A 57671-nucleotide genomic window follows, 5' to 3' on the forward strand; every position below is an offset into this window, starting at 1 on the left:
TTTTTTATTTGTGCAACCTTCTAACATTTTGGTTGCAATACTCTGTACTTTTATTATGCATTAAACATAAGTGTCCGGATCGTTGAACAAAGAAATTTAAGCCTTTCTCTAGGTGTTCGTTCTCGAATTCAAACGTAGCTATCTTTGCGAAATTTACACCCTCAGCGAGCCGCGGAACCCTCTGACACCATAGTAAGAGGACGCGCCATTGTGGTACAGGAAGACATGCCCGAAACGATAATCGCAAAACAGAGCTCCGCCAAGGTCTCTAATGTCAGACGGTGTTTGCACCCAACTCGAGGTTTTCATATCAAAATTTTCAAGCTCCTGCAACGATCGATATTGTTCTTCCGTTAAAAGCTCAATCCCCATGTCCGTTGCCATATCTATCGCATTATTTTCTGGTTTATGTTTTTTCCTTGACTCTAGCCCAGCACGGTCGTAACAAACACTTCTGCGACCTTTAGGGCTTTCCGCTGAACAATCATAAAAGATGTATTCGTCCTTCTTTTCATCATGATCTGCAACATCCGGTTCACCACCAGTTCTTTCCATTTCATGGAGGGACCATAGTTTATCAGGATTAGCAATCAGCTTTGCTTCGACTTTAGCCCATTCAAGTTCCTCGTGGCGATTCATGTTTTTCTCAAAACGAGCTTTCAATGCACTTATTAATTCTTCACGTTGTTCTGGTGATAACTCCTTTTTATTGCTGCTTGTCACATTCATTTCCCCCTTATTTTTTTAGTTTAATGGTTTAAGTATATATGAATATTTGTTTTAAATCGATCGTTTAAATAATAGTGTGAATTCAGGATACTATAAAATATAGGAGTAGATAAATTTGTTTATCTACCCAACAAATTATTACACATTTTAGTCATTTTACTGTTATAATAGTAGTGTTAAATAAAAGAAAGCGCAAACAATAGATAGTATATAGAGGAGGCAATAAAGTGGAATATAGTAACAAGCAACCAGAATTAGAAGTCAAAACAAAGAAACTCATTGAAGTAGATGGTCTGAAATTTAAAGATTTGAATGGAGACGGGAAACTGGATCCATATGAAGATTGGCGCCTTAGCCCAAAAGAGCGTGCAGAAAACCTTGTTTCCTTAATGAATATCGATGAGAAGATCGGTATGATGCTCATTAACTCGCGTAAGATGGGACTTTCTCAAGAGGACAAGAAAAAGACAAGTCATGATGGTGTGTTAGATGAAGCGATTGTAGAAAAAGGAGAAAGTATCTTTGCCACATCAAAAGTATACGGCACAACACATACGATTGAAAATAGAAAGTTAAGACATTTCATTTTAAGAGACAACTTTAGCCCGGCTGAAATGGCAGAGTGGATTAATAAAATGAATGAAGTTGCTGAAGGGGCCCGTTTAGGTATTCCTGTTTTGATTGCATCAAATTCAAGAAATGAAAATGCAGAACCTATTTTTGGTATGAATGATGCTGGTGGAATTTTCTCCACATGGCCTGGAACCTTAGGACTCGCAGCTGCAGCACAGGGAGAAATTAAAGATGGTGGAGATGCATCACTTATTAGCGAATTTGCTAAAATTGCTCGCGCGGAGTGGGATGCTACGGGAATTAGAAAAGGCTATATGTATATGGCAGACACCGTTACAGATCCAAGATGGCAGCGGACGTACGGTACGTTTGGAGAAGATCCGGAATTTATTTCTGATGCAATTGGTCGCTTGATTGATGGATTCCAAGGTAAAGCGTTAGGGAAAGATAGTATCGCAATGACAACGAAGCATTTTCCTGGTGGCGGAGCAAGGGAAAATGGATTTGACCCACATTATGAAGAAGGAAAGTGGAATCTATACCCAACTCCAGGTAGCTTAGAGAAGTATCACTTACCACCATTTAGAGCAGCAGTAGAACATGGAACATCGTCCATCATGCCATATTATTCTATTCCAAGTATTAAGAAGAGTGTGGTACAGGAGTTCGAGGGGAAAGACATTCCGTTCGAAGAGGTAGGCTTCACATTTAATCATTATTTCATCAATCATATTCTTAGGGAAAAACTTGGATTCAAAGGCTATATCAATAGTGACAGCGGTATTATCAATAATATGAGCTGGGGCGTTGAAAGCTTGAGTGAGGCCGAGCGTTTTGCTAAAGCAGTCAATGCTGGAACAGATATTGTTGCGGATACAAATGATATTGAGAATCTTAAACTAGCCATCAGCAAAGGATGGATTAGTGAAAACCGTATTAATGAAGCGAATGAGCGACTGCTTACAGAAATGTTTACGTTAGGTCTTTTCGATGATCGTACGTATAATTCACCAGAATCGGCTACAACTGTAGTTAGTAACAAAGCGAATTGGGATGCTGCATATGAGGGCCATAAAAAATCTGTAACCATTCTTAAAAATCAAAACGAGACATTACCATTAACAGCTGAAAAGCTTAACGGTAAGAAAGTTTACGTGGAAGTATTACACAAGGAAGAAGAACGTGCAACAGCATACACGGAAAAGGCAAGAAAAGAATGTCTTGAGCTTGGCCAGTTTACGTTGACCGATAACTATGAAGAAGCTGACGTAGCGATTATGTTCTTACATCCAAAATCTGGTTCTTACTTCAATGCGACACCAGGACTATTAGAACTTGATATTTGTCAGGATAAAGTAGTATCCGCTTTGGATGGTTCATTGTATCAGGAAACTACCATAACAGGTATCAATCGTCTAAAAGAAGTGGCAGACAATGTTCGTAGTCGCAGTGGTAAAGTGGTTGTCAGTGTGAATGTGACATTACCATGGCTTCTTGGAAACGTGGAACCACTTGCAGATGCATTAATTGCTGGATACGATACTTTCTATAATGCACAGTTTGAAGTTATCGCAGGCAATAGCAAACCAGTAGGTGTTCTTCCAATGACACTACCAGCAAGTGAACAAGTAATTGCTGTTTATCAGAATGGTGAAAGTGTGTCCAGAAATGATGTACCAGGCTATGATAAAGACAAGTATATGCCTGAAGGACTTAGCTATGCATATAAAGATAGTGACGGAAACGTTTATACACTAGGACACGGATTAAGGTATTAATGAAGTAGAACAATTTTTAAATTTATAAGAGGTCATTACTCAGATTGTTAGACCTGAGTAATGACCTCCTTTTTTCATAGAAGCAGACAGGTTTATTCAAGTTGAAAAAAATACATCTATTTGGACAAAATAAGTTGGAGAATTATTGCTTTTTAAAGTAGTTCATTTTATTTCCATACACTTAGAAAAGGTGCTATCCTAATTGAACGTTCATTTAAAATAGGTAAAACCTAATTATCATATATTGGAGGAAAATCATGAAAACTAAATATGCAGCGCTACTTGAGCCTTATCAATTACCAAATGGAATCGAAATAAAAAATAGAATGATGATGGCACCGATGACAAATTATTCATCCAATCCAGATGGCACTGTGACCGATGCAGAAATAGCATACTATACCCGACGAGCGAAAGGTGTGGGTGCTGTTATTACAGCAGTTGCAAATATCACACCAGGTGGGAAGGGGTTTCCTGGTGAGATTGGTTGTGATCGTGACGAATTAATACCTAGTTTAGCTAAACTTGCTAATAGCATTAAGCGTCAGGGTGCGAAGGCAATTTTACAAATTTTTCATGCTGGAAGAATGAGTCCATCTGACCAAGTTCCAAATGGAGATGTCACAGCACCAAGTAATATTCCTGCTGAACGCGCGGGAACTCTTGGAGTAGTACCAAGAAAATTAACGGTGATAGAGATCGAGGAAATTATTGAAGCGTTCGGCCAGGCGACGTGTAGAGCGATTGAAGCTGGATTCGATGGTGTTGAAATTCATGGTGCAAATGGATACTTGATCCAGCAATTCTTTTCTCCACATGCCAACAGACGAGAAGATCAATACGGTGGTACTATAGAAAAACGAATGACATTTCCGTTAGCTGTTATTGATAAAGTACAACATGCTGTGAAAGAATATGCGAAAGAGCCATTTATTGTTGGTTACCGCTTTTCCCCTGAAGAACCGGAAACCCCTGGTATTACGATGGGAGATACACTAAAGTTGGTTGATGTACTGGCAGATAAAGGACTTGATTATCTTCATGTATCATTGCAGTACTTCTGGTCTAAGGCAAGAAGAGAAGCCGATACATCAAGAACACGTATCGAATTACTTTTGGAGACAATCAATAAACGGGTGCCGCTTGTTGGAGTCGGGTCGCTCTATACAGCAGATGACGTAGCGGAAGCGATGAAGACAGGAATCGAATTTGTTGGACTTGGCAGGGAGCTTCTAATCGATCCAGAATGGGTACAGAAGATCGAAAGTGGGAATGAAGCAGATATTAATACGACTCTTGATTTGGATGGTAAGGAAGCATTGGGTTTTCCAGATCCATTTTGGAAAGTCATTACATCTGTCCCAGGCTGGGTTCCTGGGGTGGAATAACCTTCCAAATATAAATATAATAAAAAGGCTTAGAGAACTAAATTCTCTAAGCCTTAATTTTCATTAATGCTATCATGCTATATAAAGGAGCGATTGGTTAGGAAACGGAACCGCTTAGTCAATTAGTAAGTATATGTTTTTCTTAAAGTATTAGCCACCTGTATTGGATTTGTGATTGGTAAGAAATGATATCCGCTTGGAATTGGGATGACAGATAAATTCGTATGAAGCTGCTTAAAAACTTCTACTTTTTCTTTACTAAATTCATCCATACTGTGTTCTGCTAGGAGCAACGAAAAGGGCTTTTCCATTTTTTGTTTCAAGCAATAGTCAGTTATTATTACTTCTTTTGATAAAGAATTTAATGCTTTTTCGTTACTATGATGTATGTATAAATCTTCCTTTAACACGAAGTTCTTTTGCAGATAAGAATTCAAATGATCACGTTCTTCTTCTGCTAGACTTTCCATAGAATCAGTAGTTTCAATTATCGCTTTTTCGAGATCTTCCAAACGTTCAATGACTGGTAATTGAACTTCTTCCCCATTTTCTTCTCTTTATCCGAGGAAATAGTAACCACCATCTAACAATGTCAATGATTCTACATAGTGAGGAAATTTAGAATAAAAAGCTTGTATAATCCAACCGCCAATAGAATTTCCGATGAAATGAGCGGAAGAAACCATTAATTTTTTTAAAATGTTTTCAATTTCTAATACAAATGAGGAAATAGAATTATCTACTTGCTCAGTTTGATTATGTCCAGGTAAATCTATTGCAATAATTTTATATTCCTTTAAATACCATGATAAAGATTCATATATCTCTTTTCTTTCACCTAGTGCTGGCAGGGCGATAATTGTTTTATCACTATCTATAGATCCATAAACTTTAAAACGATTCACCATATCTCCCCCTAATTAAAAAATACTTACTTCTTCCAATAATGGCTGCCAGATAGTTAAATAACGCCAATTTCATAATAACATAATATTCAAAAACATCCCCCGAAGAAATATACTTACGTTTTGTAATACAACGCTTGCACCAATATTTAAGTGAGATAATTTGCAGTCAAAACTCTTGATTTTAACAATTATTGTCTATTTATAAATTAAAAATATTTAGTGTATTGACTATTTAAAATAATGTGATATTATATATAATAATTCCGATGTAAATAATATGTATTAAAAGATTCCGCAGATGAAAGTTACTAGCAAAAGCAAATATATTTTGTTAACCCTTTCGTTAATGAGAAGGGTCTCTAATTAATATAAATTACCATATGAAAAAGGAGAGATTTTTAATGGCAATTACAACAGTGAGTGCGAAAACAGTATTAAAGGAAAATGTGTTAGTGGAAGCTGAAGCTAGAGGTCATAAAGTTATAATAGATGAACCTAAGAATTTAGGTGGTACAGATCAAGGGATGAATCCAGTAGAGCTGCTACTTTCTTCATTAGGTGCATGCCAATCCATTGTTGCTAGAACTTATGCTGAAAAGTTTGAGGTTGATCTTCAAAACTTTTGGGTCGAATTAGATGGTGATATTGATCTGGATGGTTTCTTTGGTAAATCGGATGTACGACCAGGCTTTTCCAATATTCGTTATACGTTCCATATTGAAACAAATGCTCCTGATGAGAAAATACAGGCATATAAGGAATTTATTGAAGCCCATTGCCCTGTTGGAGATACCATTGCAAATCAGGTAAATCTATCCTCTTCAAAAGTAGTAATAGAAAACCCAGTTAAATAGAATGGATAGGTGGAGGCTGCTTCTTTAGTGAAATAAGGAACTATCAATTGATAGTTCCTTATTTTACTCTTGCGTAAGTTTCAATAAAGATAAATTACTTTTCAAAAACACCTTTAATATTCTTCCATCCATAAACAAGTTCATTGGGTTTCCTTCCTACAATTTTACTGCATTTTTTGCTGTATTTAGCCGTTCCCCAGCTCTATGAGTGACCATTCTCATGTAACTTTGCTTAGTATGGTCATTCATCAGATTTATGAAAAACTTTTTTCTGAGTTTGTTTAACATCAGGAGTTCCCCTTGTTTATTTGTTGCAGATACATATCGAGCCCATTTTTTCGCAGCTTACATGAAGGACACTCCCCACATCCCCCGCCACGAATTCCGTGATAACAGGTAATTGTTTTCTCGCGAACATAGTTAAAGGCACCAAGCTGGTCGGAAAGTTCCCAGGTTTCTGCCTTATCCAGCCACATTAATGGCGTATGAATAACAAACGAATCATCCATCGATAAATTCAGTGTTACGTTTAGTGATTTAACAAAAACATCACGGCAGTCCGGGTAACCGCTAAAGTCGGTTTCACAAACCCCGGTAATGATATGCTTCGCTCCAATCTGTTTTGCCAAGATAGTTGCAAATGACAGAAAGAGCAGATTACGTCCGGGGACAAAGGTGGAAGGAAGGTCCCCATTCTCCCCATCTTTTACTTCGATTTCCTCACGTGTTAACGCATTTGGAGCCAATTGACTTAAAAGCGATATATCCAAAACATGATGTCGTACTTTCAAGTCAGCAGCAATTTCCTTTGCTACTTCGATTTCTTCTTTATGGCGTTGATTGTAATCAAATGTCACCACTTCTACGTGATCATACTTTTTCAAAGCCCAGAATAAACAGGTGGTACTATCCTGACCACCACTGAATACGACGACAGCTTTATTATTTTTTTCCATAAAAAAAATTCCCCTTTCATAATATAAAAAGAGAATTCTACTCACCCGAATAAAAAAACCATACCGATAAGGAAGGTACAGTTCCATCCTTAGTTTTTTATAGAGGGTGTAGCTAGAACCTCTCCTGCAATAGTGCAGACTTTTTAAAAATATTTCCTTTTATTATAGCATTTCTTTCATAAAAAGAGCCATATTCATCTACTATGGCCCTTTAACTTTAATTTTTCTTCTTACCAAAATAAAGTAAACCAACGAGCAAACCAATTACACACATGATTGCCGCGAAAGTAAAGAATGGGATCGGGCCGAATTGAAAGATTAGTGGAACAGATAATGCGGTTACTAATCCTCCACCAAGGAATGGCTCAAAAGCGAGCTGTTTATAGCCGAAGCCTTCAAAAGCTGGAGATTCGGCTTTAGGATCGGCAACACGCATCAAGAGTAAACCAGTCGCGGTAATCCCCATCGATTGACCAAAATCACCGATTCCTCTTTCCAGCCAATACGTAGGTATCATTCTTGGAGCGAGGACAAAGAATCCAATCACATTCCATGCAATACCGGTAATCGCAATTAGAAGAAATGGAATGAAGTTGTCTCCAATAACATCTAGTGACACCGTTCCTATCGCTGCTAATATTAGAATATCTAATGAAAACCCCTGAATACGACTAATCATTTGTCGATCGACTAGATATGCATTGTCTACTTTGTTTAAGAATAGTTGTACGATTATTCCTCCAATCATTGCAAAAGGGAATAATGGAACATAGGTCATTAAATCGGAACCGAAGACGGTTGCCTCGATCCTTACGAACGATTGAAGTAAAATATACCCTACGATAATTGCCAAGGCAACCATTGCAAAATGAAAGGAAAGTGGCTCGATTGATTCCGGACGAACCGTCATTTTTGCTGCAGGCTCTCTATTCTCAAATTCCACAATTCCCGCCTTTTTTAAGGAGGAAAATTCTTCAACATCTCTAATGATTTCTGTTTTCTTTTTGCGTATTCCCCAGTTAATGATGATAATTCCTATTATAACCCCTGATAGAATACCAACCGTTGCTAATCCGACAGCCAAGTCATAGGCTTCTGGATATCCCATTTCTTCAAATGTCCCCTGTAGTCCTGCGGCTGTGCCATGACCGCCTTCAAAAGATACTTCAATCAAGGCCCCGACAATGGGTGGCATATCAAAGAATGGTGTCAACACGAGCATTGCCAACAGGATACCGACTACATATTGACCCCAGCCAAGTGTCCAGCCAAAAGCAAGCTGTGGCCCACCAACCCGCCATATTTTTGAAAGATTTGGAAGGATGGTTCCTAAGAACAAGGTTGCAAATACAACATTGATCATCAATCCGGGCAGTTCACTCCATACTTCTGTCGCAGCTGGAAACATAAGCCCGTTTGACCAAAATGACTGGTCTCCTATGTAAGGTTCTACTATTCTTCCAAGAACTTGTGGACCAACAAGCAACGCAATAAATCCACCGATGACGGAGGAGGGTAAAAATAAATTCTGCAACCATTTCACACGAATTCTAATCCATTTCCCCAGTAAAAGAAATAATCCAAGGTATAAAAGGGCAAATCCAATCTCATTTGGGGTCATCTTACTACTTCCTTTCTAGAAATATAATTAATTTTTTCTTCCCTGTATTTTTCCTGTTCAAACTAAAGCAGTTGATAAATGATATGAATTATTTTAGAGACAGGAAACTTGTGACGGGGATACAAATGACTTTGCCAAGGGGACATGGGGACAGGAAACTTGTCCCGGAATACCCATGACTATGCGGGACAAGGAACCTGTCCCTGCGTCCCGCGTGCACCTGCTCCTGGCTTTCATTCATTGGCTCAGTCGTTTAACATAATGTTATATAAATAGAACCAGAAGGGGGGTGTAATCTTGAATGTTCATCAAAAGGAAACGATATACTATAATCAGCTATCCATGGATGGCTGGACTATTTATATTGCTGCAACGGAGAAAGGTCTTTGCTTCGTTGGATCACAAGAAGCGGGTTACGATGAAATGAAAAGTTGGTTTGAAAGACGCAGACCAAAGGCTTTTTTGATAGAGGACTTAAATAAAGTACTAATCTATAAGGAACAATTAGTAGAATACGTAAGGGGCAAACGGAAAATATTTGATTTGCCGATAGATTTAATTGGAACTGAATTTCAAACTGCTGTGTGGGATGAGCTTCAGAAGATTCCATTTGGTGAGACAACATCGTATTCCGACATCGCCGAACAAATTAACAGACCAACTTCTGTAAGAGCAGTGGGAACGGCAATCGGAGCAAATCCTGTATTGATTGTTGTACCGTGCCACCGTGTAATCAGTAAAAGTGGGAGGATAGCAGGTTATCGCGGAGGTATTCCTATGAAAGAGAGATTGCTGCAACTAGAAAAATAGAGCTTTCAACAGGACTTGTTGGAAGCTCATTTGTCCACTTTTTTTACTGGTCAGTACAGGACAAGTCCCCTTTTGCCATACAATATTGTAATTGGCATCTGAATCTTTCATTATGCTTATCCCTTTAGGGAAAGAGCCTGGGACATAACTAAAGTGTTTAACTCAAAGCCGAACATTTCGCCATAATAGCGAAGGAAATACACGGAGACTCCTGCGGGATGAAAAGCCTAGGTGAGACTACGTAGAGCGATAGCTCGGAGTAGGCTCAGCAGCGCCCGCGGAAAGCGTAGTGTATTTCCGTAGCGGTATATATGCACCAACTATGTTCGGATTTTACTTTGGTTAAAACACTTTTGTCCCAGTCTCTTTGTTGTTCAAAGAAAACCTATTTACCATCTTTACTCTGCTTCGGCTTAGTATCACCTTCCTTTTGTGGTTCAATATCCTGTGCGGGGTCTTTTTCCTTAACTTTTTGTTCAAGTGAATCTTCATTATGGTTATGTTTATTGTTATCAGTTGTCATACTTTCACCTCCGAACTATTAATTATTACTTATATAATGTTAATAACCTAATTTAATAGAACACAAACATAGGTAGATTCATATGTTTTAACCATATAAACAATGTGTTGTCAAAACAGGTTTTCTTTTTTGATAGAAGGTAAATACATACTATTGAGGTGATTAATATGTATGCCCTTCATAAATGTAAAACAATCAATAACCATGGACTAATTAATCTCCCAAAAAAGTGGAGAATGGAACTTGGATTTGATTGTGGAGAATTGGTTGAAATCCGTTTGGAGAAAAAGGAAATATGGATATGTCACTTTAAAAATGAAACAACAGAGAATCAACGGTATATTTCGCCTCATGGAACTGTTACAATTCCAGCAGAGTTCAGGAGAATATTAAATATTAGCACGGAAACGGAATTGTGCTTGTTTGTAGAACCAGAAGTGAATGCTTTCGTATTAAAGCCCATTTAAAAATAATCATCATAAACACGAATAAAACCTCTCACTTTTTGATTGTGAGAGGTTTTTAATCATCCTTAACTATTTCCTTCAGCAGGTATGGGTTGCTTCTGAAATATTTTAGCTAAATGTACGAGGTTGTGACTTGCCATTTGAACATTTGATTGTGTAAATTCATTTTTGTATCCTTCTGCTTCTATATAGGAAGGTCCTGGGCCAGCATCTCCGACCCAATATGCAATCGGATTTGGCGGGATAGCGAATCCGAGTTGCGCTAGTCCAAAGATAAGATCGCCAGCTGCATTTTTCGCACCATCTTCATTTCCGGTAACAACAGCACCAGCAACTTTATTATAAAAAATCGGTTGACCTTTTTCATTTGTCTCACTGCTTGAACCATTCAAACGTTCCAATACTTTTTTGGATACACTGCTTTTTTCACCGAGCCATACAGGAGAAGCAAGTATTAATATATCTGCTTGCTTCACTTTTTCCAGTATTTTCGGCCACTCATCACCGTTACCCATATCATCGGCAATTCCATATGCTACATGGTAATCCGCGATGCGAATGGTCTCCGACTTCACCTGTTTATTATCGAAAACATTGGTGAAATCTTTTAGCAGTGCATCTGTGTTTGATTGTTCATCTGATTTTTTCAGGGAGCAATTTAAGACTAAAGCTTTTAGATTTTCCAAGAATAACACTCCTTTTCATGGTATGTAGTGCCTCTTCCCGGAAATTCATTTAAGTATGCAAAAAAAAATTTAATAGCCCTCGATTAATTATTATCGAGAGCTAATTATCCAGTTTCGTTTGTGTATATTTTAAATAGGATACTACGTATAAGTACGCCAATCGCTAAACCAATTGGTAAAAAAAGTATCGGTAGCCACATCGGTCCGATTAAATTTCCAAAAATGGTGAAGCCAGGTGAGAAAATTAACCCTAAGGTGACAAAATAGGCAGAAAAGACGAGTGGCAAATAAGCAAAAGGCTTATCTCCACCACCCGCATCTTTATAAGCATCCCAAATCGCAAAAAAATATAAACATGGATAAAACATTAACCATAAATAATTCGTTTGTGCGATTGCTTCTTCAATCTTTAAATTAAAACTTAAAACAATAATCGTATTGAAATTTCCCATCACATTAATTAATATTTCCAATCCAATAAACAGAAAGCCTTTTACATAATTACGATGTAATAACTGAGCGAATCCCGGCAGAGCAATGCTCCATAGTATTGCTTCTAATCTTTTGCTTTTTAGATTTACTTTTGTCTCCATTGGCGTACCTAGTTCGCTAGTTCTTTTCGATCAGCTGCCATTGGCGGTTGCTCCATCCACCCATTGTTAATCATAATGTTTGCACCATCTTCTGCGTATTGGGCTATTTCAGCGATTAGACGTGTATAGTGAGCACCCAAATCTCGCCGGGGACTTACAGACATGGAAACACCATACTGCCCTATTCCATATCCGATTAGCATTGAAACCAAGAACAACATAAGCTTATCGGAAAAGGGAGGGGTGGTAGAATCAGTTACTTCTGATGTCAGTAAATAAGCTCCATCAGATAAATAGTCATCATTTAGTATCGATTCGAAAATTTCAACATGTTTACCAGATATATCTCTTCCCCGTTCGAAGAAGCGTCTCACTTCTTTTGATTGTGCTACTTGACTAAATCCGGTAATAACAGCTTGTCCTAACGCATTCTGTTTTGCATTAAGCACGAGATTAGCAATCTCAACGCCTAGTAGCGGTCTACGTTCTGCAAACCATCCAGCCAAAAAGCTTTGTTTCTTTACGAAGTCAATCTGTTTCTGTTTTGGAATTAGTGGACCACGCAAATAGACACCTTTTTCTTTAGCTAACTCCTTTGATAGTTTGTGTAGTTCTTGAGTCCCGATTAAATTGGTAGAAAAATAGTCGATTACATCTGTTCGTGCTGCGGCTGTGAGCGATGCTGAATACATATTAAGAGATATATTAGTGATATTCAAAATGTATTCAAGATAAAGTTTATCAGAAAATAATTTAGGTGCACCATCAATGACATCATGTTCGGTAAACCCTTGTGGAATGACATATCCTTCCTGTTTAAAAAACGTTGTTTCTTTTTCTATGTTCTGCTTCGTTATGGTTAATGCCTTTTCTAAGATCCCTTTAATTTGCTCATCTTTTACATGACGTAAAAAGTGTCTTAACCCACATAAGCCCATGGTGTTACTTTGATAGGAAATCCAAAGCGCGGAGACTTCTGCTGCAGTTAACTCAATAGAGTTTTGACTTTTCATAGCTGCATAATCCTTTCGTTTTATTATTATTTACTGATTGGTACTTAGGATGCTAATTAACGATGTGATTATTCCTTTTTTATTTAATTTGTACCTGGACTAAGCTGGGAATACATCTTCATCCTACAACTCCTTTGCATAAAATTTACCTACTATGGGAAAGAAAAGGGGAGAATCTATTTTATGTAATTGAGGGGATTAAATGGCAAGATCTCTTTTTAATCGAATGAAGAAGAAAAAGCAAAGTAACAGTAATCAATCAGCACAGCAAACTGTATTCCAACCGAAAATAACCAAAAACCTGGATGATAATCTTAAAAACCTAAAGCAAGTGCTTGGAAACCCGGACGATTTAGTCGTTCGTGAACTAATACTAGGTGGCATAGAAACAAGGGCGGCAATTGTATACATTAGTGGAATAACAGATGGAAATCTAATTAACAATAATATTTTAAAGACGATTCAACTTAATCTGAAACAGTTTGAATCCAATGTACTGGATAAAGTTTATCAAGAAGTGATTGCAGTAACAGATATAAAAAAAACAAATACACTTAATGAGGTTTCTGTTGGTATTTTAAATGGGAGTACAGCATTCTATTTAGATGGAATAGACACTGCCTTAATCATGGGGACTGCAGGTGGTGAGGCTCGTTCGATTGAAGAACCACAATCGGAAACGTTAATTCGCGGTCCAAGGGATGGATTCGTAGAAAATATTCAAACAAATGTCTCCTTAATTCGCCGTGATATTAAAGACCCCAATTTGCGATTTCAGACACATGAAGTAGGGAAACGTTCCAAACAAAAAGTAATGATCAGCTATATTGAGGGAATTACGAATCCGGAGATCGTTAATGAAATCAATCGTAGACTGGAAACCATTGATATTGATTATCTTTCTGATTCGGCATATGTCGAACAATGGATTGAAGATAGTTTTTTGTCTCCTTTTCCACAATTATTGGATACGGAGCGGCCAGATAAAGTATCTGCTAGTTTAGTACAGGGAAAGGTAGCGATTTTGGTTGATGGAAGTCCATTTGCTCTAGTTGCCCCAATGAATATTGGAGATGCGATGCTTTCCGTGGAAGATTATAACCAACGTTGGATTGCAGCAAGTTTTCTGAGAATATTACGTTATCTATCCGCTTTTCTTGCTGTATTTTTACCTGCCATTTATATTGCTCTTGTTTCCTTTCATCCGGGTATGGTTCCTAGTACACTTACCTATTCGATTGCAGCATCGAGAGAGGGGGTGCCCTTTCCAGCAGCAATTGAAGCAATTATAATGGCAATAACATTTGAAATCTTGCATGAGGCAGGGGTTCGGTTACCAAAGGTCATTGGACAAACAATTGGTATTGTAGGCGGGCTAGTCATCGGGGAAGCAGCAGTTAGTGCAGGTGTTGTTAGTCCTATCATGGTTATTGTTACAGCACTAACAGCGATTGCATCCTTTAGTGTTCCATCCTACAGTGTAACGATTACTTTTCGGGGTTTACGTTTTGCCTTTATGATCGCTGCTTCGATATTTGGCTTATATGGAATTATCCTAATTTATATTGCGCTAAACATCCATCTTGTAAATTTGAAAAGTATTGGTGTACCTTACTCAGCCCCTTTTGCGCCGTTCTTTATTAATGACTGGAAGGATCTCGTCCTCCGTGCTCCGATTACAAAGTTAACGAAGCGACCAACTTATCTAAAAACGATGGATAACCAGTCAAAGGATCCGAAGCCTGCAAAAAGGAAGGAATAGCACACATGAATAATTTCAAATATGGTGATGAAAAAATTAGAACACGAGATATCATGATTGCTGTTCCTTCGATGACAATCGCAATTGGAATACTCGTATTCCCAAGAAGACTTGCTGAATTAACAATCTCATCAGATGGGTGGGTTTCCATTCTTTTGGCTGGGATCATAGCGGTTATATTTGTATGGGCAATAGTAAAATTAGCTGCAAATTTTCCAGGTCAATCCTTCCTATCCTATGCTTCATCATTGGTCACAAAACCAGTGGCTGTCATTTTAACATTTTTGTTCGTTATCCAAGGGATCTTCGTTGCTGCTTTTGAAGTACGTGCGATAACAAATATTGCACATCAGTATTTGTTTGAACGTACACCAAATGAGTTGATAGCTCTATCCTTTTTGCTTGTTATCGTATATGCGGTTTCTGGTTCTCGTGCTGGAATATTCCGTCTCAATGCCTTGTTTTTGCCAATTATTTTTTTTACTACGGCAATCCTAGTCTTTTTTTCAATCGGTTATATGGAAGTGAAAAATGTACTACCTGTATTTAAAACGGATATACAGGGATATATGCAAGGTTCAATGCTAAGTATCTTTTCTTATACGGGAATCGGTATCATGTTTTTTTATATTTCGTTGGTAAGGGAGCCTGAAAAAGCACCCAGTATGGCAGCTTTAGGAATGTCATGGGCGGTGATTTTATATATTATTGTTTATTTAACGTGTATTGCTGTATTTGGTGAGATAACAACAGCTAATATTCGCTTTCCTTTTATCGAATTATCCAAATCAATCGAAATTCCAGGTGGTTTTTTTGAACGGTTAGAATCTGTGTTCTTTGTTATCTGGATAATGGCGATCTTTACTACAACGACAATGGCATTTGACGTTGCCGTGCTGGCATTAAACTCAATCTTTCCGAACATCAATAAACTAAAAATCATATTTGTATTGTCCCCTATTATTTACTTGATAGGGGGGCTTCCACAAAATTTTATAGAAATAGGCAAATTTGGAGACTTTATCGGATATTTTGGATGGGGATTATCAGGAATGGTCATGATTTTGTTATGGGTAATGTATATAGTTAAAGGAGCGAAACAAAGTGGGAAATAGAAAATTTTTCTTAGTTCTTACATATACGTTGCTCTTAGTAATGCTTGCAGGTTGTTGGGATGAGAAAGAACTGGAAGATAGAGCATTCATTGCTGGTATTTCCATTGACTTGGCAGACGAGCAAGGCGAAAAGACGCGTTTTGAAATGACAAATCAACTCGTCGTCCCCTCTGGTTTACCTACGGCAGGAGGAGGAGGAAGTGGGAAGGCATTCCGAAACTTAACTCAAACAGGGGAAAGCCTTAATGAAATTAATAATGCAATTTCTAGACAGGCCAATCGTAAGACAAATATAGAGCATCTGGATTTAGTGCTCATATCTAAAGATCTTGCTAAAGAAGAAAGGTTATTTGCAGATATTATGGACGTGTTTATTCGTCAGGCGAATATGCGCAGGGGAATTTTAATGGCTGTTGTGGACGGAAAAGCGAAAGATCTCCTTGCAGTCGAAACGGAGCATGAAAAAATTCCAGCACAATATATCGGTGAGCTTTTAGAAACCCCACAAGTTACAGAAACAACAGAGCCAGTTCGGGTTGGTGATATACAGGAACATCTATTGACGAATAGAAGTTATATTCTCCCAGAAATAAAGCTTTATTCGGATAATAGTATCAACTATGAGACTCTTGCAGTCTTTCAGGGGCATACTGGTCAAATGATGGGTTCCCTCATAGGTGAGGAGGCAAAAGGACTGAACCTTATTATTGGAGAGAATCAGCGAGGAAGCGTCACTGCTGATGTAGAAGGGGATCAGGCGACATTCCTTGTTAAGGAAGGCAGCAGTAAAATAAAGCTGAAGAATAAAAATAAACAAAATCTGGAATTTCAAGTAGATATTGAAATAACCGCTTCAATTGCAGAGTATTTTGGTTCGATTGATTTTTACAAAAAAGAAAAATTAAAGAAGTTTGAAAAAGCATTAGAAGATAGAATCAAAAAATTAGCAGAGGATAGTGCGAAAAAGGTAAAAGATGATTTACAAATTGATGTGCTTACTTTCGATGAGTATCTTCGAATGCATCATTATGATTTATGGAAAGAGGTTGAAGGGGAATGGGATTATGGTGAAAATTACTTTGCAAAAAGTAATATAAAAATCAATGTTACTTCTAAAATTGAAGAACCAGGTAATTCCATTCGGATTAAGAAAGGTGGAGGATGGCAATAAATGTGGAATATGATAATGGAAAGATTACCAACCATGCTGGGTTTTGTATGCACGTTCTTGGCATTTTTTGTACCATACGTAACGTATAAGATAAATCAGAAGTTGCATAAAGATGGAGATCCTCCATGGAAAAAGGAGGATATGAATGAAACGAAAAAGCAACCCTCTTCAGATGGGTAGTGCGGTTACGATAACCTTTTAATATTCCAAAAAATGGTATCTACTCCTTTGGAAAAGTGGGTCATAGCTGGTTGGTACTCATTAACACCAAGTTGGAGTTCTGAAATAAGTTTGTTCTTTTTTATTTCGGATGTTGCTTGCTGTAAAGACCACTGCTTATGATGGATATCTGCCATATAAATAGTTGAATTTTTGCCCAAGCTGTATAAGCGGTATCTTTCAGTGAGCCAATAATCCAATGATTCTTTTTCGGCATAATAGACACCAGGAAATGGTGTAAATGACCCCTCGCTATTTATATGCGTATTCTTTTTTCGAATACTATTAAAATGAAAAAATTGCTCTTTTTGTTCAATGGAAATAATTGAAGGTTGATAGGGCAAATGATACCATCTCTTCGCTATCCTATTGGAGGCCCAATTGTTCACGTCAATAGAAAGAAAGTAAATTCCCGGTATCCCATTGTATGTGACATAAGTTCTAATATTGATCTCTGGAAATCCAGAGGTTAAAGAAAACGTAGGGATTTCTCGTAGATATATACTTTCCAGGTCAAATACAATCATACCTATCCATGCTTGTCCATTATATGTATCAATCTTTAAAGAATCAGGAATCAAGGACCTTAAACGATTTGGTGGAATAGGCCAATGAATAAAAGCGACGTTTCGCCAACCTTGACGCATAATCCATCGATTGATTGGTAGTGGAAACGGACGATGATGTAATTCTTTAAATGGTTCTATAGTAAACCCCTCTTTTAGATTCGGAATTAATTTATAATCTGCTTTGATATATATATATGTTCGAAAGCTTAAAACATGTTTATCATTCTTAGGAGAACAATAAGGTTAATCAATTTGTTGGTAAGGTAGTGAAGATGATGTTCCTAATTTCTATTATTATTTTAGGATTGCTTTCTATCCTATTTTTTATATTCTTTTTCTTTCTGTTTGGCTGGCGTTGGTTGATGAAACGGATGGTAAAACAGATGGGGGAAATTATTTTCACGGATAGTTATCAGGAAAACTTGATGGAAATGATTCCTGGGTTTAAACATATGGGAATCCAGAATTCACTGGAGAATAATTTACGGGCTGAAACCGGTGATGTTCTTCATCGTCCGCTAGGGTCATCAAAGAAATGGCCTCATTTTGACAATATGACGTTTATCCCTGCTCAATTGTCCCCCTTTCCAGTTGATGGTGAGGAAGAGGTTGATGTGAAAGTGACGATTGGTCCAAGAGCCAATAAACCGCTTCAGATTGAAATTCCATTAATAATTAGTGGAATGGCCTATGGCATTGCCTTAAGTGAAGAGGTCAGACTCGCGTTGGTGGGAGCTGCGAATCAAGCCGGAACAGCTATCAATTCTGGTGAAGGTGGCGTGATGTCAGAGGAAATAAAAGCAGCAGAAAAATATATATTACAATTTTCCAAAACAGATTGGTCAAAAGATGAAAAGCTTATTAAACAAGCGGATATGATAGAGATTAAGTTTGGTCAAGGAGCACTAGCTGGAATGGGTGGAAAAATATCTCCTGAAAACTTAACGGGACGTGCTAGGGAAGTAATGGGACTACAAGAAAATGAAGATGCAGTTATTTATGAACATTTTTTTGAAAATCAAACAATTAATGACTTAAGAGGATTGGTAAAAGAACTACGCCAATTAACAGGTGGTGTTCCGATTGGAGCAAAGATAGCTGCAGGAGGTAAGCTGGAAGAAGATATAGACCAGTTAATCGATATGGGAGTTGATTTTATTTCTGTTGACGGGGGACAGGCAGCGACCCACGGTGCACCACCTATTTTAGCGGATGATTTTGGAATACCGACCTTACATGCAGTTGTTCGAGCGGTTAATCATTTGGAAAAGCGAAAGATGAAAGGGAAAATTAGTTTAATTGTCTCTGGTGGCCTCTTTACCCCTGGTGAATTTTTGAAGATTTTAGCACTTGGAGCGGATGCGGTTTATTTAGGCACGGTTATGTTATTTTCAGTAGCACATAGCCAGACATTTAAAGCACTTCCATTCGAGCCACCAACACAGGTTGTATGGAATGAGGGCAAATTTAAGAACCAATTCAAAAAAGATGAAGGCGTAAAAACAGCCGCGAAATTTCTGACTGCTTGTATTGAAGAAATCAGAATGGGACTACGGGCAATGGGGAAAAAATCTTTAAAAGAACTAACCAAAAAAGACCTTGTATCCTACGATCAACTTACAGCTACGATGGCAGACATACCATTTACATTTGAACCTTGGCAAAGTAAGAAGAAAAAGGGTCAAGAAGAACCACAAAAAGATCCAGGGAATGCATAGTATTGGAAGTCTTTCTCCTCCATGTTAGACTAAATTGTAATAGGTGTTATGGGGAGTGATACATATGAATGTAGAAACATACTTAAAAATGGATGCAACAGAAATGGCTAATTTGATAAAAGAGAAAGAAATTACCGCAAAAGAATTGATGGAAACCGCCTTTAAGCAACTGGAGAAGGTAAACCCATCTTTAAATGTTGTTACACACACAAGAAGGGAAAAGGCATTAGAAGAAGCGGAGCGCATATCGATCGATGCTGCACCGTTTAATGGGGTCCCGATGTTGTTGAAAAATATTTCTCAAAGTTTGGAAGGAGAACCGATCACATCAGGTTCTAAACTACTTCAAGGCAACCACGCAAAATATGATTCTTATTTTGTAAAGAAGTTTCGTGATGCGGGATTCCATTTTATGGGGCATACCAATGCACCAGAATTTGGCTTGAAAAATATTACAGAACCAGAAATGTATGGGCCCACGAGAAATCCATGGAATACCGAATATTCACCAGGAGGGTCCAGTGGTGGAGCAGCTGCCGCAATTGCTTCTGGAATTGTCCCGATGGCTGGTGCTAGTGATGGTGGCGGTTCCATACGAATTCCAGCTTCATTCACGGGTTTATTCGGTTTAAAACCGACAAGGGGGCGTACACCGGTCGGACCTGGATATGGAAGGCAATGGCAGGGGGCTTCGATTAATTTCGCTTTAAGCAGAAGTGTACGCGATAGTGCCGCAATGCTTGATATCCTTCAAGTCGTACAACCGGAAGCAGCTTTTCAGACACCATTATTTCCTCGTAGTTATACGGATGCCATGATCGAAGACATTCAAAGACCATTAAGTATCGGCTTTTCGAAGATGTCTCCAGTTGGTACACCAGTTTCTGAGGATGCAAAGATTGCCGTAGAAAAGACGGTGAGATGGCTGGAGGCTCAGGGGCATGTTATAGAAGAAGTAGACAATCATGTGGATGGTAGCCAGTTAATGAAAGATTATTATCTTATGAACAGTGGAGAAATGAATGCAACAATTATTGGGCTGGAACGAGCGCTAGGGAGAAAAATTACTGCAGATGACATAGAGATTGAATCATGGATATTGCATCAAGCAGGAAAATCAGTTTCAGCTGCAGCATACGCAGACAGCCTAGCATCATGGGATACCGCTGCAGAAAAAATGGCGAATTTTCATCGGATATATGATTTTTATATTACACCAGCTACTGCATATACAGCACCCAAAGTTGGTGAGCTAACACATGAGAAGCAGGAACAAGAAAAATTACGATCGAAAATGAAAGAAATGAAAACGGTAGCGGAACAACAAGCATTGATATATGACATGTTTTTACCAAGTTTAACCTATACACCGTTTAGCCAGCTTGCTAACCTTACTGGTCAACCTGCAATGTCCGTTCCAGTGCATCTGTCGGAAGAGGGACTGCCGTTAGGTGTACAAGTGATCGCACAAAAAGGGGAGGAGCACCGTCTGTTACAATTAGCAAATAAAATAGAACAATCGGGTTTATGGGTCGGTATGAGAGGGAATCCGTTTTTCAAATAACTATTTAAATTTCCGTTACCTTCTATCTATAATTATACGTTAAAATGTTATTTTCTGAATGTCTCCTTTTACATAAATAATCCTTCTAGGTGCAATCTTAGGAAAAATTTCATTATTATTGCTTTTTTAGAAGCGGTTTAAATTTGTTGAAAAGGCATGTATAATGAAAAACGCGTCTAATTCGCCTGTATTTTTCAGAATATTAACGATTTAAGTATAAGGAAGGAGCAACATTTATGTCAAAGGGAAGAAAGGGTTTGTTTCAACGCTCACTCGATGGAGTAGAGTTAGTTGGTAATAAGTTGCCTCACCCGGTTACATTATTCGCAATCTTAGCTTTACTTGTACTCTTGCTTTCAGCTGCATTGCAGCCGTTAGGGATTAGTGTAGAGCACCCTGGTGAAGAAGGAACGATGGTTGAAATAAATAATCTGCTGAGTGCAGAAGGGATTCAATATATATTTGGAAGTATGACCGATAACTTTATCGGTTTCGCACCACTTGGAGTAGTGCTCGTAACGATGCTTGGTATTGGTGTAGCGGAGCGTACTGGTCTCATTAGTGCATTACTTCGTGGCTTTGTATTATCCGTACCAAATCGTTTTATTACATTAGGACTTGTCTTTGCTGGGATTATGTCTAGTGTGGCATCTGATGCAGGATATGTTGTATTGCCACCACTTGGGGCATTACTATTTGCAGCTCTTGGCCGTCATCCATTGGCCGGTCTGGCAGCCGCATTTGCCGGTGTTTCAGCAGGATTTAGTGCAAATTTACTCCTGTCTGGAACCGATGCAATGCTCGGGGAACTAACAATTGCAGCAGCTTCAATTATTGACCCAGCATATGCAGAGACAATGAATATTGCAATGAACTGGTTCTTTATTGCGGCATCTGTATTTGTGCTTACTTTTATCGGTACATGGGTTACCGAACGTGTTGTTGAACCACGACTCGGCACGTATAAAGGAGATCAAAAAGAAAGCTTGGAAGGCATTCAGCCAATCGAGAAAAAAGGTCTTATTTGGTCAGGAGTTGCAACGGCTGTGGCGTTAATTTTAACAGCGTTGTTGATTGTTCCTGAAGGTGCACCTTTACGTGGTACGGAGGGAGACACAATGACCCAGATCGTTCAGTCTCCTTTCATGAGCTCATTAGTTCCAATTATTGCAATCTTATTCTTTGTGCCAGGACTTGTTTATGGAATTGTTACAAAAGTTATCCGAAATGATAAAGATGTTGCTGGCCAAATGACGGATACGATGGCATCCATGGGAATGTTCATTGTTCTTGCCTTTACTGCCGGTCAATTTGTAGCTTTTTTCAATGAATCCAATATGGGATTGGTTCTAGGCGTTTATGGTGCTGAGTTCTTGGATAGTGTTAATCTAACAGGAATACCACTTATTTTGACGTTTATTTTAATTACTGCATTTATTAACTTGTTTATTGGAAGTGCATCCGCGAAATGGGCGATGATGGCTCCAATATTTGTTCCAATAATGATGCAATTGGGCTATTCACCAGAACTGACGCAAATGGCTTATCGTGTGGCAGATTCAACAACAAATATCATTTCTCCATTAATGACATACTTTGCAATTATAATCGCCTTTGCACAAAAGTATGATAAGAAAATGGGAATTGGTACATTGATTTCTGTTATGCTTCCGTATTCCATTTACTTCCTGGTAGGATGGTCAATCATGCTTGTTATTTGGATGCTAGTCGGAATCCCACTCGGACCGGGTGGACCACTTTTATACCAACCTTAATAAATAACAATGGTAGCATCACTCAATTTAGGAGTGATGCTATTTTTCTATTATTCTACAAAATTCGGGGAGTGACAGGCACTCATTTCGGGAAAGGGATTGGTAAGAGAGGTGGATTGTATGACTGCAGAGGTGGCGATTATGAATAAGCTGGGTATGGCATTAGCTGCTGACAGTGCAATTACAAGCGGCAGAGACGGTGTACAAAAGGTATATAATTCGGCAAATAAGCTTTTTTCCTTGTCCAGTGAACACCCGGTTGGAATGATGGTCTATGGAGCAGCCTCTTTTATGGAGGTACCATGGGATGTGATTATTAAGTCTTACCGAGAATATCTTGGTGACCGCAAATTTGCTGATTTAACATATTACTTGGAAGATTTTCTTGATTTCCTGCGCCAAGACGAAAGGTTTAATAACCCAGAAATAGAAGAAATTATCGTTTACCGAACTTTTTCAAATATTTTGAAGCGTATCGCTAGAGAAGTGGAAGACGGTATTGAAAATAGCAACCAGAAAGTAACTAATGAAAAGGTGACGGAGTGGTTAACGGATTGTGTGAGTGAAAATCTGACTTTATATAAGAAGAAAAAGGAAGTGTTTCTAGATATTCAGTATAACTTGTTTAAGGAAAAATTTAGCTCGGTAGTCAAAGAGATAAAAGAAGAATTAATTTCTTTTGAGCTGCCTGAGAAACTTAAAGATAATCTTTTAGAACTCGCTTTTGAAGCAACGAGAAAAGATTATTTTAGTATGGGCAGTACAGGTATCGTTATTGCTGGCTATGGAGAGAAGGAAATCTTCCCTCACCTACTGAATTATCGCTTGGAAGGATTTGTGTTTGGAGAATTAAAATATAAGCAACTAAAGGAAAAGAAAATTAGCTATACGAGTGATCGAAAGGAAGGGACTGCTGTAATAACGGCTTTTGCACAGCGAGAAATGGTGGATTCCTTCATTGGCGGAATAGAACCCAATATGGAAGATGCAATCTTTGGTGTCATTAATAAAGTATTGACAGGATACCAAGAACAAATTCAAAAACACCTGAGTATTACATTTACTGAGGAACAGGTTAAAGAAATTGAAAACATGGGTAATGACTTATATAAATCCGTTGAGGATGCAGTGGAAGAGTATCAGGAGAAAAATTATATCAATCCGCTACTCGGAATTGTACGTTCCTTGCCAAAAGAAGATTTAGCTGAAATGGCAGAGGCGCTTGTTAATCTGACTTCTTTCAAGCGAAGGGTTTCTAGAACTACCGAATCAGTAGGACCTCCAATTGATGTTGCTGTTATAACCAAAGGTGACGGATTTGTTTGGATGAAGCGGAAGAACTACGTTGACTCGGTGATAAATGACCGATTCTAAAATTCAGGAAGGGGTGGAGGGAATGACACTTAAAGAAGATAAACCGAAGAAGGAATTCTTTAACCTACCAAAAGACGCTAAACTGGAGTTCGATCTGGAAGATGAAGAAAAAGCGGAAAAAGACCAAGCTGTAGAAAAAGTATTTGAGAAGATGAACGAAAAATACAGCAAATAGTACTACGCTATTTTCGTAATGTTTGTTAATTTAATTATCTTAGTGTTGAGGTAAAATGCGAAGTAACTGCTTTCCCGCCGTCCGTGTTCGCTCTGGGCGGATGCGCATCCTTAGGGCACGGCCTCAGCCCAGAAGAGAAAACCGCTCTTCGGGTCTTCGGACACGTGCTTTTCCCGCAGGAGTCACCGCCCGCCGCTCACTCGGACTAGTGAAGTTGTATGATGTTATTTTATCTTTTAGCAAGTGTAGTCATTGTCAGCAACCTTCCAGCTATGGGAAATACAAGTAGACTTCTGCGGGAGGAAAGGCTCACCAGCCGCCCGCGAAAAGCGAAGTGTATTTCCCATAGCGGCCGCCGAAGCTTCTGCATACTCATACTGTTAGAAACAACTAGCAGTTACTTCGGAGTTTATGTATTTTATGAAATAACAACAAGTCTTTTAGGTAGGACGAGTAACTGCAGTCCCAATCTTTTAGAAAATAGCCTAGTAATATTACAAAAATATTAAAAGATGATATTCATGTTTAGGAAAATGATAAGGTGGAAAACACGTACTGTAAGCGAAGATGAATACTAAATTGAAAGGAGCTGTTTTAAATGGCTAAAGACAATAACGGTAAGATGTCTCGCGAAGAAGCAGGAAAAAAAGGTGGTAATCAAACTGCCAGAAACCATGATCAAGAATTTTTCGAGGAAATCGGTCAAAAAGGTGGAGAAACAACTTCGAAAAACCATGACCAGGATTTCTATGAAGAAATTGGTCGTAGAGGCGGTAAAGAAAGCACCGGCAGACAAAACAAAAATAATTCATAAGTAAATTACAAATGAATTAACCTGAGAACATGTTTGAATAGAAACAAATCGTGGAATTGTTAAAATGTAAGTGCTAAATACTAAACTAATTCGAAAAGGAGATGTTAAGTATGGCAAAAAACAATAATAACAACAAAATGTCTCGTGAACAAGCAGGTCAAAAAGGCGGAAATCAAACAGCACGAAATCACGATCAGGAATTCTATGAAGAAATCGGTCAAAAAGGTGGAAATCAAACAGCACGAAATCATGACCAGGAATTCTATGAAGAAATCGGTCAAAAAGGTGGAAATCAAACAGCACGAAATCACGATCAGGAATTCTATGAAGAAATCGGTCAAAAAGGTGGAGAAACTACTTCCAATAAATATGACCAGGAATTCTATGAAGAAATCGGCCAAAAAGGCGGGGAAGCCACTTCCAAGAATCATGATAAAGATTTCTATCGTGAAATTGGCGAAAAAGGCGGAAACCAACGGAACAACAATAACTCTTAATAAGAGTTTAATAATAGATTGAGAGTAAGAGAGGGAGATATAAATCTTCCTCTCTTATTTTTGGTAACTAAGGCATTCGCCCAAAAGACTTAGCGCATGCCAAGTTTTCTAATCTGCATCATATCTACTTTATAAACAAAATAGTTCGTATAAAGAAGATAATATATGTTTATAATAGTTTTAAATTATCAATTAATTACCTTTAACTTAACATTGTTTTCTTGTATAGTTATAGTAGAGCGTTTTATGGGAAAGGGGCAATTAGATTGATCCACGGTACAAGCGTATATAACGAAAAGATAGAAAGAGTATTGAATAATATTAATAAAGTAATGATAGGTAAAGAGGACGTGGCGACACTCAGTTTAGTCGCTTTATTGGCGGAAGGTCATGTGCTGTTGGAGGACGTCCCTGGTGTGGGTAAAACGATGCTCGTCCGCACACTGGCTAAATCGCTTGATTGTGATTTTAAGAGAATCCAGTTTACTCCTGATTTACTGCCCTCTGATGTGACTGGTGTCTCTATATATAATCCAAAAGAACTGGAATTTGAATTCCGTGGCGGACCGATATTTGGAAATATAATACTAGCAGACGAAATTAATCGAACTTCTCCAAAGACACAATCATCACTCCTTGAAGCGATGGAAGAGAAAAATGTCACCGTAGATGGGGATACAAAACCTCTCGATAAACCATTCTTTGTTATGGCAACACAAAATCCGATTGAATATGAAGGAACGTACCCACTCCCGGAAGCACAGCTTGATCGTTTTATTCTGAAACTAAAAATGGGATACCCATCTTTTGGGGATGAACTAGAGATGCTTGAAAGAACCTTAGGAAATCATCCAATCGAGACGATAAGCGCGGTTATGAGTAGAAATGAATTGGTTGAAATACAAGAAGAAGTTAAAGAAGTGTATATTGATAGAAATGTTCAGCAATACATTGTTAATCTTGTTACACGAACAAGGGAAAACAGTGCCATTTATCTTGGAGTCAGTCCAAGAGGATCGATTGCTTTAATGAAAGCATCAAAGGCATACGCCTACATATATGGTAGGGATTATGTCCTGCCTGATGACGTAAAAACTTTGGCTCCATACGTTCTTTCCCATCGAATCATATTAACTTCTGAAGCAAGATATGAAGGAATAACAAATGAGGATACGATTGCAACGATCGTAAAATCAACACATATTCCGATTCGGAAGGAATTTAGTTGATGAATGGTTCGTTAAGAATGATTGGTAATGTTATGTTTGCTATTTTCCTTATTATCGTTTTATTCTCCTATGCAATGTTCCAAGGCGGTTTTGTTAGTTGGTTCTTGTTTTTTAGCTTTCTCCCAATCTTTCTTTACCTTATAGGATTCCTTATTTATCCGATTAAGCAATGGAAGGTTTCAAGGGAATTCTCTCATCCTATCATCGAAGCGGGTGATGGGGTCACCGCAACGATTAAGATTGAAAGGTCTTTTCCATTTCCTATATACTATTGCATTATTGAAGAAGTAATTCCACAATCACTAATGAAAATAGACAGTCGTAAAGATAAATACCATTATATGAATCAGCCCTATCAATTAAATGTGGAAAGAAGGATTAAAAAAGTTACTTTTCCCATTTTGAAGCGGGTTTTTCAATTCTCATATTCTATTCAACAAGTGCCTAGAGGAGAGCATCATCTACGTTACATTCGGGTTAGAACGAGCGATATATTTGGCTTTGTAAAAAAAGAGCATGTATTTGAAGTATCGGATGATATCATTGCTTACCCTAACAAACACTCTCTTCAAGTAACAGAGAGGTTTAGTAGTTATGAACAAGGTTCTGTTTCTTCCCAATCTCATAGCCTGACAAATACGAATGTTGCTGTAGGGATACGTGAATATGCTCCAGGTGATCGTTTTTCATGGATTGATTGGAAACAAACAGCAAGAAAGAATACGGTGATGACGAAAGAATTTGAGCAGGAAAAAAGCACAGATATACTGGTTGTCCATGATAACTGCTACTTTGAAGGAATGAGTCCCTTGGCATATGAAGCCACGGTTGAAGTCTGTCTTTCGCTTATGAGCGTTTTCCAGAAAAGGGATACGCAGGTGGGCTTCTTATCCATAGGCGAAGAAAGCGTATATTTTCCGCCAGAACAGGGTAATTCATATAGTCCAATTAACCAGAAATTGACGCGTATACAACCTACTGGCGAACGACCTTTCTCTATTAGAATAAAAGAAGAAATAAAACGAATGGATCAAGGCAATTTTGTTATTTTTATAACTACTCATATCGATGATTTTTTAAAGCGATCGATCCAACAATTGAAACAACGGAATAAACGTGTAGCAGTAATATTTATAAAGTCAGAGACACTGATTTCAAATGGGGAACAACAACAGATACAGCAACTTCGTTATGCGAACATACCAGTACAGGTGCTGACAGAGAAACAATTAATGAAAAGTCCGATAGAGGTGGGTATAGGATGAATCAACAGAAAAGGAAGACGACGATCTTATATACCTCTATTTTGTATCTTGTTGGATTTTTCCTGTTTCTTGAATGGCTCTATCCATTGGAAGCTATTTCGGATACATCCAATATAATGATATTTGTTATATATACCTTTTTTTGCTTCTTTGTCTCCATCTTTCAGTTAAAGTGGTGGATTGGATTTATACTCAAGGGGTTTGCATTGGTTTTTATTTTAAATGGTCTCTATTTTGAGGGGGCTATTTTAAGTCCAGTATGGTTTGAACAAATACGTATGGAATTAACTTATAATTTACAGGCTTTATTTTCGCAACAATGGTATTATTTGACACCATTATTTCGCAGTTTCCTGTTCCTCTTGTTAATTTGGCTGATGAGCTACTTATTGCATTATTGGTTCGTTCAGATGAAACGAATTTTTCTGTTTGTACTACTTACGATTATTTATTTATCCATTCTTGATACGTTCACTGTTTATGACGCTTCCATTTCGATTGTAAGAACATTTGTTATCTCCTTTGTTGCGCTAGGAATAGCCAACCTTATGAGGGAAATGGATAGGGAATCGATTCATTCTTTATTGGTTAAGAATTCACCTGTATGGTTGATATCACTCCTTTCTATTGTATTTTTTTCAGCGATGATTGGTTTTGCAGCACCAAAGGCAGAACCCCAGTGGCCTGACCCTGTACCATTTATTCAAAGTACTGCTGGTAATGCCGGAGAAGGCGGGTCGGCTATTCAAAAGGTTGGCTATGGGGAAGATGATTCTAGGCTTGGAGGATCTTTTATACAGGATGATAACCCCGTCTTTCATGCTGTTGCATCTGAAAGTCATTATTGGCGGATCGAAACGAAGGATGTTTATACGGGGAAAGGTTGGATTCCTTCCTCGGAACCTAATTATGAAGCGCAGTCTGCTAGTTCTATCACGTTGGATATGTTTGCGGACGGCGTGGAGACGGAAGAACTTCATGCGTTTATCGAGTTTCAGGAAAATGAATCGCTTAATAAGCTCGTATATCCGTATGGTATTAATGAAGTAAAAGGTCTCGAAAGTGCTGAATTTTACCTTGACTCAAATATAGAGGCAATAGAAGCTCGGATAAATGGGGCAGTTGCTAATCTATCTGGATATCAACTGATCTATGATAATCCTTCTTTTGAGATAAATGCTCTCCGGAACAGTACGGATGAATACCCTACTGAAATCATGGAACAATATACGCAGGTTCCCGATACACTTCCTGAACGGGTTGGTGGACTTGCTGAGGAGATTACTGCTGGGCAGGAAACAACATATGATAAGGTCAAAGCGGTTGAAAGGTATTTTGCAAGTAATGATTTCGTGTATCAAACGACGGATGTCCCTGTGCCTTCGGAAAATGAAGATTACGTTGATCAGTTCCTTTTTGAATCACAAGCCGGTTACTGTGATAACTTCTCAACATCCATGGTTGTTATGCTTCGTACCCTTGATATACCTTCTAGATGGGTAAAAGGTTTCACAAGTGGAGAAGTGGTTGGTAGTGAAGAAAAGAATAATATATATGAAGTGACGAATGGAAATGCTCACTCATGGGTAGAGGTTTATTTTCCTGAATCAGGTTGGGTTTCATTTGAACCTACGCAAGGGTTTTCCAACTTATCCGATTTCCATGTTGATTCAGAGGAGAATAGTGAAGAAACGGAAGAAGATATCCTAGAAGCGCCAGAGATGGAGACACCACGACAGTCAGAGCCTGTATTGCCAGAAGAAGCAGAAATAGAGGCAGCTGAATCAGAATCGGATTCTTCAACGGTTTCAATTAAATGGTGGCATATCATGCTATTGCTTGCTGTTATTACTGTAATTGGCATAATAATCTATAAAACAAGGTATCGCTGGAAAACGAAGACACTTGCGGTAAAACTTCATAAAAATCAGGATGCAAAAACATTTCAGGACGCCTATCATTACCTGATGAAGGTACTTCAGCATCAAGGCTATACAAAGGAACCTGACCAAACATTAAGTGAATTTGCAAAAAAAATAGATAGTAGCTATTCTACAGATGAAATGGGACAGCTGACGAATTATTATGAACGAATGCTTTATAAAAATGAAACAAATCAATCGCAAATAAATGAACTGACTCAATTATGGCAAAATTTAATTAAACGAATAATGGGTTGACCAGTTGAAGCTTGGTTAGTAGAATAAGTACATGTAAAAATAGTCACGTATTGTTGTGTGACTTAATAGTCCTTTTACAAGGTCTTCGTGTACGACTTAAAGTGAATAGTAATGCCGTTCGTATATCCTCGACAATATGGGTCGAAAGTTTCTACCGGAGCACCGTAAATGCTCTGACTATGAAGGCAGAACCTTGTGTCATAACCTGGTATTCTGTCTTTTTGTAACTATCTATTTTTATGTAGAATACAAAAAGTAGTCCAGGTTTTTTTAGTAGAAAAAGATGCAGTTGGCGGACAGTAAAGTCGCGCCACAAGTCGAGAAACTCGCGCAATAAGACGAGAAAGTCGCGCAATAAGACGAGAAAGTCGCGCAATAAGACGAGAAAGTCGCGCAATAAGGCGAGAAAGTCGCGCAATAAGGCGAGAAAGTCGCGCAACAACAAAGCGCTCGGTGCAATAAATAGGATCAACCTTGACAAAAAGCAAGCAGATAGGAGAGCAACCATGGAAAATAATGAATTAATACTCGTATTAGATTTTGGCAGTCAATATAATCAGTTAATTACACGCCGTATAAGGGAATTTGGGGTATACAGTGAATTACACTCTCATAAGTTAACTGCTGAAGAAATTAAAGAAATGAACCCGAAAGGTATTATTTTATCTGGTGGCCCACACAGCGTGTATGATGAAAATAGTTTCCGCTGTGATAAAGGAATTTTTGACCTAGGTATTCCAATTCTAGGAATATGTTATGGCATGCAGCTAATGGCACTTCATTTCAATGGAACGGTGGAAAAAGCGAAAAACCGTGAATATGGTAAAGCACTTATTGAATTGAATCATGACCCGATTTTATTTAAAGATACGAAGGCAAAACAAACCGTGTGGATGAGCCATGGAGATAAAGTGACTGCAGCCCCACCTTCCTTCCAAATTGATGCAACAAGTCCATCAACACCAATTGCAGCCATGAGTGATACCGAAAGCAGTCTGTATGGTGTACAGTTTCATCCGGAAGTCCGTCATTCAGAGTATGGAAATGACGTATTAAATCATTTTGTATTTGATGTTTGTCAGAGTGCAGGTGATTGGAGTATTGAAAACTTTATTGATATGGAAGTTCGAAATATCCAAGATAAAGTTGGCGATCGTAAAGTACTTTGTGCACTAAGTGGTGGAGTGGACTCTTCCGTTGTTGCTGCGTTAATCCATAAAGCAATTGGAGATCAGCTCACTTGTATCTTCGTCGATCATGGTCTTCTCCGTAAGAATGAAGGCGATGATGTGATGGAAGTATTTGCTAAAGATTTCCATATGAATATTATTAAAGTGGATGCACAGGATCGTTTCCTTTCGAAGCTTGCTGGTGTCGATGATCCGGAGCAAAAGCGTAAAATCATCGGTAATGAATTTATTTATGTATTTGACGATGAAGCAGCAAAATTAAAAGAAATTGACTTCCTTGCACAGGGAACCCTTTATACAGATGTTATCGAAAGTGGTACAGAGACAGCTCAAACAATTAAATCCCACCATAATGTTGGTGGTTTACCTGAAAATATGCAATTTGAGCTAATTGAACCTTTGAATACGTTATTTAAAGATGAAGTGCGTGAACTGGGATCTCAGTTGGGAATTCCTGATCACATTGTATGGCGTCAACCATTCCCAGGTCCAGGGCTTGCCATAAGAATTCTGGGAGAAGTAACAGAAGATAAACTTAAGATTGTTCGCGAATCAGATGCTGTATTGCGTGAAGAAATTGCAAAAGCAGGACTTGACCGTGATATTTGGCAGTATTTTACTGTTCTTCCAAACATCAAAAGTGTTGGTGTAATGGGTGATGCGAGAACTTATGATCACACAATTGGTATCCGAGCAGTAACCTCGATTGATGGAATGACTTCCGATTGGGCAAGAATCCCTTGGGACGTCCTTGAAAAAGTATCAACACGATTGGTAAACGATGTCGAGCATATTAACCGTGTTGTTTATGATATTACAAGTAAGCCACCTGCAACGATTGAGTGGGAATAAATAAATACCTTCAACCAGCTTATGGTTGAGGGTATTTTCAATTTATTATGCCTAATATGTGATAAAGCGAACGATATCCAATTAAAAATATTAAACGTTCGTATTTTATTGACAATATAATTATTTTTTAGTAAAGTAGCAATATAAATTAATATAAATGCGTATATTTTTGGGGATAGGGCCCGGAGTTTCTACCAGACCGCCGTAAATGGTCTGACTACGCGGAAGTTAGTAATTTGACTAGCACATTTCATTTATGGAATGGTCGTTATGGATTGCTTTTTCTGTCTAGTAAAGGTAGCGCTCTTGGAATACTCCAAGGGCGTTTTTTATCGATATACAATTAGGAGGAAATTTTAATGAAGAACTATTTTCAGTTTGAGAAACTAGGTACAAGCTTTAGGACAGAATTTATGGCTGGATTAACAACATTTCTAGCAATGGCATATATTCTATTTGTAAATCCATCCATTTTAGGCGAAACAGGAATGGATGAAGGAGCAGTATTTGCAGCAACGGCAATTGCAGCAGCTGTTGGTTCTATTTTGATGGGTCTTATCGCTAAATACCCTATCGTTCTTGCACCTGGTATGGGATTGAATGCATTTTTTGCTTATACGGTAGTGCTTGGTTTTGGTATTCCTTGGGAAACCGCGTTGGCTGGTGTGTTAGCTTCAGGTATTATTTTTATTATTTTAACATTAACTGGACTTCGGGAAAAGGTTATTAATGCCATCCCAGCAAGCTTGAAATTGGCGGTTGGAGCAGGTATCGGACTATTTATTGCTTTTATCGGTTTACAAAATGCAGGTATCGTTGTTGCAGATCCAGCCACTTTACTTGCACTTGGTGATTTAACATCATCAACGACTTTATTGGCTATATTTGGAGTAGTTGTTTCGGTTATATTAATTACATTTGGTATTAAAGCGGGTATCTTTTATGGAATGATTATCACTGCACTTGCAGGAATGGTTTTTGGATTAATTGCAGTTCCATCTGGAATTGGCGGAATCGTAAGTGGAGTCCCGAGTTTGGCACCAACATTTGGCCAGGCATTCTTACACTTTGGTGAAATCTTCACCTTGGAAATGCTCGTTGTTATTTTAACGTTTCTATTCGTTGACTTTTTCGACACTGCCGGAACACTTGTCGCTGTGGCATCACAGGCAGGTTTAATGAAGGATAATAAATTGCCTCGTGCTGGTAAAGCTTTATTTGCAGACTCAGCGGCTACAGTTGTCGGTGCAGCAGTTGGTACATCAACGACAACATCCTATGTGGAATCAACTGCAGGTGTTGGGGTAGGTGGTCGTACTGGTTTTACTTCAATCGTTGCAGCAGGGTTCTTCCTGTTGGCCCTATTCTTCTCGCCATTGTTAAGCGTAGTGACAGCGGAAGTTACTGCACCAGCATTGATTATCGTCGGTGTTATGATGGCATCTTCATTAAAACATATTGAATGGGATCAATTTGAAATTGCAGTGCCAGCATTTTTGACTGTTTTGATCATGCCATTAACGTATAGTATTGCTACAGGGATTGCAATCGGATTTATTTTCTACCCAATTACGATGCTTGTAAAAGGTCGAGCGAAAGAAATTCATCCGATCATGTATGGACTGTTTGTTATCTTTGTACTGTATTTTATATTTTTGAGCTAGTTTGTATTTTGGAAAGGGCTGAATCCTTAGGATTCAGCCCTTTTTTGGTTGAACTTAGCTGATTTAAGTGGATGGTTCTTATGGAATGTTCATTATACTAATAAAGAGGAATAAAATAATTACCATATTCGACAAAGTTCAACAAAAACCGGGGAGTGACAGGCGCCTGTAAAAAAATGGGAGCTAATTATTATAGCTCCCATTTGTTATTCTCGGTCACGTACAGTGATTTCTTTTCCATAAGGCAGAATATGATATGTGATAAGTAGAATCGTTCCTATTGCGGCTATTATTCCCATAAATATGTACATGGTGTTACCGCCAAAGGTTTCGATAAGTGGACCCCCTGCGAGTGATCCGATAATGCCTGACAAACCAAAATATACAGAGAAAAACACAAGATGTCCGGTCGATTGTAAAAATGTTGGTATTAACCTTGTCACATAATCAAAGGCAGCTGTGTAAAATACACCAAAGGTTAATCCATGCATAAATTGGAGTGCCACAATGAACATTGGATCGTCAACTGCAGAATAGAGAAACCAGCGCAGTGTATAAAGAATGGCTGCAACAATGATAAATATCATGGCATGGTACTTTCTGAACCAAAAACCTGCCAAAGCGAAGACGGCTGCTTCAGCGATTACGCCGACAAACCAGGCTACACCAACCAAAGCTTCGGTTCCTCCGAGCTCTGTAATATAGAGTGCCATGTAGTAATCATTCATCCGATGTGTGACAGTAATAAAGACAATAACAGACAGAAAGATTAAGAAGGGCTTATTTTTAACAATTCTGCTTAAATCTTTAATTTTAACGGGTTGCGATTCAACTTTAACATCTTTTAATGGGAAAACAGTTAGTAATGCTAAGGAACCAAAGAAGAAATAGACCCAACCCATATATTGAATTCCGAAACTCGCAAGTACTTCTCCTACAAGTAGGGAAGAAAGTGCAAAACCAACGGAACCCCACATGCGTATCGAGCCAAATGATACATTTAACTCAACAGACCGGCGTTGTGCGAGGCTATCGGTAAGTGCTCCAACAGGGGTGGCAAAAAAGTAGAATAGCGCACCCATTACTAAAATAGTCGGCAATGTATCCATCTGGAAGAATAGCGTACTTCCAATGAGTAGACCAATGATACAAACAAATAATATTTTTTTAACTGTTTTATATTTATCACTTAAATATCCCCAAAATGGCTGTGCGAGTATAGAGGCAAGTGATTCAACAGCCAATACCCAGCCAATCTGTGTACCATTTAAGCCACGAAACTGTAAATATAAAGGTAGAAAACTAATTAAAATCGTGTTGGAAGCATGAAAACTAACAAAGAGTGTCTTCAGTGGTAGTAGGGATTCTTTTTTTGCCATATGTATTCAAGTCTCCTTGGTACTCAAAACGTTGCCTGGACCTTTAATACCAACTCGGATATCTATTTTGAACAAGCGCATTAGTACTCGTTTTATTTATCTTACTAACTATATCATGATTTTAAACAGGTAAATAGAAATGTATGGAAAAATTTAATGATAGATTAATCAGAAGATACTGGTTATCTGTAAAATAATAAATTACACTAATTGTATACGTAAAGAAATGAGGGAAGTGTTATGAAACCGATCATTGGCGTCACAGCATCAATGGAAACGGATAAGGCTTATTATTCAGTTGCAAACAGGAATGTGAAAGCAATTCTTGCAGCAGGAGGGATTCCAGTAATCGTTCCTTATTTAATAGATGATCATGTAGTAAATCAAATGACAGATCGAATAGATGGGCTCTATGTTACAGGTGGATATGATATTGATCCGATTATTTTTGGCGAGGAACCTCACCCGAAGCTCGGAACGATTATTCCGGAAAGGGATCTGGCTGAGTTGTCCCTGGTTTCTTCCATGCTAGAAAAGAAAAAGCCTGTCTTGGGTGTTTGCAGAGGAAGTCAGATATTAAATATTGTAGCTGGCGGTGATATGTACCAGGATATTTATTCTCAAATGGACAACGAGCTACTGCAGCATTCACAGAAGGCACCATTTGATTATTGTTCCCATTTTGTTGAAGTTGCAGAAGGAACATTACTGCATCGGTTGGCCGGTAAAAATAAATTCCGGATAAACAGTTTTCATCATCAGGCAAACAGAGTAGTTCCTGAAGGATTTCAAATCAGTGGGAAGGCAAGTGATGGGGTAATTGAAGCAATTGAAAGTAAAACACATCCGTTTGTACTTGGTCTGCAATGGCATCCGGAAGCATTAATTAATGCAAGGGAAGACTCATCGCTAAAAATTTATCAAGGGTTTATTGAGGCATGTAAATAGAAAAAAACGGAGTCTGACCTAGGCTCCGTTTTTACGTATTAACAATAATACCTTTACGGTTTCCATACAGCATCGATAAATTCATCTCTGCCAGATTCCGCCCGATCCGCTTCATATTCTTCTTTGCTCTTCTTATAAAAATCCTGATGATAATCTTCAGCAGGATAAAATACTTGTGCTGGAATAATCTTCGTTACAACCGGTTTCGCGAATTTCCCACTACCTGCAAGTTCCTGCTTAGAAGATTCAGCCAAACTTTTTTGTTCGGTATCATGATAGAAAATTGCGGTTCGGTACTGGTCACCACGATCAGCGAATTGCCCGCCGTCATCTGTTGGGTCTATTTGTTTCCAGTAAAGGTCAATAATGGTCTCATAGCGAATGATCTCTGAATCATAGGTGATCTCCACCGCTTCATAATGTCCTGATTTTCCTAGTTTCACTTCCTCATAGGAAGGATTTTCCACATGTCCACCAGTATATCCTGAAATCACGCTGTGGACCCCATCCCACTGATCAAATGGTTTAACCATACACCAGAAACAACCTCCAGCGAATGTTGCTTTTTTAATAGTCATGCATATCCCTCCACATCGTAATAATTATTAAAAAAATAGTATTTCTAGTAGAATAAAATTAATATAACATAGAAGTAAAGTAGGTGACAGGATGGAAGAACCATATATACATAAAATTTTTGTGGATAGGAAAGAACAAAAAGAACCCATTGCCTTAAAAAAGTATGGATTTGTGGATGTAGCTAAGCTTACATCTGCGAAAAGCGATATGATGGAAGAAGCTGTTTTTGCTTATCCGATAAAACATTATACAAATCTCCAAGTTGGCGAGACTTTTAATGAAAAAATCGGTTCAAAAAATGAAAATTTCGCTGTGCTGGAAATGGATGAATACTCGGTGTTTATCGGTGATACTTTTCGTATTGGTGAGGCAATCATCCAAGTGTCACAACCTGGCCCTGTTTCTGTGAATTGGCTTGAAAGTGGATTGCAAACAGGCTGGTACTTTCGAGTTTTGGAGGAAGGAAATATAAAAGGAGGAGTCGATTTGGAATTAATCGATCGTCCTTATCCAGACTGGTCCATTGCGGCATGTATAGAGGTTGTATTTTTAAATAAAGATGATCTAAGAACAGCTGACAATCTGTATTCCTGTGAACTTCTTGCAGCGGTTTGGAGACGCACATTAAGAAAAAGATTGCTAGGGTTTTAATCAAGGGTGTTTTCTAGAAGGGTGGGACTGCGGTTACTCATCACACCGAAAAGATTTGTTGTTATTGCCGCAAAATGTATAAACTACGAAGTAACTGCTGGTTGTTTCTAACAGTATGTAGAAGCTTCGGCGACCGCTATGGGAAATACACTTCGCTTTTCGCGGGCGGCTGGTGAGCCTCTTCATGCTTACGTATTTCTGAGTCTCACCTATGCCTTTCCTCCCGCAGAAGTCTACGTGTATTTCCCATAGCTGGAAGGTTGTTGACAATGACTACACTTGCTAATAGATAAAAATAACATCCTACAGCTTCACCAGTCCGGGTGAGCGAAGGGCGGTGACTCCTGCGGGAACAGCACGTGTCCGAAGACCAGAAGAGTGGTTTTCTCTTCGGGCTGAGGCCGTGCCCGCGGAAAGCATCCGCCCAGAGCGATCCCGGACGGCGAGATAGCACAAATTTTAGAATGCCACCCAGAAGTTACGTCGCTTTATGGATAGGATCTAATAAAGATAGAAGTTAGTTCGCATTTTATCTCAACTCTGCGATGCTCAAAAAGCATAGTCTCAATCATTAATTAAATGAGTTACCCATAAGATTATCATTAGGGGAAATAGTAGATAAATATAATCTTACGGAATATTTTCAACTGATACGTATTTCATGTATGCTTAAGAGTAGATAAGTAGGAGGGATAACCTTTGTTGGAAAATGCATTTATGATGGTAGCGATAATCTTTATAATAAATGTTGTATATGTATCGTTATCAACGATTCGTATGATCCTGACATTAAAGGGTCGAAGGTATATAGCTGCATTTGTAAGCATGTTTGAAGTCGTTATTTATGTGGTGGGATTAGGGCTTGTGCTTGATAACTTAAATGAAATCCAGAACCTTCTTGCATATGCAATCGGCTTTGGGACAGGTGTCATTGTAGGAACTAAAATTGAAGAAAAGCTTGCCCTTGGATACATTACAGTAAATGTTGTTTCAACAAACCCAGACCTTAAATTCACGCAGAAGATAAGGGAAAAGGGATATGGTGTGACAAGTTGGTCCTCTTATGGGATGGATGGCGACCGATTATCCATGCAAATATTAACACCTAGAAAATATGAGTTGAAACTATATGAAATGATTCAGGAAATTGATCCAAAGGCATTTATCATTTCCTACGAACCGAAACAAATTCATGGCGGATTCTGGGTGAAGCAAGTACGTAAAGGCAGATTAATGAATCCAAAGAAAAAAGCCGCAAATGTGACTAAACCAGTGGCAGAGTCAGCGGTCGGTCAGGAAACGAAGCCTGGGGAAAAATAATTGGGAAATGAGCGTATCGTTAAAGATACGCTCATTTTTATACAGATAAATCATATTGGAGCTGCGAAAAGAATAAAATTAGAAAGAATCTAACAAAAACAAAGAAATTTTATGTTAAAATGATAGAAGATTAAGATAAATAAAGATGGGGGGAGGACATCGCTTGAGAACGATACCAATCATCCATAGTCAGCTTGCTCCACCGCAAGTAAGAGAACGATTTCTACAACGAAGCAAACTAAATAAAAAACTAATGAATATCGGGAAGTATCCTTTAACATTATTGTATGCAGGTGCTGGTTACGGTAAGAGTACAGCATTGACATTATTTGTACATGCAATCAATAAAGATGTAAGTTGGTATTCTGTTTCTCCAAATGATGCCGCTATCCTTCCATTTATCAGTAAACTGGTTCAATCGATTAAACAAAAGTATTCCTATTTTGGTGACTCCATTTTGCAAGAACTAAAAAATCTTAATAATTATGTTGATTTAGAACATATCTATTCATTGGTGACTTCTTTTATTAATGAAATCCTTCATTTAAAAGAAGAAGTCATTCTCGTATTGGATGATTTTCATTATATTGCCAATTCAAATGAAATTGAGAATTGGATGCTTTATTTATTTGACCATATTCCATCGAATCTCCATATAATCATATCTAGCAGGAAGAAACCAAGATGGGATATCCTTCCTAAACTAAAGGTTAAAGGAGATTTACTGGAAATAACCCAATTGGATTTAGTCTTTTCTCCAGAAGAGATGCGTTACCTATTAGAAGATGTGCATCATGTAAAAGTCACAGACCAAGAGGTAACTAAAATCTATCAGTTAACAGAAGGTTGGGCGATTGCCTTTAATATGCTTATTCAGCAACTTAACGCAGGCACATCATTAGAGACCATTTTTACGAACCAAAAGAGATCATTAAGGGATCTTTTTGACTATCTTGCTGCAGAAGTGTTAACGAAGCAGTCATTCATCATTCAGCAGTTTCTCATGCAGTCGAGCATACTTGATATTCTCTCACCAGAAAGTTGTGATGAGGTATTGCAAATAAATGGGTCAGAGGATATTTTAGCAGGCCTTATTGAGCAAAACTTGTTTATTGTTGAAGGAGATAGAAATTATTATCGCTATCATGCGTTATTTAAAGCGTTTTTAGAGAATCGATTGCTGAAGAATTATGAAAGCGAATACAAAGAGTTGCATTTACGGGCAGCGAGTTATTTTGAAAAAAGAGAGAGCATGGAATCCACTCTTAACCATTACCAAAAGGTGGGAGAATATGATAAGATTGCTCACTTATTGAAAGATAACGGACTGGAAATGCTACGATCTGGAAGACTTAAAATCCTTTATGATTTATTAGTGGATATGCCAGATAAATATAAAGAACAAAGGCAGGTTCTTTATTTCTATCAAGGAGAGATTGAACGTTATCGATCCTTATATGAATTAGCAATGAATAATTATGAACGAATTATTCATTCATTACCAGAACAAACGAAGGAACACCATTATCTAAGAAGCCAGGCTTTGGAAGGGATGGCACGTATTTATCTGGATACAATTCAGCCTGATCAAGCAGAACGATTTGTGAATCAAGCCATACATTACAGGGATAAGGCCGAGGTATTGTCTGAGGATATGGCTCAGCTGTATTTGTTGATGGCAGAAAATTTATTGAATGCCGGCAAAGCGGCTAAGGCGGAAGTTTGGTTAGAACGGGCAAAACGACTTAACCTACCGATGGAAGAAAGTAATCTGCAGTCAAGGATTTACCTTCGTACCGGAAGATTAGCTAAGGCAAAAGAAATTCTAATAAACAGAAAAAAGGAAAGCGGTAGCAGTAATCATAAACATTTGCCGCAATCCCATCGTGAGAAAGATTTACTTTTGTCTATTATTGAAGCTTTTATGGGTAATGCCGAAGCAAGTAAGCAGCTTGCTTCAGATGCGATTCAATTAGGACTATCCATACAAGCCCCATTTGTAGAAGCATGTGGTTGGATACGGATGGGTCATGCAGTTCAAATGACAGATCACTATGATACAAATCTAGCAATCCAATGTTATGAAGCTGCGGTAGAAATGATGGGTAAAATTAATATATCAAGAGGGAAGGCCGAACCATATATGGGTCTCTCCATTCTATATGGCAAACGACAAGAATATAACCGGGCCATGAATAATGCCGTTAAAGGACTGAAAGAAACAGAAAAAGTAAACGATCGTTGGTTAAGTGCGCTGATCAAACTTGGAATGACGATAACAGAGGTTTATAACCATAATCTCGAACAGGCTTGGATAATGAATGAACAAGTAATGTCTGATATGGTGTCCTGTGGTGATCGTTATGGAATAATGGTAACCACCTTTTGGAATGCTTACATTTCGTTTGAAAGAGAAGCGGAAGATCAATTTAGAATGGAGATGGACCGTTTTCTTCATGAAGTACAGACAGAGGAGTATGAATTTTTCCTAAAAAGAAAAACAGTCTTTGGACCAAAAGATATGCAAAATATGGCTCCTATGTTATTAAAAGCAAACGAGCTTGGTATTGCACCGCAATACGTTTCCAGGTTAATGTATGAACTTAACTTGAGTGAATCGATTAAAAATCATCCGGGTTATACATTGCGGATAAGTACACTTGGCCAATTTAGAATATGGCTTGGAACGAAGCAAATAGAGCCTCAGGATTGGCAACGAGGCAAAGCAAAGGAATTATTGGAATTGCTTATCACCAACCGTAAAAAATTTTTACAAAAGGAAGAGATTTTTCAATTTTTATGGCCGGATCAGGATGAAGTAAATGTGAATAAAAGTTTTAAGGTAACACTTAATGCTTTATTGAAAGTGTTGGAACCCCATAGGAAAGCAAGAGAAGAATCATTTTTTATTACGAGAGAAGGAAGTTCTTACAAATTAAACCCGGATGCCGGTTGTGAATTGGATTGCATTCTGTTTGAAGACTGGGTAATGAAAGGCATGGATGATAGGGATCCAAAACATGCTATGGAATTACTTGAGAAGGGCTTAAAACTGTATGATGGGGATTACTTGTCCGATCTTCGGTTTACAACCTGGTGTCAGGCGGAAAGAGAACGACTCCAACAACTTTTTCTTAGAGGCGCGGAGAAGATGGCTCAAGTAGCAGTGCGTTTATTGGAATTTAACCAATGTATGGCTTGGTGTGAAAAGATATTGGTCATTGATCGCACGTGGGAAGAGGCGTATCGTCTGATGATGTATAGTTATTATCAGAACAACAATCGCCCCCAGGCAATGAAATGGTATGAAAAATGCTGTGATGCGCTGCAAACGGAGCTTGGTGTGGAACCAATGGATTCTACAAAAGAAATGTACCAGTTAATGATGGAATCTGAAGAATTGAATACGTACTGAATATGTCTTAATTTGAAGAAGGTCACCTCCTAAAGCGACCTATTCAGATTAAGGCATTCTACTTTACCGTGTTGCTTGTCCTGAAAAAAGTTATGTAGGGGTCTAAAACAGAAAGATAAATGAATTATTTATCTTTAGTTTATTTTTTTCGAAAAAGCACTTGATACTTATCTGAAAGTTTTGTATAATCTAAAACTGAGAGGTGATTCATATGTCAGAAATAAGAGAAAATCAGTTAACATCAAAAGGTATGAAAACAAGGCAGAAGATTTTAGATACTGCAGAAGAGATTATCGGTGAAAAGGGTTATTTTGAAGCATCCATCGTTGAAATTACTGTAAAGGCTGGTGTGGCACAAGGTACTTTTTATAATTACTTTCCTACAAAAAAGTCAGTATATGATGAATTGGTATATCAATTGAGTTCAAGTTTTCGACATCAGATTAAATTAGCAATGGAAGGAAAAAAAACATTTGAAGAAAAACAGCGGGCCGGCTTTCTCGCATTTTTCGAATGGGTAATTAATCATCGTAATTTGTACAGTATTGTACAGCAGTCGGTATTAGTGGATAAGAATCTATATCGTTGGTATTACGAGAAGATTGCAGATGGATTTATTAAATCAGTCGAGGAAGCTGTAGATAGTCATGAATGTAAAGCTTTGCACCCAGAGACGATTGCTTATTGCTTAATGGGGATTGGTCAATTTATCGGTATGCGCTGGGTTCTTTGGGAAGAGAGATTAGTCCCTGATGAAGTATTAGATGAGGTTATGGAGGTAATCTTTAATGGTCTGAAACGACAGGAGGTAAAATAATTGGAACCTATTTCCTACTGGATTCATAAACGAGCTTTTATAACACCTGAACGTACCGCATTAATCAGTGACAAAAACAAGTATACGTACAAAGAGCTTTCGGAAAGAATTGAATTGATGGCTGCTTTGCTTCAGAAGAAATATCTCCTTCAAAAAGGAGATCGAATAGCTATCCTTTCCAATAATCGTGAAGAGTATCTGATTTCCTATTTCGCCATTGCTCAGCTTGGGTTGATTGCAGTGCCATTAAATATTCGGCTGACTGCCCAGGAATTAACATTTCAAATAAACGATAGTGGAACCAAAACAATCATTTACGAGGAGGAAACAGCTGATTTATATGATGCCATTTGTAATCATATAAAATTTGAAAACGCTTTCCGTTTTGGGGATGAAGAAAGCATACTAGATACAACAGTAAAACAGGTAAACATAGATGCTGCAAATGATCCCTTCATCATATGCTATACATCTGGAACGACAGGGAGACCAAAAGGAGCTGTGTTAACCCAGGAGAATATGTTTTGGAATGCGATTAATTGTCAGTATGCAATAGACATTACGTCTAAGGATAAAGTAATCGTCCTTCTGCCTTTATTTCATATCGGTGGAATTGGGTTATTTGCATTTCCGACATTACTTATCGGCGGTACAGTTATTATTCCTGGAAAATTTGATCCTGGTAACACAATCCAAACAATTGAAGAAATGGCTGTAACAATCGTAATGGGAGTGCCTACGATACATGACGCTATCCGTAAACATCACTTATTTGAAACTGCAAATTTCTCATCTGTACGGTGGTTTTACAGTGGTGGAGCTCCGTGCCCGAAAGAACTTCTAAACGCTTATTTAGAAAGGGAGTTGCCTTTTGGACAGGGTATGGGAATGACGGAAACTGCACCAACGATTTTTATGCTTTCCAGGGAAGATTACCAATCTAAAGTGGGCTCTATAGGAAAGCCGGCCATGTTTTGTGACATTTTAATTGTAGATGATGAAGGTAATCAAGTTAAAAATGGAGAAATCGGTGAACTTCTCATAAAAGGTCCGAATGTCATGAAGGAGTATTGGGGATTGCCAGAGCAAACAAAGGAAGCGATAAGGGAAGGATGGTTTTATTCAGGTGATTTGATGAGACAAGATGAGGAAGGATTTATTTATGTAGCTGGAAGGAAAAAGGACATGGTTATTTCTGGTGGGGAAAATATTTATCCATTGGAAGTAGAACAGGTAATTAATGAATTGCCACAAGTCAATGAAGTTGCGGTAATTGGAGTAGAAGATGAAAAATGGGGGGAGGTTCCAATTGCTTTTGTCTCCTTAAATAATGGTGAAATGATAAGCGAAAAGGAAATTAAATCCTATTGCCTCATGAAACTAGCCAAATACAAAGTACCTAAAAAGGTAATTGTAATGGAGGATATTCCTAAAAATGCAACAGGGAAAATTGATAAGAAAGAATTAAATAAGAATTTACTTTCGAGGTGATATCGTTATGAACTTTGCAATTGGAGATTCAGCGAGTTTTTCAAGAACCGTAACGGAAACAGATTTTGTAATATTTGCAGGATTAAGTGGTGATTATAATCCCATTCATGTTGACAAGGAATATGCCAAAAATACATTTTTTCGTGAGCGCATCAGCCATGGATTACTTACAGCGAGTTTCCTGTCCAGATTATTGGGGATGCATATTCCGGGACCAGGTTCAATCTATGTATCGCAAACCTTGCAATTTACGAAGCCTGTTTATATAGGTGACACGATAACCGCTCGTGCAGAAGTGACCCGGTTGGATGAGGATAACAGATTAATAACGTTAAAAACAACTTGTAAAAATCAAAATGGGAGTATTGTCCTAGATGGTGAAGGAGTAATGAAACTGCCGAAGAAGGAGCGAGACAAATGATTGGGATTGAAGCAACCAGTATTTATGAACCTGAAGGGAAAGAAACTGCAGCAGAACTATCATATAAAACTACCATTCCAGAACAGGTAATTATAGAGAAGTTTGGGCTATGTGAAAAAAGAATAGCGCCAGAACATATGCATACATCGGATTTAGCGATAGCTGCAGGGAAAAAGATTCTCGAAAATATAGATCCGAAAACAATAGATGTTGTTATTTATTTTGGGAGTCCTTTCAAAGATTATCAGATTTGGACGGCATCATCAAAAATACAACATGAACTGGGAACGAGCAATGCGTATGCCTTTGAGCTGATGAATGTTAGTTCATGTTTTCCAATAGCTGTTAAAGTTGCAAAGGATATGCTTTATTCTGATGAAAATATCAACAATATTTTGCTTGTAGGTGGAACGAAGGAATCAATGACCATCAACTATGACAATCCTCGTTCAAGGTTCATGTTTAATTTTGCCGATGGTGGAGCAGCAGCATTGGTAACAAAGAATGCGACAAAGAGCGAAATTCTTGCTTCGTCGATAATTACAGACGGTTCATTCAGTAAAGACGTACTTGTTCCGGGAGGTGGTTCGGTAAATCCAGTAAGCTTAGAAGTAGTTCAGCAAAAAATGCACTATATTGATGTACCAAACCCAGCCAGTATGAAAGAGCGCTTGGACCCTGTATCGATTCCTAATTTTACGAATGTCATTAAACAATCAATAGAGAGAAGTGGGCTGACATTGGAGGACTTAAAGGTGCTTTTACCACTCCATACGAAGAAATCCATGTTTAAGGAAATGCTTGATCATGTGGGATTGAGAGAGGAACAAGCCATTTACCTAACCCATCATGGGCATATGTCTGCTCTTGATCCATGCTACGGTTTATACCTGGCAGAGGAACGTGGTTTACTGAAAAAAGGGGATATTGCAGTCATGGTTTCTGCTGGAACCGGTTATACATGGGCAGCAACTGCACTACGGTGGTTCGGTTGAAGAACATGTTTGTAACTATCCTGTAACTTGCTCTTTTTATGATAGTAGTATGTAAAATGATTAATTCTAAGGGGGAAAAGAAATGAAGGTCAAACGAATATGGTCCATCTTGATAGTTGTGTTGTTTATTGGTATTTTGGCAGCCTGTAATGATAGTGATGATGCTTCAGGCAGTTCCGGAAGTTCGGAAGGTTCAACAGAAGGTACATCGGAAGGTTCATCTGAAGATGCAGCAGGGGAGGATACACAGGAAACAATTAAAATTGGTGTACTGGCTTCATTGACAGGTGCATTGGAAGCATACGGGGATCAGACAAAAAAGGGGTTTGAATTAGGACTCGATTATGCTACAGATGGAACAATGGAGGTAGCCGGAAAGAAAATTGAAGTGTTCTTTGAAGATACAGAAACGGATCCCACAGTTGCGCGGCAGAAAGCAATTGGTCTTTTAGAAGATCAGGAAGTCGACTTTCTCGTAGGTTCATCCAGTTCTGGCGATACGTTGGCAGTAACACCTTTGGCTGAAGAATACGAGAAAATTATGGTTGTAGAACCAGCGGCAGCTGACAGTATTACGGGATCTGAATACAATGACTACATTTTCCGGACAGCAAGGAACTCAGCACAAGATGCAGTGGCAGCAGCAGCGTCTATTGCAGGGGAAGGTGTCAAAATTGCAACACTTGCACCTGATTATTCGTTTGGACATGATGGTGTAGCAGCATTTGTGGCAGCAGCAGAAAACTTAGGAGCAGATATTGTCCATGAGGAATATGCGGATCAGGCTGCAACCGATTTCACAGCAAACATCCAAAAAATAATCGAATCAGATCCAGATTACTTATATGTCGTTTGGGCTGGAGCGAACTCACCTTGGAATCAGATTTCTGATATGAGATTGCAGGAACAAGGTATCTCAATTACAACAGGTGCTCCGGATATTGCAGCACTTGCTACGATGAGCCAGTTAGTAGGTATGGAAGGATTTACTCTTTATTATCATACATTGCCTGATAATGAAGTGAATGATTGGTTGGTTAAGGAACATGCAGAACGTTTCGATGGGGCTGTTCCTGATTTATTTACACCAGGCGGAATGAGTGCAGCTATCTCAATTGTGGAAGCGCTTAAACAAAATGATGGAGATGCAGATTCGGCCACTTTGATTGATATCATGGAAGGAATGAGCTTTGAGACACCTAAAGGTACGATGACTTTCCGACCAGAAGATCATCAGGCGTTGCAGGAAATGTACTCCATCACATTGGAAGAAAGTGATGATGTTGATTATCCAGTACCAGTATTGAATCGAGTACTGACACCGGAAGAAACAGCACCACCAATAATGAATCAGTAACAATTGATTTGGAACATTGCCCTTACCCCTAGTGAAGGTAAGGGTATGTTCTCTATCACGTTTTAGAGGAGGAGAATGATGGAAGCAATTTTGGAGACAAAAGACTTATCGATCGCGTTTGGTGGACATGTGGCTGTGGATTCCGTGTCTGTTCAAATAAGCGAAAAGAAATTTACCTCTATTATTGGTCCGAATGGGGCCGGCAAGACAACTTTCTTTAATCTGCTGAGTGGACAATTATCTCCAACAAAGGGTTCTGTTTATTTTAAGGGCCAGGATATCACGAAGCTTCGCACTACTGATAGAACACGAATAGGCATAGGAAGATCATTTCAAATTACGAATGTATTTCCTAATTTAACAGTGCTGGAAAATGTTCGATTGGCAGTGCAGTCACAAGCAAAGGTTCGTTATCAGATGATTGCTCATTTTCTCCATTATAAGCGATTCGAACAGAAGGCACATGAACTCCTTGAAAGGGTTTATTTAAACGACAAGGCAAGCTCGATCGCTGTCAATTTGGCCCATGGTGAAAAGAGGAAGCTGGAGATTGCCATGTTGCTCGCGCTGGAAACCGAGCTGTTGCTGCTGGATGAACCGACAGCAGGGATGTCGCTAGAAGAAGTTCCAGCAATCATCGAAGTAATTAAAGAAATTAAGAGGCAGGAAGATCGTACCATTGTTCTTATTGAGCACAAAATGGATATGATTATGGACATGTCGGATGAGGTCCTTGTCTTATTCCATGGTGAGTTGATTGCTCAAGGTACTCCTGAAGAAATTGTTGAAAACGAGACAGTTCAGTCGGCATACTTAGGAGGTAGTTACAATGAGCAACAGCTTACTTAAATTAGACCAGGTGGAAGCATATATCCAGAAGTTTCATATTTTACAAGGTGTCTCCTTTGACGTAAAAAGAGGTGGAGTGACTGTGTTGCTTGGCAGGAACGGTGCTGGTAAGACAACGACATTGCGGACAATTATGGGTCTGAATCAAGTCAGTAAAGGTACGATAACTTATAACGATGAAAATATTGGAAACTTGCCCACTCATCAAATAGCAAATAAAGGGATTGGGTATGTACCCGAAGACCAAGGCATCTTTAGTGATCTAACAGTTGGTGAGAATATGAGAGTTGCAATGAAGAAAGAGGACGAAGGAACAACAAAGCGGATGGAATGGGTACTTGAATTATTTCCTGATCTGAAAAAGTTTTGGAAAAAGCCTGGTGGAGCATTGAGTGGCGGGCAAAAACAAATGCTCGCTATTGCGCGGGCATATGTGAATGAAAATGAACTGCTACTTATCGATGAGCCTAGTAAAGGGCTAGCCCCCATCATTGTAGACAAAGTTACCGAATCCATTGAACAAATGAAAGAAGATACGACGATTCTGCTTGTTGAGCAGAACTTTATGATGGCAAGTAAAATAGGTAATCAATTTTTTATTATTGATGATGGAAAAACCGTGCATGAAGGTCAAATGGAAGAATTGAAGCAAGACAAACTCTTAATGAAAAAATATCTAGGCATTGCTTAGGGAAGGGGGATGCATATATGGATTTGATCATTAGTTTAACCGTGAATGGACTTGCGACGGGTATGTTGATTTTCCTTCTTGCAGCAGGTTTGACATTAATATTTGGTTTGATGAGTGTATTGAACTTTGCGCATGGTGGGTTATTTATATGGGGAGCATACACGGGTGTATGGAGCTTTCAAATGACTGGCAGTTTCATAGTGGGAATTATTGTTGCAATCATTACCGGTTTATTGCTTGGCCTCGTGACCGAAAGACTGATTATACGACCAGTTTATGGGAATCATATTCAGCAGATTTTGATTACGCTCGGTTTTATGCTCGTTATGCAGGAGTTTATAAAAGTTGTATTCGGCCCTGATCAGAAGGCTGTTTTCCCTCCTGAAATTTTACAGGGAAGTTTCTTAGTCGGTGATATCGTACTTATCAAATACAGACTGTTTATCATTGCAGTAGGATTACTTATTTTTATCGTTTCATCACTTATTTTGAAACGCACACGAGTTGGATTAATTGTTCGGGCAGGAGTGATGAACAAAGAAATGGTTCAATCCCTCGGTATCAATATAAAACTTGTATTCATGCTTGTTTTTATGGTTGGGGCTGCTATGGCTGCATTAAGCGGAATAATGCATGCCGTATATTCGGGTGTTATTTATGCCGAAATGGGTCTGGAATTTTCCATACTTGCTTTTATTGTCGTAGTTATTGGTGGAATGGGCAGTTTCTCGGGATCTCTTTTTGCAGCAATTCTAGTAGGATTGGCACAGGCATTCATGGCTTATTATGTTCCAGCACTTTCGCTAGCTGTAAATATGCTGTTAATGACTGTTGTTCTGATTTTCAGACCGCAAGGATTATTCGGAAAGGGGTGAGGATAATTGAATATTCGTAATGTGGAGAAGAGTACCTGGATTTTTATCATCATCGGTTTATTGTTATTTATCGTTCCGTTTATCGTAACTGGACGGAGCATGCAATTTATTATTATACAAATATTCATTTTTGCGATCTTTGCAATGAGTTATGATATATTGCTAGGTTTCACAGGTATTATTTCATTTGGACATGTAATGTTTTTTGGAATTGGTGCGTATTCAACCGCTATTGTTATGGATCGCATGGATGCTACAGTGATGTCTTTTTTTATAGCAATATTGGTAGCTGTTGTTATTGCTTCCATCGTAAGTTTTATTGTAGGAGCATTAACACTCCGATTAAAAAGTCACTTCTATGCCATGCTGACCCTGGCACTTGCCGGACTATTTCTAGTAGCAGCTGAAAAGTGGCGTTCACTTACTGGCGGAAACGACGGATTTACGTTTGGGCTACCGGAAATATTGCGTGACTCTCATCATTTATACGTACTCTGTTTGGTTTCTTTAATCCTATTATTCTTCGGATTAAGACGCTTTACAAAATCCCCTTTTGGCAGGGTATTAATGGCAATACGCGAGAATGAAGCGCGGACAGAATCATTGGGGTATAAAGTACTGCATTACAAAGTTATCGCAAGTGTCGCAGCGGGGGTTGTTGCCAGTATTGCAGGAGTTTTATACGCGCTTTCCCTCCGATTTGTGAATACAGGTGTATTTGCTACGGATCTAACCATCGATGTGTTGCTGATGACGATTATTGGTGGAGTTGGCACGTTGGTAGGCCCGATATTGGGAGCTGGTCTTGTTGAACTTGCCCATCATTGGTTATCTGGTTTATCTGAAGTTCATTGGATATTTGAACGTTGGATCATTCTTTATGGAACGGTATATATTTTAGTTGTTATATTCTTTCCATTAGGAATAATTGGGACCCTCCAGTCTAAGTTTATGAATCGTCCCATAAAAGGATTACGGGAACATCGCAAAACGGCTGGGAAATAAAAGGATGTGAATGAATAATGGTTGCTATTGGAATTGTCAGTACGGGGGTTTATCTCCCTGAAAATCGAATGTCTTCCAATGAATTGGCTGGTCTTGCAGGACTTCCGGTTGACGTTGTCGAACAAAAGCTAGGTATAAAGGAAAAACCGATACCTTCAGAAGATGATCACACCGCCTATATGGGTGTTTGTGCTGCTAAGAAAGCGATTGAGAAAGCTAGAATTGAACCTGAAGAGATTGACCTCGTTATTTATATTGGCGAAGAACATAAAGAATATCCAATCTGGACAGCAGGGATAAAGTTACAGCACGATATTGGTGCAGTAAATGCATGGGCCTTTGATACAGCATTGCGATGCGGGACGACAATCATGGCACTAAAGTTGGCAAAAGATTTGATGATTGCTGATCAGGAAATAAAAACGGTGATTTTAGCTGGTGGATATCGTAATGGTGACTTTATCAATTATGATAACGCCAATACAAGGTTTATGTTCAACCTAGGGGCGGGTGGAGCTGCCATTATTCTTCAAAAGGGGCATACTGAAAATAAGCTATTACAAACACATCTGATTACAGACGGATCCTTTTCCGAAGATGTAATTGTGACTACCGGAGGCACGAAAAACCCGATTACAACAGAAACATTGGCAGCAGGTCTATACCAATTTGATGTTCCTAATCCAACTGGTATGAAGCTGCGACTGGATGAGAAGTCGATGGGTAATTTTATATTGTGTATTGAAAAGGCCTTAGAAAAAAGTGGATATAAGAAGGAAGATATCAATTATGTTGCCATGCTTCATATGAAACGGTCTGCACATCATTACGTACTTGATAAACTGGGTGTGAGCCACGATAAATCTATCTATCTCGAAAACTATGGACATATTGGCCAAATGGATCAAATTATTTCACTGGAACTTGCCGAACAGCAAGGAAAATTGAAAGATGGAGATATTGTGGTGCTTGTTTCTGCAGGCATTGGATATGCTTGGGGAGCTAATGTGATTAAGTGGGGTAAATAATAGGAGGTTCTGCAGAATGATAGAAGTAGCTTTAAAAAAAGTAACGTTATCCAATGGAGAGTCCATTGCTTACAGGGAGCGTGAAGGCGGCAAGGAGGTTGTTATACTCGTTCACGGGAATATGACATCCTCCGTTCACTGGGACTTAGTAATTGAAAATCTTTCACCAAATTATAAGGTATATGCGGTAGATTTGCGTGGGTTTGGTGAATCCAGCTATGAAAGCCCAATCGCCGCCATTAAAGATTTCTCCGACGATTTGAAACTTTATGTTGATGAATTGCAATTAAAAAATTTCGCTTTGGTCGGCTGGTCTTTGGGAGGAACGGTCTGTCAGCAATTTTGTGCTGATTACCCGTCTTACTGTAATCGGTTATTTTTACTCGCATCAGGGTCTTCCCGCGGATATCCTTTCTACCCATTAGGTGAGGATGGATTACCAGATATTAATAATCGTCCAAAAACATTAGATCAAATAATGGACGGTGATAAAACAAAAATGGTCCAAACGGCTTACGATACGCTGAATTATGACTTTTTAAAACAAGTATGGGATATGAGCATCTATGTGAATAACCAGCCAGATGAAGAAAGATATCAAAAATATTTGGAAGACATGACTACACAGCGTAATCTGGCAGAGTGCTATCATGCATTGAACACTTTTAATATTAGTGATGGCCATAATGGACTGGTAGCAGGTGAGAATAGAGTGAAAGATATCACTATTCCGGTCATGATTGCATGGGGTGAGCATGATATGGTCGTTACAAAACAAATGACAGACGAACTCATAGAAGATTTTGGTGATCAAGCTGTTAATAAAGAATTGCAAGGCTGCGGACATTCACCACTTATTGATGATTTGGAACAGTTACTGCAGACAATGGAGGATTTTTTAATGAAGGAACAAATGAAGGAGGGGAATCGTAAATGACCCGTTTGCAAAACAAAGTGGCGATTATAACAGGGGCAGCAAATGGAATCGGTCTCCAGGCTGCAAGAACGTTTGCAAAAGAAGGAGCAAAGGTGATCATTGCTGATTTTGATCTGTCAAAAGGTGAAGAGAGTGAAAAGGAATTATTAAAAGATGGATTTGAATGCAAGTTTATTCAAGTTAATGTAGCAAGTAAAGAAAGTGTGGACGGCTTGGTTGATCAAGTATTAGCGGAGTTTGGACGCATTGATGTGTTAGTAAATAATGCTGGAATAACAAGAGATGCGATGCTTTCGAAAATGACTGTAGAGCAATTTCAGCAAGTAATCGATGTGAATTTAACCGGTGTATTCAACTGTACAAAAGCAGTTCTGGCAACAATGGCTGAACAAGGAAAAGGAAAAATTATTAGTACTTCCAGTGTATCAGGGGTCTATGGAAATGTTGGTCAAACGAATTATGCAGCCGCAAAGGCAGGAATTATTGGTATGACAAAATCCTGGGCGAAGGAACTAGCTCGTAAAGGAATTAATGTAAATGCAGTAGTTCCGGGGTTTACAGAAACGAGTATGGTCGAAGGAGTACCTGACAAGGTGATTGACCAAATAAAGGAACAAATACCGATGCAAAGGCTCGGTCGTCCTGAAGACATAGCCAATGCATACTTATACCTTGCTTCTGATGAGTCCGATTATGTAAATGGGCATGCACTCCATGTCGATGGCGGTATAATGATGTAACACGAAGGATAGAGGCCAATTCCTGTAACTGGGAATTGGCTTCTTTTTTATTGGCTACTTTCTAGAAAATTGATGTTTTTGCTATAAAATCTATAACCTGCAATGTAACTGCTGGTTGATTTCCGCTACGGACAGTTGCGCATCCTTAGGGCACGGCTTCAGCCTCCTCGCGGAAGATCACCGCTGTGGGGTCTTCAGACACGTGCTGGGACTGTGTTTACTCGCCCTACCGAAAACATTTGTTCCCGCAGGAGTCAACTGTCCTCCGCTCCAATCAACTACCATAATAGTGGAAATCATTCTCTAATCAATAGTGTGGCTACTGTCATTCCACTATAAGACACCACCCTAGCTCTGGAAAATACACGGAGACTTCTGCGGGAGCAGAGGCATCGGTGAGACAGAGCAGCGCTTTAGCGCAAGTTGGATCACCAGCCGCCCGCGAAAAGCGCAGTGTATTTCCAAGAGCGGTCGCCGGAGCACCTTATGCAGTTTAAATTCAACTGCGAGATTATAAAGCAATATTCATTACGATAAACCTGGAAGTCAGTGCATGAAAGGAGATAGAGCGACAAGCATGGTACTGGTAGTGCTGATTTACAAACGATCCCAAAATTAAAATGTAACTTTGTTGTAACTATCACTTCATATACTTGATACAGATAAGTAAGCCAAAGTTTGGATGGACGGGGAGGAATCGGGAGAATGAAATTTGATATTAATTGGTTTGAAAGTCGGGTTAGTCTGACACCAAATAAAATAGCTATTATCGATTCAGATACAAATGATTCGTGGACATATGCCGAGCTTCATCGACGAGTTACTATAGTTGGAAATTATTTCTATTCAAAAGGAATCCGGAAAGGGGATCGGGTGGCGATACTCGCTCCAAATCATATAAGTTTTTTTGATTTCTTCTTTGCTGCCATGAAGATAGGTGCAATCTTTATCCCACTAAACTGGAGATTGGCTGATGCTGAACTTGAATACGTCATAAAAGACTGTAATCCAAAAATGATTGGGATTGATCCGTTATTTGTAGACAAAATAAAATCAATTGATACAATATCAGATTTGGTAATTATTGACCACAATGATTATTTGAACGATTTGCACTCTGAACCATTCACTATAGAGACGCAATTAAAAGAGGAAGATCCTTTAGCGATGATTTACACAGGAGGAACCACTGGCCGTCCAAAAGGTGCTGTCTTATCCCATCGCTCCATTTTGTGGAACGCTCTGAATACAACAATCAGCTGGAACTTGGATCAGGATGATACGACATTGACATGCTTACCGATGTTTCATACGGGTGGATTAAATGTATATTCTTTGCCCTTGTTACTAGTTGGTGGAAAGGTCGTACTCTCTTCTGAATTCGTTCCCAATAAAGCGGTCGAAGATCTGATTACATATAAATGTACCGTCGTATTATTTGTACCCACCATGTACCACATGATTATTCAGACTGATCTGTTTAAACAATCAAGTTTCCCAGATATGAAAGTTTTTGTATCCGGTGGGGCCCCGTGCCCACTCAAAATCTATCATGCTTTTTCTGAAAAAGGCCTTGCTTTTAAGGAAGGGTATGGTTTAACGGAAGCAGGTCCGAATAACTTTTATATCGATTCGAAAGATACAATAAGTAAACCAGGCTCTGTGGGAAAAGCAATGATCTTTAATGATATACAAATTATTGGAGAGGACGGTTTGATGGTGGATCCGGGGGAAGTCGGCGAGTTATTGACAAGAGGAAACCACGCATTTGAGTATTATTGGAATAAACCGGATGAGACAAAAGAAACAATTAAAGATGGATGGATCCATACTGGGGACCTTGCCAGAAAGGATGAAGAGGGATTTGTATACATTGTCGGTAGGAAGAAAGACATGATAATTACCGGCGGAGAAAATGTGTATCCGTTGGAAGTGGAACAATGGATTGAATCCCATCAAGCTGTTGATGAAGCAGCGGTCATTGGTTTACCTGATGAAAAATGGGGCGAGATTGTCGTGGCATTTGTTGTAACCAAAATAGAGATAACACCAAAGGAACTGGAATTGCATTGCAGCAAAAAGATAACCCGATACAAGGTTCCTAAGAAATTCATCGTTATAGAAGAACTGCCGAAAACCCATGTCGGTAAAATAAATAAAACTGCATTGAAGGAGAAATTCAGCAATGCTAAAGATAGCACAGTACCTTAATTGGAATTGTGCTTTTCTTTTTTTTACTGTTTAGATAAAGATTCTAATAAAATTTTGAAAACATAACAAAGTTAGTTAAAATGAGGTTCATCACAGTAAAACCCGAACATTAAACAAAAAATATTAATAAATCGTTCGCTGTTTTATTGATTTTTTGCTTTCGATTTGTTATGCTTAAGCCGACAAATAAATACGGTACCTCATATATTTGCTGAGAATATGGCTCAGAAGTTTCTACCCAGCACCGTAAATGCTGGACTATGAGGGAAGATGATTCGTTGCGCATGTGTAATGATCTATTTGGATGCGTCCGAAGTAGCTAAGTCTATTCATCTTCTCTCATAAGGAGAGAGACGAATAGACTTTTTTTACATCAAAAAGAGAATGATATAAATCAGATAGAGAAAGAGGGATTTGATGGCTCAGATTGGCGTTATTATGGGAAGTATCTCGGATTGGGAAACGATGGAGCATACATGTAACGTACTTGAGGAATTGAACATTTCTTATGAAAAAGATGTTATATCGGCACACCGTACACCTGACGAAATGTTTACTTATGCAAAATCAGCTCGTGAACGCGGGTTGAAGGTAATTATCGCAGGAGCTGGGGGAGCTGCACATCTGCCAGGTATGGTAGCATCACAGACAACATTGCCAGTCATTGGTGTTCCTGTCCAAAGTAAGGCATTGAATGGAATCGATTCGTTACTATCCATCGTACAGATGCCGGGAGGAGTTCCAACAGCCACCGTTGCAATTGGTAAAGCTGGAGCAATTAATGCTGGAATTCTTGCAGCACAAATAATTGGGACATTTGATAATACAACAGCAGCAAACCTTGAAGACTATCGAAAAAAAATGAAGTCAAAAGTTACAGAAATGAGGGAAGACCTTGCAGAAAAATAAAAGTATACTCCCACCTCAAACAATTGGAATTATTGGTGGAGGACAACTTGGCAGAATGATGGCAATTGCAGCAAGATATATGGGCTACAAGATTGCTGTCCTTGATCCGACACCAAATTGCCCAACTGCACAGGTAGCAGATATTCAGATCACAGCAGCTTATGATGATAGGAATGCAATTAAGGAACTAACAGAAATCAGTGATGTTGTCACCTATGAATTTGAAAATGTTGATCTTAAAGCTGCTGCTTATATAGAAGAAAAAGGTAAACTTCCACAAGGTGCTTATGCGCTTGAAATTACCCAAAACCGCGAAAAAGAAAAACAATTGATGAAGAAAGCAGGTCTTCCAATCCCTCCGTTTGCAGTCGTTGCTAACGCAGAGGAGTGTAGTGAAGCATTAAAAGAGTTTACACTTCCTGCAGTTATCAAAACATGCCGCGGAGGATATGATGGGAAAGGTCAGTTAAAGATTAATTGTGCAGAAGACATAGAACAAGCTTTACAATTTGCAGAGGCAAATGAACATTGCATTATAGAGCAATGGATAACTTTTGATAAAGAAATATCAGTTGTGTTTACAAGATCCTTAACAGGGAAAATCACCTATTTTCCAATCGCAGAAAATGAACATCGTGACCATATTTTGTATCAAACAACAGTACCGGCAACGATTAGCGAACTCATCGAAGAGAAGGCATATAAAGCAGCAGAATCACTAGCTGAAAAAATGGATATTGTTGGTACTTTTGCGATTGAAATGTTTGTTAAGGGAGAAGACATCTATTTGAATGAGATGGCTCCTAGACCGCATAACTCTGGTCATTACACGATAGAAGCATGCAATATTTCTCAATTTACTCAGCACATCCGGGCAATCTGTGGCTTACCATTAACAGATATAAAGCTGCTGATGCCAACAGTAATGGTAAATGTTCTCGGTGAGGATCTGGAAGGCACATTAAAAGCAATGGCTCAAACAGAAGATGGCTTTATCCATTTATATGGAAAAGCAGAACCG

General features: G+C 38.6%; 52 protein-coding genes and 4 riboswitches (1 of these 56 running past the window's edge). Of the genes, 40 read left to right on the top strand and 12 right to left on the bottom strand.

From position 1 onward, the window contains the following. Positions 1–153: 153 nt before the first annotated feature. Entirely contained in the window at positions 154–723 is a 570-nt protein-coding gene (locus ACFOUV_RS05435) for a DUF4256 domain-containing protein (protein ID WP_379495770.1), read from the bottom strand. Between the two features lie 233 nt (positions 724–956). Here ACFOUV_RS05435 and ACFOUV_RS05440 point away from each other — a divergent pair, with 233 nt between their 5' ends. Continuing rightward, the gene (locus tag ACFOUV_RS05440; RefSeq protein ID WP_379495771.1) at positions 957–3080 is read left to right on the top strand and encodes a glycoside hydrolase family 3 protein; all 2124 of its coding nucleotides are present in this window, start codon (positions 957–959) and stop codon (positions 3078–3080) included. 257 nt (positions 3081–3337) lie between these two features. After that, positions 3338–4468 (top strand): NADH-dependent flavin oxidoreductase, encoded by a 1131-nt coding sequence (locus ACFOUV_RS05445; RefSeq protein WP_379495772.1) that lies wholly within the window; start codon positions 3338–3340, stop codon positions 4466–4468. A gap of 122 nt (positions 4469–4590) precedes the next feature. Here ACFOUV_RS05445 and ACFOUV_RS05450 read toward each other — a convergent pair whose 3' ends face one another. Both ACFOUV_RS05450 and ACFOUV_RS05455 read right to left on the bottom strand, forming a co-directional pair. Beyond that, on the bottom strand, positions 4591–4980 hold the full coding sequence (locus tag ACFOUV_RS05450) for a hypothetical protein (protein WP_379495773.1): 390 nt from the start codon (positions 4978–4980) through the stop codon (positions 4591–4593). A 45-nt stretch (positions 4981–5025) separates the two neighbouring features. After that, positions 5026–5373, bottom strand: a complete 348-nt coding sequence (locus ACFOUV_RS05455; protein WP_379495774.1) for an alpha/beta fold hydrolase — start codon at positions 5371–5373, stop codon at positions 5026–5028. 404 nt (positions 5374–5777) lie between these two features. On the opposite strand from ACFOUV_RS05455, the gene ACFOUV_RS05460 reads away from it, so the two are divergent. Then, complete coding sequence (locus tag ACFOUV_RS05460; protein WP_379495775.1) at positions 5778–6230, top strand: OsmC family protein; 453 nt, start codon at positions 5778–5780, stop codon at positions 6228–6230. A gap of 287 nt (positions 6231–6517) precedes the next feature. On the opposite strand, the gene queC is transcribed toward ACFOUV_RS05460, so the two are convergent. After that, on the bottom strand, positions 6518–7186 hold the full coding sequence (gene queC / locus ACFOUV_RS05465) for a 7-cyano-7-deazaguanine synthase QueC (RefSeq protein WP_379495776.1): 669 nt from the start codon (positions 7184–7186) through the stop codon (positions 6518–6520). An 83-nt stretch (positions 7187–7269) separates the two neighbouring features. Then, a riboswitch (PreQ1 riboswitch) is annotated at positions 7270–7314 on the bottom strand. 89 nt (positions 7315–7403) lie between these two features. Beyond that, positions 7404–8807, bottom strand: coding sequence for a sodium/glutamate symporter (locus ACFOUV_RS05470; RefSeq protein ID WP_379495777.1), 1404 nt, complete (start codon positions 8805–8807; stop codon positions 7404–7406). Positions 8808–9104: 297 nt separating this feature from the next. Here ACFOUV_RS05470 and ACFOUV_RS05475 point away from each other — a divergent pair, with 297 nt between their 5' ends. Continuing rightward, complete coding sequence (locus ACFOUV_RS05475) at positions 9105–9617, top strand: methylated-DNA--[protein]-cysteine S-methyltransferase (RefSeq protein WP_379495778.1); 513 nt, start codon at positions 9105–9107, stop codon at positions 9615–9617. A gap of 385 nt (positions 9618–10002) precedes the next feature. Here the strand turns inward: ACFOUV_RS05475 and ACFOUV_RS05480 are convergent, their stop codons facing one another. After that, the gene (locus ACFOUV_RS05480; RefSeq protein ID WP_379495779.1) at positions 10003–10140 is read right to left on the bottom strand and encodes a hypothetical protein; all 138 of its coding nucleotides are present in this window, start codon (positions 10138–10140) and stop codon (positions 10003–10005) included. Positions 10141–10307: 167 nt separating this feature from the next. Here ACFOUV_RS05480 and ACFOUV_RS05485 point away from each other — a divergent pair, with 167 nt between their 5' ends. Continuing rightward, positions 10308–10607, top strand: a complete 300-nt coding sequence (locus ACFOUV_RS05485) for a hypothetical protein (protein WP_379495780.1) — start codon at positions 10308–10310, stop codon at positions 10605–10607. A gap of 65 nt (positions 10608–10672) precedes the next feature. Here ACFOUV_RS05485 and ACFOUV_RS05490 read toward each other — a convergent pair whose 3' ends face one another. From ACFOUV_RS05490 to ACFOUV_RS05500, 3 genes are all read right to left on the bottom strand, one after another. After that, complete coding sequence (locus ACFOUV_RS05490; protein WP_379495781.1) at positions 10673–11293, bottom strand: flavodoxin family protein; 621 nt, start codon at positions 11291–11293, stop codon at positions 10673–10675. Between the two features lie 104 nt (positions 11294–11397). Next, a complete protein-coding gene (locus ACFOUV_RS05495) occupies positions 11398–11886 on the bottom strand; it encodes a hypothetical protein (protein WP_379495782.1) in 489 nt (162 codons plus the stop codon). A gap of 8 nt (positions 11887–11894) precedes the next feature. Beyond that, on the bottom strand, positions 11895–12899 hold the full coding sequence (locus ACFOUV_RS05500) for a DUF3231 family protein (RefSeq protein WP_379495783.1): 1005 nt from the start codon (positions 12897–12899) through the stop codon (positions 11895–11897). A gap of 202 nt (positions 12900–13101) precedes the next feature. Between ACFOUV_RS05500 and ACFOUV_RS05505 the strand changes: the two genes are divergently transcribed. Genes ACFOUV_RS05505 through ACFOUV_RS05520 form a run of 4 tightly spaced genes read left to right on the top strand, consistent with a single transcriptional unit; the run spans position 13102 to position 17127 of the window. Further along, the gene (locus tag ACFOUV_RS05505) at positions 13102–14661 is read left to right on the top strand and encodes a spore germination protein (protein WP_379495784.1); all 1560 of its coding nucleotides are present in this window, start codon (positions 13102–13104) and stop codon (positions 14659–14661) included. Between the two features lie 5 nt (positions 14662–14666). Further along, positions 14667–15776: a GerAB/ArcD/ProY family transporter gene (locus ACFOUV_RS05510; RefSeq protein ID WP_379495785.1), complete on the top strand. Its 1110-nt coding sequence runs from the start codon at positions 14667–14669 to the stop codon at positions 15774–15776. Continuing rightward, positions 15766–16947: a Ger(x)C family spore germination protein gene (locus tag ACFOUV_RS05515; RefSeq protein ID WP_379495786.1), complete on the top strand. Its 1182-nt coding sequence runs from the start codon at positions 15766–15768 to the stop codon at positions 16945–16947. The genes ACFOUV_RS05510 and ACFOUV_RS05515 overlap by 11 nt, the downstream gene beginning before the upstream one ends. After that, on the top strand, positions 16948–17127 hold the full coding sequence (locus tag ACFOUV_RS05520) for a hypothetical protein (RefSeq protein ID WP_379495787.1): 180 nt from the start codon (positions 16948–16950) through the stop codon (positions 17125–17127). It abuts the gene before it with no gap. Between the two features lie 5 nt (positions 17128–17132). Here ACFOUV_RS05520 and ACFOUV_RS05525 read toward each other — a convergent pair whose 3' ends face one another. Continuing rightward, a complete protein-coding gene (locus tag ACFOUV_RS05525) occupies positions 17133–17813 on the bottom strand; it encodes a YqjF family protein (protein WP_379495788.1) in 681 nt (226 codons plus the stop codon). A gap of 194 nt (positions 17814–18007) precedes the next feature. Here ACFOUV_RS05525 and ACFOUV_RS05530 point away from each other — a divergent pair, with 194 nt between their 5' ends. From ACFOUV_RS05530 to ACFOUV_RS05585, 12 genes are all read left to right on the top strand, one after another. Further along, the gene (locus tag ACFOUV_RS05530) at positions 18008–19453 is read left to right on the top strand and encodes an FMN-binding glutamate synthase family protein (RefSeq protein WP_379495789.1); all 1446 of its coding nucleotides are present in this window, start codon (positions 18008–18010) and stop codon (positions 19451–19453) included. A gap of 64 nt (positions 19454–19517) precedes the next feature. Then, complete coding sequence (locus tag ACFOUV_RS05535) at positions 19518–21017, top strand: amidase (RefSeq protein ID WP_379495790.1); 1500 nt, start codon at positions 19518–19520, stop codon at positions 21015–21017. Positions 21018–21253: 236 nt separating this feature from the next. Next, positions 21254–22792: an AbgT family transporter gene (locus ACFOUV_RS05540; protein ID WP_379495791.1), complete on the top strand. Its 1539-nt coding sequence runs from the start codon at positions 21254–21256 to the stop codon at positions 22790–22792. A gap of 120 nt (positions 22793–22912) precedes the next feature. Then, entirely contained in the window at positions 22913–24166 is a 1254-nt protein-coding gene (locus tag ACFOUV_RS05545; RefSeq protein ID WP_379495792.1) for a hypothetical protein, read from the top strand. 22 nt (positions 24167–24188) lie between these two features. Further along, complete coding sequence (locus ACFOUV_RS05550) at positions 24189–24341, top strand: hypothetical protein (protein ID WP_379495793.1); 153 nt, start codon at positions 24189–24191, stop codon at positions 24339–24341. A 598-nt stretch (positions 24342–24939) separates the two neighbouring features. Next, the gene (locus ACFOUV_RS05555; RefSeq protein WP_379495794.1) at positions 24940–25155 is read left to right on the top strand and encodes a stress-induced protein, KGG, repeat-containing protein; all 216 of its coding nucleotides are present in this window, start codon (positions 24940–24942) and stop codon (positions 25153–25155) included. 110 nt (positions 25156–25265) lie between these two features. Further along, positions 25266–25652 carry a KGG domain-containing protein gene (locus ACFOUV_RS05560; protein WP_379495795.1) on the top strand — a complete coding sequence of 129 codons (387 nt, stop codon included), beginning with the start codon at positions 25266–25268 and terminating at the stop codon, positions 25650–25652. A 266-nt stretch (positions 25653–25918) separates the two neighbouring features. Then, positions 25919–26881: an AAA family ATPase gene (locus ACFOUV_RS05565; RefSeq protein ID WP_379495796.1), complete on the top strand. Its 963-nt coding sequence runs from the start codon at positions 25919–25921 to the stop codon at positions 26879–26881. After that, complete coding sequence (locus tag ACFOUV_RS05570) at positions 26881–28146, top strand: DUF58 domain-containing protein (protein WP_379495797.1); 1266 nt, start codon at positions 26881–26883, stop codon at positions 28144–28146. Before ACFOUV_RS05565 ends, ACFOUV_RS05570 begins: the two co-directional genes overlap by 1 nt. After that, positions 28143–30326: a DUF4129 domain-containing transglutaminase family protein gene (locus tag ACFOUV_RS05575; protein WP_379495798.1), complete on the top strand. Its 2184-nt coding sequence runs from the start codon at positions 28143–28145 to the stop codon at positions 30324–30326. Before ACFOUV_RS05570 ends, ACFOUV_RS05575 begins: the two co-directional genes overlap by 4 nt. A gap of 98 nt (positions 30327–30424) precedes the next feature. Then, a riboswitch (purine riboswitch) is annotated at positions 30425–30526 on the top strand. Positions 30527–30832: 306 nt separating this feature from the next. Continuing rightward, positions 30833–32368 carry a glutamine-hydrolyzing GMP synthase gene (guaA, locus tag ACFOUV_RS05580; protein ID WP_379495799.1) on the top strand — a complete coding sequence of 512 codons (1536 nt, stop codon included), beginning with the start codon at positions 30833–30835 and terminating at the stop codon, positions 32366–32368. Positions 32369–32507: 139 nt separating this feature from the next. Next, positions 32508–32608, top strand: a riboswitch (purine riboswitch). Between the two features lie 119 nt (positions 32609–32727). Beyond that, entirely contained in the window at positions 32728–34032 is a 1305-nt protein-coding gene (locus ACFOUV_RS05585; protein WP_379495800.1) for an NCS2 family permease, read from the top strand. 206 nt (positions 34033–34238) lie between these two features. Here the strand turns inward: ACFOUV_RS05585 and ACFOUV_RS05590 are convergent, their stop codons facing one another. Beyond that, a complete protein-coding gene (locus ACFOUV_RS05590; protein ID WP_379495801.1) occupies positions 34239–35411 on the bottom strand; it encodes an MFS transporter in 1173 nt (390 codons plus the stop codon). Positions 35412–35651: 240 nt separating this feature from the next. Between ACFOUV_RS05590 and ACFOUV_RS05595 the strand changes: the two genes are divergently transcribed. Beyond that, complete coding sequence (locus ACFOUV_RS05595) at positions 35652–36359, top strand: gamma-glutamyl-gamma-aminobutyrate hydrolase family protein (protein ID WP_379495802.1); 708 nt, start codon at positions 35652–35654, stop codon at positions 36357–36359. Positions 36360–36412: 53 nt separating this feature from the next. On the opposite strand, the gene msrA is transcribed toward ACFOUV_RS05595, so the two are convergent. After that, entirely contained in the window at positions 36413–36937 is a 525-nt protein-coding gene (msrA, locus tag ACFOUV_RS05600; RefSeq protein ID WP_379495803.1) for a peptide-methionine (S)-S-oxide reductase MsrA, read from the bottom strand. 91 nt (positions 36938–37028) lie between these two features. Between msrA and ACFOUV_RS05605 the strand changes: the two genes are divergently transcribed. The 18 genes from ACFOUV_RS05605 to purK all read left to right on the top strand — a co-directional run. Next, positions 37029–37589, top strand: a complete 561-nt coding sequence (locus tag ACFOUV_RS05605) for an MOSC domain-containing protein (RefSeq protein ID WP_379495804.1) — start codon at positions 37029–37031, stop codon at positions 37587–37589. A 699-nt stretch (positions 37590–38288) separates the two neighbouring features. Next, positions 38289–38909: a DUF2179 domain-containing protein gene (locus ACFOUV_RS05610; RefSeq protein ID WP_379495805.1), complete on the top strand. Its 621-nt coding sequence runs from the start codon at positions 38289–38291 to the stop codon at positions 38907–38909. A gap of 163 nt (positions 38910–39072) precedes the next feature. Continuing rightward, positions 39073–42324, top strand: a complete 3252-nt coding sequence (locus ACFOUV_RS05615; RefSeq protein ID WP_379495806.1) for a BTAD domain-containing putative transcriptional regulator — start codon at positions 39073–39075, stop codon at positions 42322–42324. A 211-nt stretch (positions 42325–42535) separates the two neighbouring features. After that, positions 42536–43141, top strand: coding sequence for a TetR/AcrR family transcriptional regulator (locus ACFOUV_RS05620; RefSeq protein ID WP_379495807.1), 606 nt, complete (start codon positions 42536–42538; stop codon positions 43139–43141). After that, complete coding sequence (gene menE, locus ACFOUV_RS05625) at positions 43142–44632, top strand: o-succinylbenzoate--CoA ligase (RefSeq protein WP_379495808.1); 1491 nt, start codon at positions 43142–43144, stop codon at positions 44630–44632. A gap of 7 nt (positions 44633–44639) precedes the next feature. After that, entirely contained in the window at positions 44640–45053 is a 414-nt protein-coding gene (locus ACFOUV_RS05630; RefSeq protein WP_379495809.1) for a MaoC family dehydratase, read from the top strand. After that, complete coding sequence (locus ACFOUV_RS05635; RefSeq protein WP_379495810.1) at positions 45050–46048, top strand: 3-oxoacyl-ACP synthase; 999 nt, start codon at positions 45050–45052, stop codon at positions 46046–46048. The genes ACFOUV_RS05630 and ACFOUV_RS05635 overlap by 4 nt, the downstream gene beginning before the upstream one ends. Positions 46049–46130: 82 nt before the next feature. Next, positions 46131–47405 carry a substrate-binding domain-containing protein gene (locus ACFOUV_RS05640; RefSeq protein ID WP_379495811.1) on the top strand — a complete coding sequence of 425 codons (1275 nt, stop codon included), beginning with the start codon at positions 46131–46133 and terminating at the stop codon, positions 47403–47405. Positions 47406–47483: 78 nt separating this feature from the next. After that, positions 47484–48254: an ABC transporter ATP-binding protein gene (locus tag ACFOUV_RS05645; protein WP_379495867.1), complete on the top strand. Its 771-nt coding sequence runs from the start codon at positions 47484–47486 to the stop codon at positions 48252–48254. Further along, on the top strand, positions 48235–48945 hold the full coding sequence (locus ACFOUV_RS05650) for an ABC transporter ATP-binding protein (RefSeq protein WP_379495812.1): 711 nt from the start codon (positions 48235–48237) through the stop codon (positions 48943–48945). The genes ACFOUV_RS05645 and ACFOUV_RS05650 overlap by 20 nt, the downstream gene beginning before the upstream one ends. A gap of 17 nt (positions 48946–48962) precedes the next feature. Then, positions 48963–49820 carry a branched-chain amino acid ABC transporter permease gene (locus ACFOUV_RS05655; protein WP_379495813.1) on the top strand — a complete coding sequence of 286 codons (858 nt, stop codon included), beginning with the start codon at positions 48963–48965 and terminating at the stop codon, positions 49818–49820. A gap of 6 nt (positions 49821–49826) precedes the next feature. Continuing rightward, entirely contained in the window at positions 49827–50825 is a 999-nt protein-coding gene (locus ACFOUV_RS05660) for a branched-chain amino acid ABC transporter permease (protein ID WP_379495814.1), read from the top strand. Between the two features lie 17 nt (positions 50826–50842). Then, positions 50843–51853, top strand: coding sequence for a 3-oxoacyl-ACP synthase (locus ACFOUV_RS05665; RefSeq protein WP_379495815.1), 1011 nt, complete (start codon positions 50843–50845; stop codon positions 51851–51853). 16 nt (positions 51854–51869) lie between these two features. Further along, positions 51870–52790, top strand: a complete 921-nt coding sequence (gene phaZ / locus ACFOUV_RS05670) for an intracellular short-chain-length polyhydroxyalkanoate depolymerase (protein WP_379495816.1) — start codon at positions 51870–51872, stop codon at positions 52788–52790. Then, positions 52787–53530: a 3-oxoacyl-ACP reductase FabG gene (gene fabG, locus ACFOUV_RS05675; RefSeq protein ID WP_379495817.1), complete on the top strand. Its 744-nt coding sequence runs from the start codon at positions 52787–52789 to the stop codon at positions 53528–53530. Before phaZ ends, fabG begins: the two co-directional genes overlap by 4 nt. Positions 53531–54235: 705 nt before the next feature. Further along, complete coding sequence (locus ACFOUV_RS05680) at positions 54236–55741, top strand: acyl-CoA synthetase (protein ID WP_379495818.1); 1506 nt, start codon at positions 54236–54238, stop codon at positions 55739–55741. A 180-nt stretch (positions 55742–55921) separates the two neighbouring features. Beyond that, positions 55922–56022, top strand: a riboswitch (purine riboswitch). A gap of 136 nt (positions 56023–56158) precedes the next feature. Further along, a complete protein-coding gene (gene purE, locus ACFOUV_RS05685) occupies positions 56159–56650 on the top strand; it encodes a 5-(carboxyamino)imidazole ribonucleotide mutase (RefSeq protein WP_379495819.1) in 492 nt (163 codons plus the stop codon). Next, a protein-coding gene (gene purK / locus ACFOUV_RS05690; protein ID WP_379495820.1) for a 5-(carboxyamino)imidazole ribonucleotide synthase crosses the window boundary here: on the top strand, positions 56637–57671 show its 5' portion. 96 nt of this gene lie beyond the right edge of the window; the window shows 1035 of its 1131 coding nt (coding positions 1–1035); it begins with the start codon at positions 56637–56639; its stop codon lies off the right edge, out of view. Before purE ends, purK begins: the two co-directional genes overlap by 14 nt.

Origin of the sequence: Oceanobacillus longus, assembly GCF_042650085.1 — a bacterium.
GTDB lineage: Bacteria > Bacillota > Bacilli > Bacillales > Amphibacillaceae > Oceanobacillus > Oceanobacillus longus.

What these genes read in the sequence shown, in the direction of transcription:
- ACFOUV_RS05445 (WP_379495772.1), top strand. Translation starts at nt 3,338, where the DNA reads ATGAAAACTAAATATGCAGCGCTACTTGAGCCTTATCAATTACCAAAT.
- ACFOUV_RS05590 (WP_379495801.1), bottom strand. Translation starts at nt 35,411, where the DNA reads ATGGCAAAAAAAGAATCCCTACTACCACTGAAGACACTCTTTGTTAGT.
- ACFOUV_RS05605 (WP_379495804.1), top strand. Translation starts at nt 37,029, where the DNA reads ATGGAAGAACCATATATACATAAAATTTTTGTGGATAGGAAAGAACAA.
- ACFOUV_RS05570 (WP_379495797.1), top strand. Translation starts at nt 26,881, where the DNA reads ATGAATGGTTCGTTAAGAATGATTGGTAATGTTATGTTTGCTATTTTC.
- phaZ (WP_379495816.1), top strand. Translation starts at nt 51,870, where the DNA reads ATGATAGAAGTAGCTTTAAAAAAAGTAACGTTATCCAATGGAGAGTCC.
- ACFOUV_RS05585 (WP_379495800.1), top strand. Translation starts at nt 32,728, where the DNA reads ATGAAGAACTATTTTCAGTTTGAGAAACTAGGTACAAGCTTTAGGACA.
- ACFOUV_RS05480 (WP_379495779.1), bottom strand. Translation starts at nt 10,140, where the DNA reads ATGACAACTGATAACAATAAACATAACCATAATGAAGATTCACTTGAA.
- ACFOUV_RS05510 (WP_379495785.1), top strand. Translation starts at nt 14,667, where the DNA reads ATGAATAATTTCAAATATGGTGATGAAAAAATTAGAACACGAGATATC.
- ACFOUV_RS05505 (WP_379495784.1), top strand. Translation starts at nt 13,102, where the DNA reads ATGGCAAGATCTCTTTTTAATCGAATGAAGAAGAAAAAGCAAAGTAAC.
- ACFOUV_RS05635 (WP_379495810.1), top strand. Translation starts at nt 45,050, where the DNA reads ATGATTGGGATTGAAGCAACCAGTATTTATGAACCTGAAGGGAAAGAA.
- ACFOUV_RS05500 (WP_379495783.1), bottom strand. Translation starts at nt 12,899, where the DNA reads ATGAAAAGTCAAAACTCTATTGAGTTAACTGCAGCAGAAGTCTCCGCG.
- ACFOUV_RS05655 (WP_379495813.1), top strand. Translation starts at nt 48,963, where the DNA reads ATGGATTTGATCATTAGTTTAACCGTGAATGGACTTGCGACGGGTATG.
- ACFOUV_RS05550 (WP_379495793.1), top strand. Translation starts at nt 24,189, where the DNA reads ATGACACTTAAAGAAGATAAACCGAAGAAGGAATTCTTTAACCTACCA.
- ACFOUV_RS05540 (WP_379495791.1), top strand. Translation starts at nt 21,254, where the DNA reads ATGTCAAAGGGAAGAAAGGGTTTGTTTCAACGCTCACTCGATGGAGTA.
- purE (WP_379495819.1), top strand. Translation starts at nt 56,159, where the DNA reads ATGGCTCAGATTGGCGTTATTATGGGAAGTATCTCGGATTGGGAAACG.
- guaA (WP_379495799.1), top strand. Translation starts at nt 30,833, where the DNA reads ATGGAAAATAATGAATTAATACTCGTATTAGATTTTGGCAGTCAATAT.
- ACFOUV_RS05620 (WP_379495807.1), top strand. Translation starts at nt 42,536, where the DNA reads ATGTCAGAAATAAGAGAAAATCAGTTAACATCAAAAGGTATGAAAACA.
- ACFOUV_RS05665 (WP_379495815.1), top strand. Translation starts at nt 50,843, where the DNA reads ATGGTTGCTATTGGAATTGTCAGTACGGGGGTTTATCTCCCTGAAAAT.
- ACFOUV_RS05495 (WP_379495782.1), bottom strand. Translation starts at nt 11,886, where the DNA reads ATGGAGACAAAAGTAAATCTAAAAAGCAAAAGATTAGAAGCAATACTA.
- ACFOUV_RS05575 (WP_379495798.1), top strand. Translation starts at nt 28,143, where the DNA reads ATGAATCAACAGAAAAGGAAGACGACGATCTTATATACCTCTATTTTG.
- ACFOUV_RS05535 (WP_379495790.1), top strand. Translation starts at nt 19,518, where the DNA reads ATGAATGTAGAAACATACTTAAAAATGGATGCAACAGAAATGGCTAAT.
- ACFOUV_RS05630 (WP_379495809.1), top strand. Translation starts at nt 44,640, where the DNA reads ATGAACTTTGCAATTGGAGATTCAGCGAGTTTTTCAAGAACCGTAACG.
- fabG (WP_379495817.1), top strand. Translation starts at nt 52,787, where the DNA reads ATGACCCGTTTGCAAAACAAAGTGGCGATTATAACAGGGGCAGCAAAT.
- ACFOUV_RS05525 (WP_379495788.1), bottom strand. Translation starts at nt 17,813, where the DNA reads ATGCGTCAAGGTTGGCGAAACGTCGCTTTTATTCATTGGCCTATTCCA.
- ACFOUV_RS05470 (WP_379495777.1), bottom strand. Translation starts at nt 8,807, where the DNA reads ATGACCCCAAATGAGATTGGATTTGCCCTTTTATACCTTGGATTATTT.
- ACFOUV_RS05640 (WP_379495811.1), top strand. Translation starts at nt 46,131, where the DNA reads ATGAAGGTCAAACGAATATGGTCCATCTTGATAGTTGTGTTGTTTATT.
- ACFOUV_RS05680 (WP_379495818.1), top strand. Translation starts at nt 54,236, where the DNA reads ATGAAATTTGATATTAATTGGTTTGAAAGTCGGGTTAGTCTGACACCA.
- ACFOUV_RS05560 (WP_379495795.1), top strand. Translation starts at nt 25,266, where the DNA reads ATGGCAAAAAACAATAATAACAACAAAATGTCTCGTGAACAAGCAGGT.
- ACFOUV_RS05595 (WP_379495802.1), top strand. Translation starts at nt 35,652, where the DNA reads ATGAAACCGATCATTGGCGTCACAGCATCAATGGAAACGGATAAGGCT.
- ACFOUV_RS05645 (WP_379495867.1), top strand. Translation starts at nt 47,484, where the DNA reads ATGGAAGCAATTTTGGAGACAAAAGACTTATCGATCGCGTTTGGTGGA.
- queC (WP_379495776.1), bottom strand. Translation starts at nt 7,186, where the DNA reads ATGGAAAAAAATAATAAAGCTGTCGTCGTATTCAGTGGTGGTCAGGAT.
- msrA (WP_379495803.1), bottom strand. Translation starts at nt 36,937, where the DNA reads ATGACTATTAAAAAAGCAACATTCGCTGGAGGTTGTTTCTGGTGTATG.
- ACFOUV_RS05485 (WP_379495780.1), top strand. Translation starts at nt 10,308, where the DNA reads ATGTATGCCCTTCATAAATGTAAAACAATCAATAACCATGGACTAATT.
- ACFOUV_RS05555 (WP_379495794.1), top strand. Translation starts at nt 24,940, where the DNA reads ATGGCTAAAGACAATAACGGTAAGATGTCTCGCGAAGAAGCAGGAAAA.
- ACFOUV_RS05460 (WP_379495775.1), top strand. Translation starts at nt 5,778, where the DNA reads ATGGCAATTACAACAGTGAGTGCGAAAACAGTATTAAAGGAAAATGTG.
- ACFOUV_RS05530 (WP_379495789.1), top strand. Translation starts at nt 18,008, where the DNA reads ATGATGTTCCTAATTTCTATTATTATTTTAGGATTGCTTTCTATCCTA.
- ACFOUV_RS05520 (WP_379495787.1), top strand. Translation starts at nt 16,948, where the DNA reads ATGTGGAATATGATAATGGAAAGATTACCAACCATGCTGGGTTTTGTA.
- ACFOUV_RS05545 (WP_379495792.1), top strand. Translation starts at nt 22,913, where the DNA reads ATGACTGCAGAGGTGGCGATTATGAATAAGCTGGGTATGGCATTAGCT.
- ACFOUV_RS05650 (WP_379495812.1), top strand. Translation starts at nt 48,235, where the DNA reads ATGAGCAACAGCTTACTTAAATTAGACCAGGTGGAAGCATATATCCAG.